General features: G+C 70.4%; 29 protein-coding genes (1 of these 29 cut by a window edge). 7 read left to right on the top strand and 22 right to left on the bottom strand.

The window, feature by feature from the left end:
- Nucleotides 1-405 precede the first annotated feature (405 nt).
- The 5 genes from ABD705_RS14235 to rpsL all read right to left on the bottom strand — a co-directional run bounded on the left by ABD705_RS14235 (nt 406) and on the right by rpsL (nt 5,144).
- Complete coding sequence (locus ABD705_RS14235) at nt 406-621, bottom strand: hypothetical protein (RefSeq protein ID WP_344784725.1); 216 nt, start codon at nt 619-621, stop codon at nt 406-408.
- A gap of 141 nt (nt 622-762) precedes the next feature.
- Nucleotides 763-1,956: an elongation factor Tu gene (gene tuf, locus ABD705_RS14230; protein WP_344784723.1), complete on the bottom strand. Its 1,194-nt coding sequence runs from the start codon at nt 1,954-1,956 to the stop codon at nt 763-765.
- Between the two features lie 156 nt (nt 1,957-2,112).
- Nucleotides 2,113-4,227, bottom strand: coding sequence for an elongation factor G (gene fusA / locus ABD705_RS14225; protein WP_344784721.1), 2,115 nt, complete (start codon nt 4,225-4,227; stop codon nt 2,113-2,115).
- Between the two features lie 72 nt (nt 4,228-4,299).
- Nucleotides 4,300-4,770: a 30S ribosomal protein S7 gene (rpsG, locus tag ABD705_RS14220; protein ID WP_344784719.1), complete on the bottom strand. Its 471-nt coding sequence runs from the start codon at nt 4,768-4,770 to the stop codon at nt 4,300-4,302.
- Nucleotides 4,771-4,775: 5 nt separating this feature from the next.
- The gene (rpsL, locus tag ABD705_RS14215; protein WP_018187369.1) at nt 4,776-5,144 is read right to left on the bottom strand and encodes a 30S ribosomal protein S12; all 369 of its coding nucleotides are present in this window, start codon (nt 5,142-5,144) and stop codon (nt 4,776-4,778) included.
- A gap of 124 nt (nt 5,145-5,268) precedes the next feature.
- Here rpsL and ABD705_RS16130 point away from each other — a divergent pair, with 124 nt between their 5' ends.
- The 3 genes from ABD705_RS16130 to ABD705_RS14205 all read left to right on the top strand — a co-directional run bounded on the left by ABD705_RS16130 (nt 5,269) and on the right by ABD705_RS14205 (nt 8,304).
- Nucleotides 5,269-6,021, top strand: a complete 753-nt coding sequence (locus ABD705_RS16130; RefSeq protein WP_425562089.1) for a 4-fold beta flower protein — start codon at nt 5,269-5,271, stop codon at nt 6,019-6,021.
- Nucleotides 6,018-7,226, top strand: a complete 1,209-nt coding sequence (locus tag ABD705_RS14210) for a hypothetical protein (protein WP_344784717.1) — start codon at nt 6,018-6,020, stop codon at nt 7,224-7,226. Before ABD705_RS16130 ends, ABD705_RS14210 begins: the two co-directional genes overlap by 4 nt.
- Before the next feature lie 433 nt (nt 7,227-7,659).
- Nucleotides 7,660-8,304, top strand: coding sequence for a rolling circle replication-associated protein (locus tag ABD705_RS14205; protein ID WP_344784715.1), 645 nt, complete (start codon nt 7,660-7,662; stop codon nt 8,302-8,304).
- 176 nt (nt 8,305-8,480) lie between these two features.
- Here the strand turns inward: ABD705_RS14205 and ABD705_RS14200 are convergent, their stop codons facing one another.
- The 16 genes from ABD705_RS14200 to pxpA all read right to left on the bottom strand — a co-directional run bounded on the left by ABD705_RS14200 (nt 8,481) and on the right by pxpA (nt 37,571).
- Nucleotides 8,481-9,869 (bottom strand): recombinase family protein, encoded by a 1,389-nt coding sequence (locus ABD705_RS14200; protein WP_344784732.1) that lies wholly within the window; start codon nt 9,867-9,869, stop codon nt 8,481-8,483.
- A 201-nt stretch (nt 9,870-10,070) separates the two neighbouring features.
- Nucleotides 10,071-10,766 (bottom strand): hypothetical protein, encoded by a 696-nt coding sequence (locus tag ABD705_RS14195; protein ID WP_344784713.1) that lies wholly within the window; start codon nt 10,764-10,766, stop codon nt 10,071-10,073.
- The gene (locus ABD705_RS14190; RefSeq protein ID WP_344784711.1) at nt 10,766-12,265 is read right to left on the bottom strand and encodes a DUF5684 domain-containing protein; all 1,500 of its coding nucleotides are present in this window, start codon (nt 12,263-12,265) and stop codon (nt 10,766-10,768) included. Before ABD705_RS14190 ends, ABD705_RS14195 begins: the two co-directional genes overlap by 1 nt.
- Nucleotides 12,262-14,739, bottom strand: a complete 2,478-nt coding sequence (locus tag ABD705_RS14185; protein ID WP_344784709.1) for a transglutaminase domain-containing protein — start codon at nt 14,737-14,739, stop codon at nt 12,262-12,264. The genes ABD705_RS14190 and ABD705_RS14185 overlap by 4 nt, the downstream gene beginning before the upstream one ends.
- Entirely contained in the window at nt 14,736-16,100 is a 1,365-nt protein-coding gene (locus tag ABD705_RS14180) for a DUF58 domain-containing protein (RefSeq protein ID WP_344784707.1), read from the bottom strand. The genes ABD705_RS14185 and ABD705_RS14180 overlap by 4 nt, the downstream gene beginning before the upstream one ends.
- Nucleotides 16,097-17,062 carry an AAA family ATPase gene (locus ABD705_RS14175; RefSeq protein WP_344784705.1) on the bottom strand — a complete coding sequence of 322 codons (966 nt, stop codon included), beginning with the start codon at nt 17,060-17,062 and terminating at the stop codon, nt 16,097-16,099. Before ABD705_RS14175 ends, ABD705_RS14180 begins: the two co-directional genes overlap by 4 nt.
- A 22-nt stretch (nt 17,063-17,084) precedes the next feature.
- On the bottom strand, nt 17,085-23,075 hold the full coding sequence (locus ABD705_RS14170) for an Ig-like domain-containing protein (RefSeq protein ID WP_344784703.1): 5,991 nt from the start codon (nt 23,073-23,075) through the stop codon (nt 17,085-17,087).
- Between the two features lies 1 nt (nt 23,076).
- On the bottom strand, nt 23,077-24,207 hold the full coding sequence (locus ABD705_RS14165; RefSeq protein ID WP_344784701.1) for a serine/threonine-protein kinase: 1,131 nt from the start codon (nt 24,205-24,207) through the stop codon (nt 23,077-23,079).
- A gap of 106 nt (nt 24,208-24,313) precedes the next feature.
- Entirely contained in the window at nt 24,314-24,958 is a 645-nt protein-coding gene (locus ABD705_RS14160) for a spermidine/putrescine ABC transporter substrate-binding protein (protein WP_344784699.1), read from the bottom strand.
- Between the two features lie 74 nt (nt 24,959-25,032).
- The gene (locus ABD705_RS14155) at nt 25,033-25,542 is read right to left on the bottom strand and encodes a hypothetical protein (RefSeq protein ID WP_344784697.1); all 510 of its coding nucleotides are present in this window, start codon (nt 25,540-25,542) and stop codon (nt 25,033-25,035) included.
- A gap of 3 nt (nt 25,543-25,545) precedes the next feature.
- Nucleotides 25,546-26,535 carry an ABC transporter gene (locus ABD705_RS14150; protein ID WP_344784695.1) on the bottom strand — a complete coding sequence of 330 codons (990 nt, stop codon included), beginning with the start codon at nt 26,533-26,535 and terminating at the stop codon, nt 25,546-25,548.
- 89 nt (nt 26,536-26,624) lie between these two features.
- Nucleotides 26,625-27,236, bottom strand: a complete 612-nt coding sequence (locus ABD705_RS14145; RefSeq protein ID WP_344784693.1) for a hypothetical protein — start codon at nt 27,234-27,236, stop codon at nt 26,625-26,627.
- Nucleotides 27,237-27,477: 241 nt separating this feature from the next.
- A complete protein-coding gene (gene rpoC / locus ABD705_RS14140; protein WP_344784691.1) occupies nt 27,478-31,353 on the bottom strand; it encodes a DNA-directed RNA polymerase subunit beta' in 3,876 nt (1,291 codons plus the stop codon).
- A gap of 37 nt (nt 31,354-31,390) precedes the next feature.
- Nucleotides 31,391-34,900, bottom strand: a complete 3,510-nt coding sequence (gene rpoB, locus ABD705_RS14135) for a DNA-directed RNA polymerase subunit beta (RefSeq protein ID WP_425562088.1) — start codon at nt 34,898-34,900, stop codon at nt 31,391-31,393.
- A 250-nt stretch (nt 34,901-35,150) separates the two neighbouring features.
- Complete coding sequence (locus ABD705_RS14130; RefSeq protein ID WP_344784687.1) at nt 35,151-36,782, bottom strand: 5-oxoprolinase subunit B/C family protein; 1,632 nt, start codon at nt 36,780-36,782, stop codon at nt 35,151-35,153.
- 33 nt (nt 36,783-36,815) lie between these two features.
- The gene (pxpA, locus tag ABD705_RS14125; RefSeq protein WP_344784685.1) at nt 36,816-37,571 is read right to left on the bottom strand and encodes a 5-oxoprolinase subunit PxpA; all 756 of its coding nucleotides are present in this window, start codon (nt 37,569-37,571) and stop codon (nt 36,816-36,818) included.
- 83 nt (nt 37,572-37,654) lie between these two features.
- Between pxpA and ABD705_RS14120 the strand changes: the two genes are divergently transcribed.
- From ABD705_RS14120 to ABD705_RS14110, 3 genes are all read left to right on the top strand, one after another.
- Nucleotides 37,655-38,521 (top strand): spermidine synthase, encoded by an 867-nt coding sequence (locus ABD705_RS14120; RefSeq protein WP_344784683.1) that lies wholly within the window; start codon nt 37,655-37,657, stop codon nt 38,519-38,521.
- A gap of 107 nt (nt 38,522-38,628) precedes the next feature.
- The gene (locus ABD705_RS14115; RefSeq protein WP_344784681.1) at nt 38,629-39,156 is read left to right on the top strand and encodes a tetratricopeptide repeat protein; all 528 of its coding nucleotides are present in this window, start codon (nt 38,629-38,631) and stop codon (nt 39,154-39,156) included.
- Nucleotides 39,157-39,190: 34 nt separating this feature from the next.
- The gene (locus ABD705_RS14110; RefSeq protein WP_344784679.1) at nt 39,191-39,679 is read left to right on the top strand and encodes a SprT-like domain-containing protein; all 489 of its coding nucleotides are present in this window, start codon (nt 39,191-39,193) and stop codon (nt 39,677-39,679) included.
- A gap of 4 nt (nt 39,680-39,683) precedes the next feature.
- On the opposite strand, the gene ABD705_RS14105 is transcribed toward ABD705_RS14110, so the two are convergent.
- A complete protein-coding gene (locus tag ABD705_RS14105; RefSeq protein WP_344784677.1) occupies nt 39,684-40,304 on the bottom strand; it encodes a 2-phosphosulfolactate phosphatase in 621 nt (206 codons plus the stop codon).
- Between the two features lie 30 nt (nt 40,305-40,334).
- Here ABD705_RS14105 and ABD705_RS14100 point away from each other — a divergent pair, with 30 nt between their 5' ends.
- Nucleotides 40,335-40,498 carry the beginning of a hypothetical protein gene (locus ABD705_RS14100; protein WP_344784675.1) on the top strand. It continues 358 nt past the right edge of the window, so only the first 164 of its 522 coding nucleotides appear in the window; the start codon lies at nt 40,335-40,337; its stop codon lies beyond the right edge, outside the window.

The raw sequence follows: 40,498 nt of genomic DNA, 5'->3' as shown, positions 1-40,498 counted from the left end.
TGCACGCTGTTGAGTTCTCAAGGACCAGACGCACCCACAACTAAGACCACAACAACCGGCCATCATCACAGGGCAACCTCACAACCATACCCCACCTGTTCAGGAAGTCAATTCCGCGGATCCGGAACCCGAAGGCTCAGGCATTCCGCTCGGTGACTGTCTCGGACAGACGGGAACCTCACACATTCTCTTCTGTACGAAGCGGATGTGGAAGGTGGCTCGCTACTTGAGGGGGGCGGGGCCTTTCGACCGCTGCGCACTGCCCTTTGGGGCGAACGTGTTAAAGCCTACGCCGAATGCGGTGCAGATCCAAATCGTGCCACCGGCACGCCGCGTCCGTCGCGGCAGGGGCGAAGCGAGGGGCGGACGCCGCAGCATCCGCCCCTCGTTCTGTCCTACTGCGCGCTACTCGTTGCCGACAGCACCGTCGGCCTGGCCGCGCAGCTCGTCGATCTTGGCATCGACCGAGTCGGGAGCGACCTTCTTGGCGAAGTCCGCGGCACCGTCGAGGATCTTGTCGCTGATCCCCTCAGCCTGCTCGCTGTGCACGGCGTCATCGATCTGGTCCTTGTTCTGCTCGAACAGTTCCTTGCCCTTGTTCACGAGATCATCGAATCCCATTGATTACTCCCCCTTCAGATCGGCGTCCCGAAGGGCGCACAAAGACACTGTACGTGAGCGATGGTCGTTGCGCACCCTCGTATCCGCGGATGAGAAAGGGGGCCGGATCCATGCGGATCCGGCCCCCGAGCTCGCGAAGGACTACTTGAGGATCTTCGTGACCGTGCCGGCGCCGACGGTGCGGCCACCCTCACGGATTGCGAAGCCCAGGCCATCCTCCATGGCGATCGGCTGGATCAGCTCGACGGCCATGTCGGTGGTGTCGCCGGGCATGACCATCTCGGTGCCCTCGGGCAGCGTGATGACGCCGGTGACGTCCGTGGTGCGGAAGTAGAACTGCGGACGGTAGTTCGTGTAGAACGGGTTGTGCCGGCCACCCTCGTCCTTGGACAGGATGTAGGCGGTGCCCTCGAACTGGGTGTGCGGCGTGACCGAACCCGGCTTGACGACGACCTGGCCGCGCTCGACATCGTCGCGCTTGGTGCCGCGCAGCAGCAGACCACAGTTCTCGCCGGCCCAGGCCTCGTCGAGCTGCTTGTGGAACATCTCGATGCCGGTGACGATCGTCTTCTGCGTCGGGCGCAGACCCACGATCTCGACCTCGGAGTTGATCGGCAGCGTGCCACGCTCGGCGCGGCCGGTGACCACGGTGCCACGACCGGTGATCGTGAAGACGTCCTCGATCGGCATCAGGAAGGGCTTGTCGCGGTCACGCACCGGGTCGGGCACGTTGTCGTCGACGGCCTGCATCAGGTCGAGGATGGACTGCGTCCACTTCTCGTCGCCCTCGAGCGCCTTCAGCGCCGAGACGCGGATGACCGGGGCGTCGTCGCCGGGGAAGCCCTGGCTGGACAGCAGCTCGCGGACCTCGAGCTCGACGAGCTCCAGGATCTCCTCGTCATCGACCATGTCGGACTTGTTCAGCGCGACCAGCAGGTACGGCACGCCGACCTGCTTGGCCAGCAGCACGTGCTCACGCGTCTGCGCCATCGGACCGTCGGTGGCGGCGACCACGAGGATCGCACCGTCCATCTGCGCGGCACCGGTGATCATGTTCTTGACATAGTCAGCGTGACCAGGGGCATCCACGTGCGCGTAGTGGCGCTTGGGGGTCTCGTACTCGATGTGCGAGATGTTGATGGTGATGCCACGCTGACGCTCTTCGGGAGCGGAGTCGATCGACGAGAAGTCACGGACGACATTCACGCTTGACGGGTACTTGTCGGCAAGCACCTTGGAGATCGCGGCAGAGAGCGTCGTCTTGCCGTGGTCAACGTGACCGATCGTTCCGATGTTCACGTGCGGCTTGGTCCGCTCGAACTTGGCCTTCGCCACTGGGTCCTCCTCAGGACGGTCTGGTAACGATTCCGGGCACTGGATTGCGACCGGTTCGCTACGGGGATGTCTCTCAGTGTAGTAGAGACGGATTGGATGGATTATGTGAAGTTGTCTTGCTGGATGCCGCGCCACAGGGCGCGGCATCCCGGGCGATCACTCGCCCTTGTTCTTCTGGACGATCTCCTCGGCCACGGCCTTGGGGACCTCGGCGTAGCTGTCGAACTCCATCGAGTAGACGGCACGGCCCGACGTCTTCGACCGCAGGTCGCCGATGTAGCCGAACATCTCGGACAGCGGCACCAGGGCGCGGATGACCTTGACGCCCTGGGCGTCCTCCATGGCCTGGATCTGACCGCGGCGGCTGTTCAGGTCGCCGATGACATCGCCCATGTACTCCTCGGGCGTGCGCACCTCGACCGCCATCAGCGGCTCGAGGATGACCGGGTTCGCCTTGCGCGCCGCCTCCTTGAAGCCCATCGAGCCGGCGATCTTGAACGCCATCTCGGACGAGTCGACATCGTGTGCGGCACCGTCGAGCAGAATGGCCTTCACGCCCACCAGCGGGTAGCCGGCGAGCACGCCGACCTGCATGGCGTCCTGGAAGCCCGCGTTGACCGAGGGGATGTACTCGCGCGGGATGCGGCCACCGGTGACCTTGTTCTCGAACTCGTAGATGTGGTCGGCGGTGACTTCCATCGGCTCGAGCGCGAACTGGATCTTCGCGAACTGGCCCGAACCACCGGTCTGCTTCTTGTGCGTGTAGTCGTGACGCTCGACGGCCCGACGGATCGTCTCGCGGTAGGCCACCTGCGGCTTGCCGACATTCGCCTCGACGTGGAACTCGCGCTTCATGCGGTCCACCAGGATGTCCAGGTGCAGCTCGCCCATGCCCTTGATGACGGTCTGGCCGGTCTCGGCGTTCTGCTCCACGCGGAACGTCGGGTCCTCTTCGGCCAGCTTCTGGATGGCGACACCCAGCTTCTCCTGGTCGGCCTTGGTCTTGGGCTCGATGGCCACCTCGATGACCGGCTCGGGGAACGTCATCGGCTCCAGCACCACCGGCTGCGCCAGGTCGGCCAGGGTGTCACCGGTGGTGGTGTCCTTCAGGCCGATGACGGCGTAGATGTGACCGGCGGTGACGGCGTCGACCGGGTTCTCCTTGTTGGCGTACATCTGGAAGATCTTGCCGATGCGCTCCTTCTTGCTCTTGGTCGCGTTCAGCACCTGCCCGCCCGAGTCGAGGTGACCCGAGTAGACGCGGATGTAGGTCAGGCGACCGAAGAACGGGTGCACGGCGATCTTGAACGCGAGCGCCGCGAACGGCTCGTCGCGGCTCGGGTGGCGCTCGATGACGCGCTCTTCGTCCTTCGGGTCGTGCGCCTCGATGGCCGGCACGTCCACGGGGGAAGGCAGGTAGTCCACGACCGCGTCGAGCATCGGCTGCACGCCGCGGTTCTTGAACGCCGAACCGCACAGCACGGGATAGAGCTCGCCGGACACGGTCAGCTTGCGGATCGCGCCCTTGATCTCGGCAACGGTCAGCTCCTCGCCGCCGAAGTACTTCTCCAGCAGGTGCTCGTCGCTCTCGGCGACCGTCTCGAGCAGCTTCTCGCGGTACTCCTTGGCCTTGTCGACCAGGTCGGCCGGGATCTCCTCGATCTCATAGTGCGCACCCATCGTGACGTCACCCTTGGAGTCGCCGGGCCACACCAGTGCGCGCATCTCGACGAGGTCGACGATCCCGACGAAGCTGCTCTCGGCGCCGATCGGCAGCTGCAGCACGAGCGGCTTGGCCTTGAGGCGGTTCACGATGGTCGACACCGTGAAGTAGAAGTCCGCGCCGAGCTTGTCCATCTTGTTGACGAAGCAGATGCGGGGCACGTCGTACTTGTCGGCCTGACGCCACACCGTCTCGGACTGGGGCTCCACGCCCTCCTTGCCGTCGAAGACGGCGACGGCACCATCGAGCACGCGCAGCGAGCGCTCCACTTCGACGGTGAAGTCGACGTGGCCGGGAGTGTCGATGATGTTGATCTGCGAGCCGTTCCAGAAACAGGTCACCGCGGCGGAGGTGATGGTGATGCCGCGCTCCTGCTCCTGCTCCATCCAGTCGGTCGTCGCCGCACCATCGTGCGTCTCGCCGATCTTGTGGTTGACGCCCGTGTAGAACAGGATGCGCTCGGTCGTCGTCGTCTTGCCGGCATCGATGTGCGCCATGATGCCGATGTTGCGGACCTTCGTGAGGTCGGTGAGCACGTCTTGTGCCACGGGGTGTCTTCCTTACGTCGTTAAGTGAAAGCGGGTCTGCCGGCCTCCCGGCCGGCAGACCAGGGGCGCTGGTTACCAGCGGTAGTGCGCGAAGGCGCGGTTGGACTCGGCCATCTTGTGGGTGTCTTCACGGCGCTTGACCGCGGCTCCCAGGCCGTTCGAGGCATCCAGAATCTCGTTCTGCAGGCGCTCGGTCATGGTCTTCTCGCGACGACCCTTGGCGTAGCTGACCAGCCAGCGCAGCGCGAGCGTGTTGGCGCGGTGAGGCTTGACCTCGACCGGCACCTGGTAGGTCGAACCGCCGACGCGGCGGCTCTTGACCTCGAGCGTGGGGCGCACGTTGTCCAGCGCCTTCTTCAGCGTGGCGACGGCGTCGGAGCCGGTCTTGGTCTCAACTCCGCCCAGGGCGCCGTAGACGATCGACTCGGCGAGGGACTTCTTGCCGTCCACGAGGATCTTGTTGACCAGCTGCGACACGATGGGCGCGCCGTAGACCGGGTCGTTGACAACGGGGCGCTTGGGGGCGGGACCCTTACGAGGCATCTAACTCAACCCTTCTTCGCACCGTAGCGGCTGCGAGCCTGCTTACGGTTCTTGACGGCCTGGGTGTCCAGGGCACCGCGGACGATCTTGTAGCGCACACCGGGCAGGTCCTTGACACGACCGCCGCGCACCAGCACGAGGGAGTGCTCCTGCAGGTTGTGGCCCTCGCCCGGGATGTAGGCGGTGACCTCGGTGCCGTTGCGGAGCTTGACACGAGCGACCTTGCGCATCGCCGAGTTCGGCTTCTTGGGCGTGGTCGTGTACACGCGGGTGCAGACACCCGCCTGCTGCGGGTTCGCCTTCAGTGCGGGCGCCTTGGTCTTGGTGACCTTCGGCGAACGCCCCTTGCGAACCAACTGCTGAATGGTTGGCACGTTCTTCCTTATCTGTTGTGCTGCACGGTGACAGCGTCGTGTCTCCCCCGCAGCGTGACGCATCTGTCGATCCGTCGGCCGCGGGCTCACCTGTACCCACCGACTCGGCATCGCCGGGCGTTTCGTGTGGTGGATATGCCGTGGGGGTGGCCTGTTCGCAGGCCGGTCCCTGAGCTGTGTGCCGGCGGCCTCGGCGCATCGCCCCCCTGCGAAGGCACAGCACAAAGAGCGCGCGAGCGCACACCCGATCAATGATACGCGTGCCAGGCGGTGCCGGTCAAACGCTCCACGCTGCCGAGGCGGGCGTGTGTCTGGTGCGTCGTCGAACAGGTGCCCTGCGGCGCCCCGGTTGAGCGAGGGCGGCCGTTCCCCGGCTGCCGCCGTCCCGCCCAGAAAAGCGACATCGACCACACCCGCGGCCACGCCGAGGGCGGACCGACCTGCCTGTGCAACCTGGCAAGTTCCGAATACGACCACTGCGAGTCGATCCGCACACTCTTCGGCGGCAAGTAATAAATTCTGTACCGTGGAGCCCGTTTTTGACCGTGCCGGTAGGCACATTGCTTGGCTTCGCGGCGATGTAATCTATGACGCCCAAGGCAGAGTACTGGGGTGGGTCCGCGGCGATCGGCTATTAAGCCGCCGCGGCAGGATCGTCGGTTTTCTTCGGGACGGCTACTTTCGCGACAGTAGAGGCGACGCGGTGGCCTTCTTTGGTGACCCTCGGTTCGGACCTCTCCTACCGATCCGAGGCATTCCCCCCATTCCTCCGATACCTCAGATTCCACCGGTTCCGCCGATTCCGGGGGTGGCGCCTATTTGGCCGATTCCAACCTTGATGTGGTCTCGGTACAACCTATTGGAGTTGTTCACGTGATCGAGAGCAAAAATAGTTCGCCGGAACCGATTCCGACCGCTTCGGACCTTCCCAAAGCGAGACCCCTGGGATTCGGATGTCTCCCGCTAGTGGTTCCCGGATCCCGCTCTCCTAAGGAGTGGCTTTCCGATGTGCGGCGTGGTCTTGAGCAGATGGCGACGGTAAGTAACATCGCTATTCAGGTAAGGCCCGAGCACCTTCCCGAAAGGGCAGAGCATCCGGGAGCTGCAGAGCCATCTGCTGACGCGGACTCAGAGGATGACAACATCAGCGAGGGGTTCTGGGTCGAACCCGAGTACGGCTCGATCTCGTTCGAGGTGCATATTCCGGAGCGCCTGCAGAAAGACATTCTTAGCGACGGCTCGATCTCACGACGTAAGGTCGGCGCTGAACACTTCCGGGTTCGGACCGAGTACGCGTTCCATGGCCCCGCCACATTTGTGTGGGTGCTCGACGATGTCGACCCGAGTGAGGTCAACGGCTCGGACGCTGTCTTGCTGGTATATCGGTTCACGAACCAGGAGTTACAGCGAGGCGGCACAGGAGTTCGGATGGCTCGGGTGGGGCCATCTCCCTTCCACATGGATGCGCTCCTCCGGGCTTCAACGAGCCCGCAGGAGGCGGCACTGAGCGTTGCTCGAATCGCAATGTACGGCTACGAGTCGGTCGAGTTCTTGTACGACCGAGAGAGGTCCGAGGGGCTCGATGAGGCTGGAGCATCGCTAGAAGACTCGCTCAGGGACCAACTCAGCCTGTATTACTGGCTGCAGCGACAGGTTAACCGAGATTCTCGGGAAGTTGGCGCTCTCGCGGACTCGACGGATCAACTTGTGAGGGATCACTCCGGCACAGGGCTCAGCGGTTGGTGGACTCGTGTACTTCGCTCCTCTGCCAGTGCCCGCCGCCTCGGCCTACAAGCGCTCAATCTGCAGACCCGCGAGACTGAGCGAGCAGGGTTCTCCGTGGCGATGACCAAACGGATCCTGGCGCAATCAGACACGCTACCGGCGTTTGAACCGTACTTGCGTCAGTTATCGGATGAGAACAACCAAGCCCTAATCTCCAACGCCCGCGATGTTGTTCAATTCGTGGAGACTGGCCGTCGGTCGGACTTCGAGGTGTTGATGATCTCAGCAGCGACCGTGCTCGGCGGTGTGGCGGGCGGTGTGGTCGGATTCATCGCAGCCGCGGCAGGCGCCTCTTGACTTGAATCTGCAACATAACTCGGGACCTGGTGTGACCTGGCGAGGGCAAGGGATCGCGTAGCGATTCCGCGGCAGACGCGCCGCCCGGCGGCGCCTACCGGGCCTCGTTCGGCGCCTGTGCTTTAATCGGTTCAAGCTCGTATTGGGGGCGGTCCCAGGTCCCAGCGAGTGTCTTGATCGATTGAGGGGCCCTTGCCTGGGTGGGCTGCGCGGCACTATCGGCCAGTGTCTGGACTAAATCGCGCGAAATGACTGAATTTGCGTGGCCGCGTCCTGTTGGTGCGCGCAAAAGGTTCAGTCCATGGCCCCTCGGCCTTCCCCGTCCTTCTCCGGTCTCGCTCGTCCTGACGCGGAGTGGTCGTTTACTCTTGTCCTCGCTGCTGGTGAAGGCGGGGGCTCGTTCCGTGCCGCGTTGCGGCGTAGACCCAAATACGTGGCGCGCGGTCAGGCCGCCGACCCCGACCGTGCTGCCGCGGAGGCTGCGCGTCGCGCGCGAACGCGCCTGCGCCGCTACTGCGCAGGGAACGTGCTCAACCGGCTTGGCACGCTCACCTACCGCGGGGAGGGGAACCACGACCCGGGCCTGGTTCGGGAGCACCTGGCCGGGTTCTTCCGTGACCTGCGGGGGAGGTTGGGCGGCGAAGCGTTCCCGTATGCGTGGGTGCCGGAGTGGCACAAGACCGGCCACGGGCTGCACGCGCACTTCGCAGTGGGGAAGTACATCAAGCGGTCGATGATCGAGGCGGCGTGGCCGTACGGGTTCATCTCGATCAAGCTGCTCGGCAACCTGCCGGTGGGGTCGACATCGCTGTCAGAGGCGCGGATCGCGGGCGGATATCTGGCGAAGTACGTGGCGAAGTCATTCGCGGATCCGGTCGCCCGGGATCTCGGCTCGCACCGGTACGACGTGGCGGAAGGGTTCCAGCCGGAGCGGGTCGGGTTCCACGGCGCCAGTCGCGGTGATGTGCTCGCGCAGGCGTCGGCGTTCATGGCGGGGACGCCTGGGGTGGTGTGGGACTCGTCGGAGTCGGAGGACTGGCCGGGTCCGCCGACGGTGTGGGCGCAGTGGGGGCGCTGATGCCTATCGACAGGGAACTGCTCGCCGCGTGGGTTGCGGCGTCGTGCGCCGCGCAGGGGGTGCCGGTGTTCGTGGCGGATCCGGGTGTGCTCACCCGGGTGCGGACGCTGCTAGGGGCAGGCGGGGCGGAGCGCGGCGGGTCCGCTGTGGCGGAGCCGCGCACCGCCCGCCTGCCCCTACAGCACCCACACCGGCTGAATCCGCCCGGGGTCGAACTGGTGCACGGTGGCCGGGAGGATCGTGGCGTAGTCGAGCACGGCCCGCACGATCGCGGCCTGCCGTTCTAGAGTCATCTGCTCCCACCCGGCCCGTAGCGCTTCCCCGTGCCCGACGATCCGGTCAAGGTTCGATGCCGTGCTCAGCCGGGACAGTTGCTGGTCGACCCCGGTCAGTTGCGCCTCGAGCGGGTCACGGGCGGCTTTCCACTCCATCCGGGAGATCTCGCCCTCGCTAAACATCGCCGCCAATTCCCGCATCCGCGTCTCGAGCTTCTCGCGCTGCGCGGCAAGGTCGGCGTAGCGGTCGTCCTGCGCGCGCTGCCCGGTCAGCACCGCCTCCATCTCCGGGGTGTCCAGCCGATACAGCACGGCGGCGGTGAGCCATTCCTCGACCCGGGGCGCGTTGACCATGATCCCGCCGCACCCGCCATGGTCCGGCCCGGACGCGCACACGTACCGGCGCTCGTTCACCCGGGCGGCGGAGAACAGCTTTCCTCCGCACTTCCCGCACCGCAGCATCCCGGACAGCAGATACCGACGGGGGGCACGCCTCCCGGTGGCCTTGTTCTGCTGCATCGTGTTCAGCACCTGCTGCCGCTGCTCGGTGGTGATGATCGGCTCCCACACCGCCTTACCGACGATCTCCCCGTGGTACGCGCGCAGCCCCGCGATTCGGGGCGACAGCAGGATGCCGCGGATCGTGGTCGACCGCCACTGCCCCCCGGTCGAGGTCGGCACGCCCCGCTCCTGCAAGTCCTCCGCGACCGCCCGCGCCGATTCCCCGGCGATGTACCGGGCAACGATCTCCCGCACGATCCCAGCCTCGGCAGGGTTGACCGTGACCTTGTCCGCCTCGTACCCATACGGGCGACTCGACCCGCCACCGGGCAGGCCGCGCTCCGCGTTCTGCTGCATCTTCCGCCGCACCCGCGCCGACTTGCGCGCCGACTCCTTCGCCGCCACCGCCGCCGTGATCCGCGCCATGAACAACCCGTCATCACTGCCCAGATCCACATCCGCAGTCGCCGTGGCGACATGCCGCAGCCCCGCCGACTCACACACCGCCGTGAACTGCTCCAACTCGATCGGGCGACGGGTCAGCCGGTCCATGTTGTACACGATCACCGCATCCCGCAACCCGTCCCGCACGTCCGCAAGCATCCGTTCATACTCCGGACGCCGCTTCCCCGAATACGCAGACACGTCGTTATCCACATACTCCGCGCCCACCGTCCATCCCCGGTCCGCGGCAAGCCTGTGACAATCCTCCAGCTGACGCTGCACCCCCAGCGCCTGCCCGGACGGGTCCGAAGAAATACGCGCATAGATCGCAGCAGAACGAGGCATCTCCATACGGTCAGCTTACGAACGTGCCCGCAACCTCGCACACCTGTGCACCCGACACCCTCCCCACGCCTACTCCACGCATCGCTGCGCGCTGCGCGGAGCCTCTCGGCGCGCGGGCCCACCCTCAAACACGACACCGACTGGACCGTGCAGCAGCTGCCCGGCGGCATCCTGATCTGGACCGCGCCCACCCGACGCCGGCTACAGCCCCGTCAGCAGCAGGATTCCGACGACGGCCACGGCCGCGATGACCACGATGACACCGGTCAGGGCCGCCAGGGTCAGCAGCCTCGAGCGAGTCGGCGACGACGGGATGCCGGTGGCGGGCGGCACCGGCGGCACCGGTGCGGCGACATGCTGCGCGTCGGGTGCACGCCGGGCGCGGGCGGGCGCGGGCGGGCGCGGCCGGTAGACGGCGTGCTCGGCCGCACCGGCGGTGGCGGTGCGGCCGGGGCGCTCAGGGTCTGCGGGCCGCAGGGGCTGGCGGGCGGGGGTGCTCTGCCGGCGTGCACCGACCCGGGTCCGGTCAATGTCCGCGCCGGGGTCGGCGGCGAGGTCGGCGCCGGGGCCGGCGGCGAGGCTGGCGGCGGGGGCCGCGCCGGGGCCGGCACTGCGGCGCCGGAGACCGATCCGGGTATGGCCGAGATCCGCGCCGAGGCCGGTGGCGGCATCCCGCGACTCGGCACGGGTCTGGTCGCTCATTTCATTCCGGCCCGGCAGAACCATGGTGTCGTCGGCCGGCTGGGCGTCCGGCCGCCGACGCGGTGCGACCTGCGTCTGGTCGAGATCCTCGCCCGGGGCAGGGTCGGCCGCCGTGCGCCGGCGCGAGACCAGGACGGTGTCGTCGTCCGGGTCCTCGGATGCGGGATGCCCGCCGGGCTGCGCCGACCCGGCCATCACGCGCCGTCGCGGCTCAGGCGCAGCTCGGCATCCCCGAGCAGGAAGCGCTCGATCACCGGCAGCGGGCGCCCCGCGACGGCCTCGATCTCGCTGCCGTCGACGTCGATGAGCACGACGCCGTTCGTCGAGTCGAGATCCGTGATGACCCAGGTGCCGTCGTGCAGCTCGAGCCGGGCGTGCGTCTTGGACATCGTGCGCGTCTCGTCGGCGATCGAGATGAGCTGCGCGTCCGGGTAGGTCGGGTCGCTGCTGGGCCTGCGCCCGAGGATCAGCACATCCTGCGTGATCGGCACCGACGCGCCCAGCGGCGGCACCAGCACCCACGGCGTGCGCTTGCGCACGGCGATGATGGTCTCGTCGAACGCCGACTCGGCGTCGGGCAGCTCGGGCGCTTCGCGGCGTGCCGACACCGACGAACGGGCCGACATCGGCGCGCCCAGCGACGGCGCTCCGGCGACGGCGGACACCTCCCCGGACGTGTCGGAGAAGCCGTAGGGCTCGTCGGCGCGCAGCGGCGGGCGGGTCGCGGCCGGCGGCGCCCACGGGTTGGCCTGCGCCGCCGGGGCAACGGGCGCGGCGGGCGGTTCGACGTCGTGGTCGAAGCCGTCCTCGTCGAGATATCCCTGGTCGGCGTCGGACACTGCGTGGCGGGGCGCGGCCGGTGCCGCGTCACCCAATACAGTGCGCCGCGATGCCGCGGGAGCCGCGCGCGGAGTGGATGCCGCAGAGGCAGCCGGCGCGGCGCTGTCGGCCCACTCGGCGCCCGGCTCGGTGAACGACGCGCGGTGCCGCGGCATCGACGCAGAATCGTCGTCGAGGCCCGTGTCGGCAGGCACGATCACGACCGGCTCACGTCCGGGCACGGACGTGACCGGTCCGGGCGCGGCCGCACCGGGCAGCGGCGGACGCGGCGGCAGCAGCCCCTGCGGCGCGGGGCCCGGCGCCGGCGCGAAGCCGGACGGCGCGAACCCGGGCGCCGGCGGGATGGGCGTCGGAGCGGCGCCGGGAGAGCTCTGGTACCAGCCGAGTGCCTGCGCCTGGGCCTGCGCCGACGCGGCATGCGCCGGTGGTCGGGGCGCACCGGTGCGCATGGGCCCGACTGCGCGGGCGCCGCCGGGCACCGGGCCGACCCAGCGACTGCTGCCCCATCCGACGACGCTGGCCCACACCGGGAACAGGAGTGCCGCCAGCACCGTCATGCCTGCGCCGAAGCCGAAGCCGCGGTTGATGCGGTGGCACGCGATCACCTCGAGGACGAACAGGGCGGCGGCACCGACGCCGGGCACCAGGATGAGCAGCACCAGCCATTCGCTGAACCCACCCAGGCGCAGCAGCGTGGCGATGTTGTAGAACGGCACCCAGGCCTTCCAGCCCTGCTCGCCGGATTTGCGGAACACCGCCTGCAGGGCCAGCGCCGTCCAGACATAGAGCGCGAGGGCGAAGACCAGGGAGATCAGAATCGATGAAACGGCTGCTGCGGCGGCGCTGTCACTCATGGCTGCGCGGGCACGGCGCGACTGCGCGCGGACCCTCTCCTCTCGGTACCGGGCTTGGTCCGGGCACGATCGGCGTGCCCAGGCCGGGACTCGAGGCCCCGGACGAATGATCTCAACGATACGGCCGCCAGCATCCGACGCCATACCGATGTCGACTCGGACAGTCGCCGCCGCTCGGCGTCGACGATCCGCCAGAACCGCTCGGACTGCGCGGCGTCAGGGACGGAGTCCGAGAACACCGCGCGGTCGGCGCCGGCGGCAAGGGTCGCCGCGGCCGGCGAATCATGCGCCGCGGCCAGCTCGCTGCGGGTCTGGATGCCGGGGCCGGCCAGACCGTGGTCCACTGCTGTGTCGACGTACTCATCCCACCCGCCGATCATCCGGGCGGCGGGGGTGGCGTCCCTGCGCCGACGGCGGCGGCGCACCGCTTTGGCGGCGACGATCGCCGCGAACGGCCCGACCAGGATGAGCAGCCCCGCCGCACCGATGCCGACCGCGCGCAGCGCAGCCCACAGCACCGGCAGGCCACCCGCGTCGTCGGGATGGGCGGCGGCGTCGGCGGCCTCCTGCCGCGTCGGATCGGGCGGATCGACCTCCCGCGCGTGCTGCGGACGGACGTCGGTGGCGTTCTCGGGGTCGCGCCGGTGGGCCACCGCGATGTCGGCCCCTTCGGCATGCTGAGGCGTGACATCCACCGGCACCCACCGGCCGTCCGCCGAGCGCACCTCGGTCCACGCGGTGATGTTCCCACCGGTGCACACCCCCGCCGCGCACGCCGGCACGTCGCGCACATCCGCTCCGGCGACCAGCCGCGCACCCACGACCACGCGCGCCGGGAAGCCCAGCTCCTGCGCCATGAGCGCCACCGCGACCGAGAACTGCTCGTCGTCGCCGACCGCGGCCACCAGCGACCGGGAGGGGTCGCCGGCGCTGGTCAGCAGCTTGCGGAACATCGTGTCGATGCGCGCCAGCGAGTGGCCGGAGGCGATCGGCTGGAACACGTAGCCCGGCCCCAGCGCCTGCACCCAGGCGGCGCCGTCGGCGGGCACCGACAGCGCGTGGCTGAGGTAGCCGCGCGCGCGCAGCCGCTCGACGAGCGTCGCCAGGGCCGCGCCGCCGGTGCCGGCATCCTGCTGCTGCATCCAGGTCTTGACGCTCTCGGGGATCGCGACCTGCGGGTCGGTCCCCGGCGCGCGCAGCGACTGCAGGTCGGGAAGCGAGGCCGTCGTCGCGGTCAGGTCGTACTGCTCGCCTGCGCGCAGGCCGTCGGTCTGCACGCCGGCCTGCGCGGCGGCGTCGTAATAGAACGAATCGGCGCGCGCCGACGCCGAACCGGAATAGGTCAGCTGCTGCAGCGAGCCGACCGTGGGCAGCCAGATGCCGCGCAGGCCGGCGATGCGCACGCGCACGGTCGATGCCGCCCCCGGAGCGGCGCGCAGCCGGGACGGCACCCGCACGAACGAGCTGTCGCCGGATGCCGCGACCCGGTAGTGCGCGCCGTCATAGGAGGTGAGGGTGGCCAGACGCACCCGCTCGGGCAGCGGGCCCGCCACGGCGGTCACGGTGAACAGCGGCGTGCGGAAGGCATCCGATTCGAAATTGGCGCGGTATGCCGTGAGCGGGCTGACCGCCCGGCTGATGGCCTGCGCAGGGCCGGCGGCGCTGCGCAGCACGTCGCGGGTGCGGCCCTCGGCGACCGAGGGCACGATGAGGGCTCCGACCGCGACGGAGATGACCACCATGCCCGCCGCCAGGCCGGCCCGGCGCAGGTCGGCGCCGCTGCGATGCCCGAGCCGCACCCCGCTGGTGCCGGCGGCACGGCGCAGCGCCGCCCGGCGGGCCGAGGCCGCACGCCATGACAGCCAGAAGACCGACAGCACCAGGGCCAGCACACCGCATGCCAGCTCGCGCGGCGCCGGGACGGTGACGGGGCCGATCGCGACGGGCGCGCTCGTGACGGTGCGGCCGAACAGCAGTCCGAACGTCGGCATCAGCAGTGCCGCGGCAGCGGCGAGCGCGCCCCACCGCTCAGGTCGCCAGCCCACGCGCAGGGTGACCAGCGTGCCGATCAGGAACACCGCCAGCGCCGGCACGAGCAGATTGCGGTAGCCGCCGACCGGCAGCTCGACGGTCACCAGGTCCTTGAAACCCGTGATCACCCCGGTCAGCGCTCCCACCACCGAACCGACGACCCCTCGCTCGCCCGACGGCGGCACGGCAACGCCCACGCCGAGCACCAGGAACACGCCGACCGCGGCGAGTGCCGTCAGCCATCCGGCCCACTTCAGCAGTGTCGCCGCGACCGAGACGACCAGCGCGCCGGCGACGGCCAGGCTCGCCAGCAGCAGCATCCGGGCATCCGCATAGATCGGCCAGGCCGCGAGCGCAGCCACGGCCGCCATGGCCACCGCGTAGGCGCTGCCGACCACGACATGCGGTGAGCGCACGGCCGCGGCATCCAGACGTGTGGTCATGCCGTCGCCCCCGTCACGGCGGCGGACTGCGCGCCGCGCAGCATCAGGCCGGGCAGATCGGGCAGCACGCCCACCGTCATCACGGTCAGAGCGCCGAGCGGCCGGGTGCGCGGCGGCGCCTGCTGGTCGCAGACGACAGCGACCACCGCGGTGCCGGCGGAGAACCCCAGCGCGGCCTGCCGCAGCTGCAGCGGCGTGGTCTTCGAGCCGCACACCACGAACGCCAGCGACAGCGCCTCGGATGCCTCCACGGCCAGGCGGCAGACCTCCGACAGCGCCATCGTGTGCTCGAGCTCGGTCAGCCGCGAGAACCCGTCCAGCAGTCCGCGCGGCGTGCCGGCCTGCAGCACCTCGATCGAGCGCATCCGCCCCCGCACCGCGCGCGGGATCGCCGCTCCGGTGACGACGTCCAGGTCGCGTCCGTCGCGCAGCGCCTGCACGGCGAGCGATGCGGCCACGCTCACGCCCAGCTCGAACTCGTCGTCCGACGCGTACTCGGCGCGCTTCAGGCTCAGCACGACCGCCAGGCGGGAGCGCCGCGTCTCTTCGAACTGGCGCACCATCAGCTGGCCGGTCTTGGCGGTGGACTTCCAGTGGATCTGCCGGCGGGCATCCCCCGGCACGTACGGGCGGATGTCGTGGAACGACATGTCGGCGTCGACGAGGCGACGGCTCGGGTTGCCCTCCAGGTCGCGGATCATCCCGGCGCTCGTGGACGGCACCGCCACGGTGCGCGGGTGCACATAGATCTCGTGGCGCTCGTCCCACTCGTGCTCGCGGCGCAGCAGGCCGACCGGGTCGGTACGCACCGCCGTCGGCGGACCGACGGTGACCACGCCACGCCGCAGCGCGGGGATCGACACCGGCCGCGCCACGTCCCGCCCGGGCCGCAGCAGCGGCATGCCGAGTTCGACCAGTCCGTCGCCGACCGGCAGGTCGAGCCGCCCAGGCAGGGTCGTGTGCCGGCCGACGTTGCGGATCTGGATGTCGGCCTGCAGCGGGTCGCCGGCGACCATGCGCTCGTGCGCGAGCCGCACCCGCACGTCGTAGCCGCGCGCGCCGAACAGGAAGGGCACGCTCATCAGCAGCAACGCCAGCGACGCCAACCCGGCCACCAGCGCCTCGACCCAGCCGAACACCCACCCCAGGGCGAGCCCGGCAGTGGCCAGCGTCACGACGAGCCAGCCGGCCGGGCTGACCGTCTGAGCCACCGCGCGCCGGGCCGATGTCGTGGCCGTGTGCACCCGCCGGCCGGCCGATACGGCCGACAGCACCGCCGGCACGAGCCAGCCGCGCCGGGCGCTGCGCACGGTCGTGGAACCGTCCACGCCCGTCGGCTGGGTGCGGGTGTGCTCGCTCATGCGCCCTCGCGCTGGCTGGGTGGCGGCACGTCCAGCAGCACCTGGCCGACGACGGCCTCGGCGCTCACGCCGTCGAACTCGGCTTCGGGGTGCAGGATCAGCCGGTGCGAGAGCACCGCGACGGCGAGCGCCTTCACGTCGTCGGGCGTCACGTAGGTGCGGCCCTGCGAGATCGCGCGGGTGCGGCTGGCGCGGGTCAGGGCCAGGGCGCCGCGGATGCTGACGCCCAGCCGCACCTGCTCGGCCGACCGGGTGGCGTCGACCATCCGGGCGATGTAGTCCAGCACCAGGGCGTTGGCGTACACGTCGCGGGCCAGGTCGGCCATGCCCACCAGCGTGTCGGGCGTGACGATGGCCTCGAGCGCGTCGGTGGCCACGGCCGCACCGTCCAGGATCCGCACGGTGGCGGCGTGGTCGGGGTAGCCCAGCGAGGTCTTCATCAGAAAGCGATCCAGCTGCGCCTCGGGCAGCCGGTAGGTGCCGGCCTGCTCGACCGGGTTCTGCGTCGCGATCACCAGGAACGGCACGCCCACCGGGCGGGTGATGCCGTCGATGGTGACCTTGCCCTCGGCCATCACCTCCAGCAGCGCGGACTGCGTCTTGGGACTGGCCCGGTTGATCTCGTCGGCCAGCACGATGTTGGCGAACACCGGGCCGGAGTGGAACTCGAACACGCCGGTCTTCTGGTCGTACACGGTGATGCCCGTGATGTCGCCGGGCAGCAGGTCGGGGGTGAACTGGATGCGCGTGTTGGTGCCGTGCACGGACTGGGCCAGCGCCCGCGCCAGCGAGGTCTTGCCGGTGCCGGGCACGTCCTCCAGCAGCACGTGGCCGTCGCTGAGCATCGCCGTCAGCACCAGGTCGATGACGTGGCGCTTGCCGAGCACGGCATGCTCCACGTTGTCGGCCAGCTTGCCGAAGGTGTCGGCGAACCAGGTGGCCTGTTCCTGAGGGATCGTCATGCGGGTCTTCCTGTCGCGGATGTCAGTTTCCCGGCGCGGCCGGGGTGGATGTCGGGGTCGGGGTCGGGGTGGATTCGGGTGGCAGATTGGGGTCGCACTGGTCGAAGTCGAACGACTGCGTGCCCGCGTCCAGGCCCCACTTGCCCCACGCCAGCTGCGCCGTGCCGGTCACCCGCACGGTGCCGACGGGCACGTTGGCGTCGGGGGCGGGCAGCTCCTTGCCGCTCGCGTCGTAGTAGGTCACGTGCGAGGTGGGTGGCCGCGTCGCCCCGTTGCCGCTGAATTGGGCGACGACACCGAGCGGGCTGCCGCCGGTGCACACGTTCACGACGGCACGCGCCCACACCTGGTACGGCGCACTGTCGGACGCCGCCGTGACCGGCGCATGCGTGCCCTGGAACGGGCCCCACTGGTACCAGACCTCCAGCGGGGTCTGCGAGTCGGTGCCCGGGTCGCGATCGAACACGGGTGAGGGGTAGCCCGACATCTGCACCGTCGCACCGGCCGGCGGGTCGTCGGTCGTGCTGGTCGGCTGCTGCTGGATGCGCCACTCCAGTCGGTCGCCGGCGACCAGCGGGCTCGCCCCGACGCGGAAGGTGTAGCCGGTCGGGGCCAGGCGCGACGAGCCCAGTTGCACGAGCACGGTCTGCGTCGCCGACGCCGAGCCGAACACCTCGCCGTCCAGCCAGGACTGCGCGCACAGCTGATACTGCACGGTCTGCCCGGCCGTCTCGGTGAAGGTCTGCGTGATCGAGGTCGCCGTGCCGACGTCCGATGGCCGGCACCGGTCGCCGTCACGGGCGAGCCCCAGGCGCAGCAGCGACCCGTAGCCGCCGAGGTCGGCACGGCCGGTCACCGTGACGGTCGCGGTGCCGTCGCCGTTGGAGGCCTGAGTCACCGACAGTGCCGGGTTCAGCGGCGCGCCGATGCCGTTGGCCGAGATCGTGCGCGCCTGCCCGCTGGTCGACCCGTCGAACCCCGGGGGCAGGGCGAACCGCGAGTACGGCGTGACCGTCAGCGACGACGGAGAGTTCGTCCCGATGCGGTAGGAGTCGACGGTGACGGATGTCGCACCCCGGCGCACCGGGACATCCACGGTGTCGCCGACCTCGCTGGTCACGCGCACACCCGCCGTCTGCTCGGGGTCGATGCCGTCGACCCGCACCGACACGATGCCGCCTTCGCCGGAGGTGACCTGCGGTGCGGCGGTGACCTGGCCCGGCTGCGGCGGGGCGTCGTACGCCCACGCGAGGGTCGCGGCGGCGGTGTGCGACTCGCCGACGGCGTTGACCGCGACGGCCTCGTAGCGGCGCTGCTGCCCGTTGGGCGCGGCGATGGCGGGGCAGGTGCCGTCGGGGGCGCACCGCGCGACGACGGCGCCCTGGTAGCGGACGATGAATCCGGACAGCGCCGGGTAGGCCCCCCGGGCGTCGCCCGGGTCGACGCGCAGCGTGATCTGCCCGTCGCCGTAGCCGGACTGCACGAGTGCGGCCGGGGCGTGCGGATAGCCCTGCAGATCGAGCAGCACCTGGCCGTCGCGTGCGCCGGCGGTCTGCCGGCCCTGCGCGTCCTGCACCGAGTAGACGGCCGTGCAGGTCTGGCCGGGGGCGTCGGCAGCCCAGGCCGCCCGCACCTGCGCGGCATCGGCGACCGTGAAGGTGACGCCCGTGCAGGCTCCGGCCGGCTGCACCGAGACGAGGCGCAGCGGTGTGCCCGGCAGCGGGTTGATCTCGCCGGACGCGCCGATCACACCGATCGTGCAGGACGATCCGGATGCCTGTGAGCACGACTGCGCGACGGTGCCGGCGCGCGGCAGCGCGCTGGGCGCGGGACCCACCCGCAGGATCAGTCGGGCCGGTGCCACGCCGGGGTGGCTGCTGACCCCGATCACGGCGACGTCGTCGGCACCGACGGTCGCGGCATCCGTCCCCGTCACGGTGAGCAGGTCGCCCTTCTTCGTCACGGTGAAATCGCGGCCCTGATAGGTCATCGTGTAGACGAGGTGATCCCAATCGGCGCGCCCCTGCCACGTGGTCATCGTCTTCAGGTCGTAGTCGACCGAGGCACCCGGGCCGACCGTGATCGACGCGGACTGCAGCACCGGCACCGGGTCGAGCGCCGTGATCGTGATCGGCACCGACAGGTAGGTCCACTCCGCCTGCCCCGCCAGGCGCACCGGCACGACGCACGCGTCGGTCCAGGGCGCCCCCTCGCCCGCCGCATAGCGCACCCGGGTGCCCTCGGCCCGGGCGCAGTCGGCATGGGCCCTGGCCCCGGATGCGCTGATCGGGGCGCCCACCTCGAGGGTCGCGGCGCTGGGCATGCTGACGATGTCGGCCATGTCCCACGTCACCGACTGCTTCTCGGTGACCTGCTGGGGCGTGACCGGGGCGCGCAGCGCCAGGGTGATGTCGTGCTCGCCCGGAATGCGCAGGAAGCCGTAGGAGGTGACGGACTGGCCCGAGGCGCCCGTGCCGGTCAGCGCGAACGGGATGATGCGGGTGCGTTCGGGCAGCGGGCCCGACAGTCGGGTGCCGCTGACGCTCACCCCGGCCGGTGCGCCCCACAGCGTCAGCGTCAGGTCGGCGACGTCGCCGCCGGTCCACGCGACCTTGCCCGCGACCACGTCGACCCCGTCCGGAAAGCGCTCCCGGGTCTGCGCAGTCAGCACGGTGTCGGCGATCACCGGATAATCCGGCACCGCTTCGCGCACGACCTTGACCACGATGAGTCCCCGCGCGGTGTTGCCGGTGCTGCTGGTCACGTCGTACAGGAACGACATCGTGCCCGGCGCGGTGCCCGCCCTGATCTCGACCTGGCCGCCGCCCACCGCCCCGACCAGGCCGCTGAGCCTGGTGTACTCGGGATTGGCGGTGCCGTCGGGCAGCGTGGCGACCGTGTCGGGCTGCACTGCGGTCAGGGTCAGCCGGCCGCCGGTGGGATCGACGTCGTTGGCCAGCGGGCTCACCCGCACCGAGTTGCCGACGCCGACGCGCAGCTGCACATAGTCGGTGAAGGTCACGGGACTCGGGTTGGCCTGCTCATCGAGCACCCCCACCCGGACCGTACCGGTGCCGGTGGCGCCGAACGCGTCGGCGACCCGATAGCTGAACGAGACCTGGCCGTGGAAGCCGGGCACGCTGGTGTAGACGATCGACTCGCCGTCCGCCGAGATCGTCGCCGAGCCGCTGGCCGGCTGGGTGAGGATGCGATCGAGCGCAACGTCGTCGCCGTCCGGGTCGACGCCGAAGGAGCGGAACGGGATGTCGGTGGTCTGCCCGGTCAGCACGCGCCCGGTCAGGTTCCGCGGGCGCGGCGGACGGTTGGACTCGTCGGAGATGACGGTGATGCGCACCACCGCGGTGTCGGCCAGCGAAGGCGCGCCCGCCGCATACACCGAGTACTCCACGCGGTAGTCACCGGGCTGGGTCGGGGCGAGGTAGCGCAGCACCCGCCCGGATCCGAATGCCAGCGCAGCCCGCGACGACGAGCGCACCGAGGCCGGGTTCAGGGTGATCGCCCCACCCGAGGTGGACACGTCGTTGTCGAGCACCGGGATGTCGACCTGCGCGCCGGCACGCACCACGACGGTGTCATCCACCGCGATCGGCGCGAGGTCTTCGGCCGGGGGCAGCAGATACACGGTGGCCTGGCCGCGCACCCGCGCCCCGGCGTCGTCGGTGCCGTCCGAGACGGTGTAGTCGATGGTCCCCAGCCGGCCGGCCGCACCGCTTGCCGTGCTGCCCGAGATGCGCAGATAGTTCTGGCCGACGACATCCACCGACATCGACGCGCCGGCGGTGGGATGCGGCGCGACGTCGCTGAGCAGCAGCACCCGGCGGGTGGGATTGTCCACCGCCGCGAACACGTCGAGGGTGACATCCTGCTGCGGGTGCACGAAGGCGACCACCCCCGCGGTGGCCAGCTGTGCGGGGGCGTCCTTCGGCAGCACCGTGATGCGCGCGGTGGCCGAGGCGTCGCTGGAGCCGTCGGTGACGGTGAAGGCGACCCGGTAGACGCCCGGCGTGGACGTGCTGAAGTCGAAGGTGGTGCCGCCGGAGCCGGCCACCGCCTCGGCCCCGGCCTCATCGAGCACTCGCACCGACGACAGCGCGAGCCGCCCCTGGGTGCCGGTGACGTGCGGGCCGACATCGACGGTCAGACCGCCTCCCACCGTCTCGACGACGGTGAACGAGGTCGCCGTCAGCTTGGGGGCGGGCGTGATGCGCACCGACAACGACCGGGTCGTGACGGCGCCGGCGGTGTCGCCGACCGTCACCTGCAGCTGCGCGATCTGCGGCTGGGTGATCGATGCATCCGGATGCTGGTAGACGACCGCGCCGGACGGGGTGGATGCCACCGCCCCGATGCCGCTGGTGTCCACCGCCGACAACAGCATCAGCGGATCGCCGTCGGGGTCGACCCAGCCGTCGAGCACCGGGATGGTCACCGTGCCGCCGGGTGCCACCTGCGGCGCGGGCCAGGTGGCCAGGCACCTGTCGACGCCGCACCACACCGGCGGATGGTTGACTCCGGGCGGCGTGACGGTCAGCGTGACGGTGGTCGGTATGGAGTACAGCCCGTCGGCGGCCGTGCCGTCGGTGACCCGATAGTGCAGCGTGGCCGAGCCCTGCGCATCGGCGGCGACGTGCACGGCCAGGCGCTGGCCGCTGTCGGTCACCGACACCGTGCCGAACGCCGGGTCCAGTCCGCCGACGCTGCCGGGGTCGATGCTGAGCACGTCGGCGTTGGGGTCGTGGTCGTTCAGCAGCACCGGCAGGCCGGCAAGGCCGCCGGCGCGCACGCCGAACGCGTCGGGTTCGGCGACCGGCGGCTTCGGGTCGATGACCACCGGCGCGACCTCGTCGCTGGCGGCGGTCTGCGGGGCCGTGCGGTCCTCGAGCGTCCAGTCCTGGCTGGAGGGCAGCAGCGCGGCGGTGTGCGCGTTCCACACCCAGCCGCTGCGGGTCTCGTTCAGGATGAGGCCGGCGCCGGTGCCGGCGAACACCGGGCGCCGGTCGTCGCCGAGGCCGGCCGTGCCGAACGGCAGGTCGTGGCTGCCGGTGTCCGAGCGCCAGAGGGTGCCGGCATCCCGGCCCAGCCACGCCGCGTAGACCACGCCGCCGTCCACGACCGGGCGGGCGGGCGTGCCCAGGTCGGCGTCCGTGCCGCCGGTGACGCGCCCCGGCGCCGAGCCGTCCGCCGGCAGCTTGATCAGGCCGGTGTCGTCGGCGATCCAGGCGGCGTCGCCGCCCGAGAGCGCGGCACCGTAGGCGAGCGTGCCGACCAGCGGCAGGGCGCGCGTGGCGTCGTGGGCCGAGCTCCACAGCCTGCCGGTGTCCTCGTCGACCAGGAACCAGACGTCGCGCACTGCGGTCAGCCCCACGCGAGGGCTGGTGGGGCCGCCTTGGACGCGGTCGCGGCCGAGCACCCGCCCGTCGGTGATCCGGTAGCGCACCACCGCTCCCGCCGCCGCGGAGTAGGCGAAGACCGTGCCCGCATCGTCGAGGGCGATCGCCTGGGCGCTGAACTGCGGCGCATCGGGCTGGGCGTCGTCGGGGTTCAGCTGCACCGGCGCACCGCCGTCCAGAGTGCCGGCGAACACGGCACCCGAGTCGGTGCGGTAGGCGACGAAGTCGCCCGCCACCACGGCACTGACGGTGCCCGCCGGTGTGGACGGGGACTCCCGCAGCGTCTGGTCGTCGAGGTCGGCGGGCATCGCCTCGTCGATTCGGGTGAGCTTGCCGTAGCTCTGCGAGAACAGGTACGCGCCGCCGGCCGTCTGCGCGACCGCCGAGGGGTTGGCGACGCTGCGCACGGTGTCCAGCTCGCCGATGGCGGTGTTCACGCGCGCATAGTGCCGCCCCGCACCGGTCTGCAGCGCCCACACCGAGCTGCTCTCGGGCGGCGTCGTGCGCGAGTCCAGGCCGGGCCATGCCACGCTGACGGCGATGAGGGATGCCGCAGCCGCCAGCCCCGCGACCAGCACGACGATGCGCGACCGACGCCGCATGTCAGAACGCGCTCCCCGAGAGCACGGCCCACGCGACCAGCGCCGCGGCCGACGCCGCCACGGCGGCGGCGATCATCCACGGCCAGAGCCGACGGGCCGGTGCCAGCGTGGGCGCGGAGATGTCGGTGTCTTCGTCGCGGGCCACCAGTGCGGCGTGCACCGGGATGTGCCGGGATGAGGAGTACGGCACCGAACTGATCTGCGGGCCGCGGACGGCGACGTCGGCGAAGTCCACCGCCTGGTCGCCGGGCGCCCACTCCGCCGCGGTGACCTCCAGCGGGGTGGGCGGGAAGCCGATCTCGCGCTGCGCGTCACGCAGTCCCTGCGCGAACGCGAGCGCGTTGGGGTGGCGCGACTGCGGGTCCCGCGCCATCGCGATGGCCAGCACGCGCTGCACCGGCACCGGCACTTCGGCGCGATCCATCGCCGGGAAGGCCGCACGCAGGATGCGCCGCCGTAGCCGCTCGCGGGAGTTCTCCCCCGGCTCGGTGCGCTCGAACGGGCTGTGCCCGGCCAGCAGCGAGTACACCGTCGCCCCCAGGCTCCACACCTCGCTGGCGACGGTTCCGGCGGTCTGCTCGGCGACGACCTCGGGGGCGCTCCAGGGCACGCTCATCGCGAGCACCTCGTCGCCGCCGCGCGATGCCAGCGACGAAGCGATGCCGAAGTCGGCCAGGACCGGCGACCCGAACGCCGTGACGAGGATGTTGCTGGGCTTGATGTCGCGGTGCACCAGCCCCGCCCGATGCGCGGTCTCCAGCGCGCTGGCCATCTTGACGCCGATGGTGAGCACCTCGTCCAGCGGCATCCGCTCGTGCCGGTAGCGCTGCGCGAGCGAATCCGGGCAGTACTCCATCACGATGTAGGGGCGGCCGTCGGCGGAGATGCCCGCCTGGTAGACGGTGACGATCGACGGGTGCGCCGACAGGTGCGCGAGCACGTCGGCCTCGGAATTGAACATGCGCAGCAGTTCGGGCTCGTGCACGCCGGCCGGCAGCACCTTCACCGCCACCTGCCGGCGCGGCAGGTCCTGCGCATAGAGGAACACGTCGGCGAAGCCGCCGGATCCGAGCGGGCGGATGAAGGACAGTCCCGGCAGGATCGGGGGCGGCGAAGGAAGGCGCTTGCCCATCGCCACCCCCCGGCAGTCTGCGCGCCCGACATCGTGCCATACCGCGGTGCGCGCAGACGGCGGCCAGGCCCGGCAATCGTAGCAAATCGGGCTGGTGGCGCCGTCCTCACTCGGTGGCGTCGAAGGGCGAGTCCAGCGAGCGGGTGAGCTCGTCCAGCAATGCGGTCACCTGTGGTTCGACGAACTCGCTGACACCGGCCTGGATGCGCAGCCGGTGGCCGAGCAGGATCGTGCAGACCTCCCGGCCGATCATGTTGGCGTATTCATCGGCCAGTCCGACCTCCTGGCGCAACGCGGCTTTGGCCTCGTCGGACAGCGGCGGCAGCGGCGGCACGACGGCTGCGGCCTCGTCGGCCATCCCGCCCAGCGTGAACAGGAAGGGCGCTCCCGGCTGCGGTTCGGGGTCCAGCGGCATCCCCTCGAATTCCGGGTCCAGACCCTCGGTGGGCCGATAGCTGCGCGCGCGATTGCGCTCGGTCTGCTGGTCGAGCTCGCCCTGCAGCATCGGCAGGTTGCGCGACGTGTATTCGGCGACGGCGTGATCGACGATCGTCTTGATGCGGGTGGACAGCCCGTGCGCGACGCCGTGCGGCACATCGGTGCCGAGCCCCGCCGCCGACAGCACCGGCGAACCCAGGCACCGGCGGCACACCGCGACGCGGCCGCGATGGGTGGCCGGCTCCCACCGCGGCAGCCAGCGCAGCCAGGCGTCGACCGCCTGGGCGACCTGGCCCTCCAGCGAACGCTCCACGTGGTCCACCGTAACGCGCGAGAACCGCGTGATGGCGTGTCATGGCCGGTTCAGCGGCGCAATGCTGCACGCATTCACGGGGAATCGTCGCGCTCCCACGGCCACCGCGGCCGCCCGGCCCGAGTGCGCACCAGCGCGATGCCGCCCCAGGCCGACACCAGTGCGGCGCCGGCGACCAGCGGCGCGAAGCCCGCGGTGATCAGGCGCCCGGCGACCGCGATGGCCACGATGAAGTCACCGGTGGGCACCAGCCCGCCGATGCCGACCACGACCACGTAGACCAGAAAGCACACCGCAGCAGTGCGCAGGGCGCCCCAATACGACGGGCTCGGCCGGCGCACCGACGACCACAGTGAGACGGCGAACGCGACTCCGGCCAGGAACACGCCGGCCGCCGCCGCCAGCGAACCGTAGTCCGGGACCGCGATGATGTCCTCGTTCGTGATGAGGGTGATCACCCCGAGCCCCCCGATGACCAGCGCGCCGAACAGGATCGTGGCGAACACCAGCGCGATGCCGGGCCGGACCGAGCCCCCCGATGCATTCGGCGTGGGTGCGCCCGGTCCGCCCGGTGCCGGTGCCATGGCTCAGCGGGCCAGCTGCGGCCCGGCTTCGAGAGTGCGCTCGTACTCGCGGCGGGCCGCCACGTTCAGCTCAGACATGCGCCGGCCGCGGGCGGCAGCCCACGCACCGAACCAGATGGTCAGCTCGCGGCCGATCACGAACGCGGCGATGGCCAGCGGTGCGAACAGCTGGCCATCGACGATGTGCCTGCCCTCTTCGGCGCTGACCAGCCAGAACGGGGCCTCGAACAGCTGCCCGAGCAGGTGCCCGCCGTAGGCGGCCAGCCCCACCAGCAGTCCGAAGATCACCCAGCCGGCCCAGCGGCCGCGGTTGACGATGGCGCCCAGCAGCCAGAACGCGATGAAGAAGACGACGGTGGGCACCCACAGCCCCCAGGTGCCCAGCGCACCGACCAGCCAGCCGCCGATGCCGGCCGAGGTGATGTCACCGTTCACGAGGCCGATCACCACCCCCGCGGCGAGATACAGGATGCCGAAGCAGATCGCGGCGATGACGCCGATCCCGGCCGCTGCGGCTCGGTTGCCTCGCGGGCGCGGCTCTTCGGGGGCTTGCACGAAGATCGGCTGCTGCGCGGCCGACGCATAGCCCGTCTCAGCAGTCGCCGCCGCGGCGGCTGGCCCTCCGGCTGTGGGAGCGTAGTCGGTCTCGGCCGCGGGCGGCGTGTACGCCTCCGTCGCGGGCGCGGCATAGGTCTCCGTCGCGGGCGCGGCATAGGTCTCGGCCACGGGCGCCGCGTACGTCGGGCCCGCCGGCTCTGCCGCCGGTGCCGCGTCCGCGGCGGCGGGCTCCGCCGGCGCGTCATCGGAGTGCTCAGCGCTCTGCTGCTCGGCCGACGCGTCGGCATCGGATGAATTCTGGGCGGGATCGTCGACGGCGCCCCGCCCGGCGGCCTCGGCCTCGGCGAGCCCCTCGTGGGCCTGGCCGACGACATCGTCGACCGACCGCTGCTCGTCGTCTGTCGGCTCGCCCATGGGTGCCTGGGGATCACTCATCACAGGACTCCTCACACGGGGACGGTCCCCACCGTTGAAGGCTACTGCCCGGTGCGGGTGGGATCACGCAGGCGTGCCGACGTGTGTCGTCATGACCACAGTCGGCCGATCAGCGCGTCGGTGTAATGCTCGGGATGCCAGCCCGTCTCGGTGGTCGACAGCCAGACCCTGCCGCGGATGACATCCTCCTCGCGGGTGCCGGCAGTCGTCTTCGCGCACCGGATGCCGTCACCCGACGCCGTGCAGTCGAAACCCTGACTGGCAAGGCCCGCCCGTGCGATCGGGGCGGTGGCGGCATCCACTTTCGCCAGCGTCGTGCGGATCATGCTGCCGTCGCGCTGGCGCCAGGTGCACGTCATCTGCACATCGGGGCGCAGTGCATCGCGCACCGAGACCGCCGTCGTGACCGGCCCGTCCTGCGACTGGTCGAGCACGACGTGCGGCTGCCAGCTCAGCTGCACCCACAGACCGTCCGGGTACAGCGAGCGGCAGTCGTCGGTCAGCGCCGTGCCGATGGTCTCGGCAGAGCCCGAGTCGGCTGCATCGGAGGGGCTCTGCGCGCTCCCCGAGCGCAGCAGGTCGCCGACGAACTGCGTCGCCGCGGGCACTCCGGGCGCGGCCAGCCACACCAGGCCGCCGACCACGCCCAGGCAGATCAGGCCGACCGGCCACGCGATCCATCCCCTGCGTCCCGCCAGCATCCGTCACACCTCCCGCCGCGGGCCCGCACATCCGGGCCACGGCATCCACGCTAGGCGCCTCGCCCGGCATCCGCCGATCGACTCGCCCGGGCCGCTGCCCGGCGGTCGGCGGCCGTTACCGGAACGTCACCGATCAGCGCTGCGCGCGCCGCATCGCCGGCGTCCTGCCGCAGGTCCCTCAGACAGCACGATGGCCTCCGGCATGCGCCGAAGGCCATCGTGTGCTGTCAGATCAGGGCACTCAGTTGTAAGTGCCGGGGGTGTAGTCGTCCGTCGAGAAGCTGTCGAAGTCGACGTAGCTCAGGTCGGTGTCGCTGTAGGTGCCGTCCGAAGCGAAGATGCGGTTGGGGTACCGCTCGCTCTTGGCCTCTTCGGTCGCCTCGACCGTGACGTTGCGGTACTTCGCAAGTCCCGTACCGGCCGGGATCAGCTTTCCGATGATCACGTTCTCCTTCAGGCCCACCAGCGGGTCGCTCTTGCCCTCCATCGCCGCCTGGGTCAGCACCCGGGTCGTCTCCTGGAACGACGCGGCCGACAGCCACGACTCGGTCGCCAGGGACGCCTTGGTGATACCCATCAGCTCCGGCCGGCCCGAGGCGGGGCGCTTGCCCTCGCCCACGGCGGCGCGGTTCATGTCGATGAAGCGACGCGAGTCCACCAGCTCACCGGGAAGCAGCGCGGTGTCGCCGTGGTCGACCACGGTGACCTTGCGCAGCATCTGGCGCACGATGACCTCGATGTGCTTGTCGTGGATCGGCACACCCTGGGAGCGGTATACGCCCTGCACGCCGCCGACGAGGTACTTCTGCACCTCGCGGGCGCCCTGCACGCGCATGATCTCCTTCGGGTCGAGCGTGCCCACCTGCACCGGCTGGCCGACGCTCACGTGCTGGCCGTCCTCGACCAGCAGCGTGGCGCGCTTGAGCACCGGGTAGATGTGCGGCTCGTCGCCGTTGTCGGGGGTCAGGATGACCTTGCGGCTCTTCTCGGTCTCGTCGATCGTGATGCGTCCATCGGACTCGGCGATCGGCGAGGCGCCCTTCGGGGTGCGGGCCTCGAACAGCTCCTGCACGCGGGGCAGACCCTGCGTGATGTCATCCGCCGACGCGGACCCACCGGTGTGGAAGGTGCGCATGGTCAGCTGGGTGCCGGGCTCGCCGATCGACTGGGCGGCGATGATGCCGACCGCCTCGCCGATGTCGACGATCTTGCCGGTGGCCAGCGAGCGCCCGTAGCAGTGCGCGCAGACCCCGACCGCCGACTCGCAGGTGAGCACGGAGCGCACCTTGATCGTGGACACGCCTGCTTCCACGAGCCGGTTGATCAGGATGTCACCGACATCCTGACCGGCGCTCGCGAGCACCTCGCCCTTGGCGTCTGTGACGTCCGCGGCCAGCGTCCGGGCGAACACCGAGTTCTCGACGTTCGCGTCGCGCACCAGCTCGCCGGTGGCGCCGGGTGCGGCGATCGTGAACTCCAGGCCCTTGGCCGTGCCGCAGTCGTCCTCGCGGATGATGACGTCCTGCGAGACATCCACGAGGCGACGGGTCAGGTAGCCCGAGTCCGCCGTGCGCAGCGCGGTGTCGGCCAGACCCTTGCGGGCACCGTGGGTGGCGATGAAGTACTCGGCCACGCTCAGTCCCTCGCGGTACGAGGAGATGATCGGGCGCGGGATGATCTCGCCCTTCGGGTTGTTCACGAGGCCGCGCATACCGGCGATGTTGCGGATCTGCAGCCAGTTGCCTCGGGCGCCCGAGCTGACCATCCGGTTGATGGTGTTGTCGGCCGGGAAGTTGTCCCGCATCGCCTTCTGCACCTCGTCGGTGGCCTCGGTCCAGATCTTGATGAGCTCCTGCCGACGCTCGGCGTCGGTGGTCAGACCCTTCTCGTACTGGGCGGTGACCTTGGCGGCCTGCTGCTCGTACTTCGACACGATCTCGGCCTTGTTCGGCGGCGTCAAGACGTCGCTCAGTGCCACCGTGACGCCCGAACGGGTCGCCCAGTAGAAGCCGGCGTCCTTGATCGCGTCCAGCGCGATCGCGACGGTGACCTTCGGGTATTCCTCGGCCAGCTTGTTCACGATCTGGCTGAGCTTGCCCTTGTCGGCCTGCTCGCGCACGAACGGGTAGCCCTTGGGCAGCGTGTCGTTGAAGATCGCCTGACCCAGGGACGCGTCCACCAGGCCGTGCCTCTCGTAGCCCTCGGGAGCCTCGCCCTCGAGGAAGGTCAGCCCCGGGATGCGGATGCGCACCTTCGCCTGCAGATCGAGGGTCCCCTCGTCGCGGGCCAGGATGGCCTCGCCGACCGAGCCGAACACGCGACCCTCGCCGGCTGCACCCTCCTTGAGCGTGGTCAGGTGGTGCAGACCGATGATCATGTCCTGGCTGGGCAGGGTCACCGGACGGCCGTCCGACGGCTTCAGGATGTTGTTGGAGGCGAGCATCAGGATGCGGGCCTCGGCCTGCGCCTCGACCGACAGCGGCAGGTGCACGGCCATCTGGTCGCCGTCGAAGTCCGCGTTGAAGGCCGCGCACACCAGCGGGTGCAGCTGGATGGCCTTGCCCTCGACCAGCAGCGGCTCGAAGGCCTGGATGCCCAGGCGGTGCAGCGTGGGTGCGCGGTTGAGCAGCACCGGACGCTCGCGGATGATCTCCTCCAGCACGTCCCACACCTCGGGACGGGTGCGCTCGACGGCGCGCTTGGCCGCCTTGATGTTCTGCGAGTGACCGAGGTCGATCAGACGCTTGATCACGAACGGCTTGAACAGCTCCAGCGCCATCTGCTTGGGCAGACCGCACTGGTGCAGGCGCAGCGTCGGGCCGACGATGATCACCGAACGACCGGAGTAGTCCACGCGCTTGCCGAGCAGGTTCTGGCGGAACCGACCCTGCTTGCCTTTGAGCATGTCGGACAGGCTCTTCAGCGCGCGGTTGCCGGTGCCGGTGACCGGACGCCCGCGGCGGCCGTTGTCGAACAGTGCGTCGACGGCCTCCTGCAGCATCCGCTTCTCGTTGTTCACGATGATCTCGGGGGCGCCGAGGTCGATCAGGCGACGCAGCCGGTTGTTGCGGTTGATGACGCGACGGTACAGGTCGTTCAGGTCGCTGGTGGCGAACCGGCCGCCGTCCAGCTGCACCATCGGGCGCAGCTCCGGCGGGATGACCGGCACGACGTCCAGGACCATGGCCGCCGGGCTCATGCCGGTGGACAGGAACGAGTTGACGACCTTCAGGCGCTTGATCGCGCGGATCTTGCGCTGGCCCTTGCCCTCGGCGATCTGCAGGTGCAGGTTCTCGGACTCGGTGGCCAGGTCGAACGCCTGCAGGCGGCGCTGGATCGACTCCGCGCCCATGTAGGCCTCGAAGTACTGGCCGAAGCGGTCCTGCAGCTCGTGGAAGACGTCGTCCTCGGGCTTGAGGGCGCCCACGGCCAGAGTGCGGAAGTCCTCCCAGACGCGCTCGAGCTTGGCGATCTGCTCGTCCGCGTGCTTGCGGATCGAGGACATCTCCTTCTCGGCGGCGTCCTTGGTCTTCTTCTTCTGGTCGGCCTTGGCACCCTCCGCCTCCAGTGCGGCGAGGTCCTCCTCCAGCTGTGCGAGCCGGGCGGCCACGCGTGCGTCGCGGCGGTCGCCGATGGTCTTCATCTCGAGCTTGAGGTTGTTCTCGTGCGTCGGGAGGTCACGGTGACGTGCCTCCTCGTCGACCGAGATGACCATGTACGCGGCGAAGTAGATGACCTTCTCGAGGTCCTTCGGCGCCATGTCCAGCAGGTAGCCCAGGCGCGAGGGAACACCCTTGAAGTACCAGATGTGGGTGACCGGGGCGGCCAGCTCGATGTGGCCCATCCGCTCGCGGCGGACGGAGCTCTTGGTGACCTCCACGCCGCAGCGCTCGCAGACGATGCCCTTGAAGCGGACGCGCTTGTACTTGCCGCACGCGCACTCCCAGTCGCGGGAGGGTCCGAAGATCTGCTCGCCGAACAGACCGTCCTTCTCGGGCTTGAGGGTGCGGTAGTTGATGGTCTCGGGCTTCTTGACCTCACCGTAGGACCAACGACGGATGTCGTCGGCGGTGGCCAGGCCAATACGAAGCTGATCGAAAGTGGTTGATTCGAGCACTGATTCTCCTGTGTCGGAATTCTGTATCGGGCCGGGCTTAGATCTCGTCGATGGACGAGGACTCGAAGCGGCTGGAGATGTTGATGCCGAGCTCCTCCGCGGCGCGGAAGGCCTCGTCATCGGTGTCGCGAAGGTTGACCGCGGTGCCGTCGGCAGAGAGCACCTCGACGTTCAGGCACAGCGACTGCATCTCTTTCATCAGCACCTTGAACGACTCGGGGGTGCCGGGCTCCTGGATGTTCTCGCCCTTGACGATGGCCTCGTACACCTTCACGCGGCCGAGGATGTCGTCGGACTTGATCGTCAGCAGCTCCTGCAGTGCGTAGGCGGCGCCGTAGGCCTCGAGGGCCCACACCTCCATCTCACCGAAGCGCTGACCGCCGAACTGCGCCTTGCCGCCCAGCGGCTGCTGCGTGATCATCGAGTACGGCCCCGTCGAGCGGGCGTGGATCTTGTCGTCGACCAGGTGGTGCAGCTTCAGGATGTACATGTAGCCGACCGAGACCGGAGCCGGGAACGGCTCGCCGCTGCGGCCGTCGTACAGCGTGGTCTTGCCGGTGTGGTCGATCAGCCGCACGCCGTCGCGCGTGGGCAGCGTCGAGTCCAGCAGCCCCGCGATCTCCTGCTCGTGCGCACCGTCGAACACCGGGGTGGCGACCTTGGTGTTCGGGCTTGCCTGGCGGGCGACTTCGGGCAGTTCGGCGGCCCACTCGGGGTCGCCCTCGACCTTCCAGCCGGTCTTGGCGATCCACCCGAGGTGGGTCTCCAGCACCTGGCCGAAGTTCATCCGGCCGGGGATGCCCAGCGGGTTGAGGATGACATCCACCGGCGTCCCGTCGGCGAGGAACGGCATGTCCTCGACGGGCAGGATGCGGCTGATGACGCCCTTGTTGCCGTGGCGGCCGGCCAGCTTGTCGCCGGCGGTGATCTTGCGCTTCTGGGCGATGTAGACCACGACGCGACGGTTCACGCCACTGCCGAGCTCGTCGTCGCCCTCTTCCGCATTGAACTCCTTGACCGCGATGATCGTGCCCTGCTCGCCGTGCGGCACCTTCAGCGAGGTGTCGCGCACCTCGCGGCTCTTCTCGTTGAAGATCGCGCGCAGCAGGCGCTCCTCGGCGGACAGCTCGGTCTCGCCCTTCGGGGTGACCTTGCCGACCAGGATGTCACCGGGACGCACCTCGGCGCCGATGCGCACGATGCCGCGCTCGTCCAGGTCCTTCAGCAGGTCCGGGCTCACGTTGGGCAGGTCGCGGGTGATCTCCTCCTTGCCGAGCTTGGTGTCGCGGGCGTCGACCTCGTACTCCTCGATGTGGATCGAGGAGAGGGTGTCGTCCTTGACCAGGTTCTGGCTGAGGATGATCGCGTCCTCGTAGTTGTAGCCCTCCCACGTCATGAACGCCACGAGCAGGTTCTTGCCCAGGGCCAGCTCGCCGTTCTCGGTCGCGGGACCGTCGGCGATGACCTCGCCGGTCTCGACGCGCTCACCCGCGGTGACCACGACGCGCTGGTTGTAGCAGGTGCCCTGGTTGGAGCGGTCGAACTTGCGCAGGTAGTACTCCTGGGTGCCCCCGGCATCCAGCTGCACCGTCACCTTGTCGGCCGAGACCTCGGTGACCACGCCCGCGTTGGCGGCGGTGATCACGTCGCCGGCGTCGATGGCGGTGTAGCCCTCCATGCCGGTGCCGACCACGGGCGACTCGCTGCGCAGCAGCGGCACGGCCTGACGCTGCATGTTCGCACCCATCAGGGCGCGGTTCGCATCGTCATGCTCGAGGAACGGGATGAGGGATGTCGCGACCGAGACCATCTGGCGGGGCGAGACGTCCATGTAGCCGATGTCGTCCTGGTGGAACAGGTCGACCTCGCCGCCCTGGCCGCGGCGGGCCAGGATGCGGTCCTCGGCGAACGTGCCGTCGGCCTTCAGCGGGGCACCGGCCTGAGCGACGATGAAGTCGTTCTCCTCGCTGGCGGTGAGGTAGTCGATCTGGTCGGTGACCTTGCCGTTCACGACCCGGCGGTACGGCGTCTCGATGAAGCCGAACGCGTTGATGCGCGCGAACGAGGCCAGCGAGCCGATCAGGCCGATGTTCGGGCCTTCCGGCGTCTCGATCGGGCACATCCGGCCATAGTGGCTGGGGTGCACGTCGCGCACCTCGACGCCGGCGCGCTCACGCGACAGACCGCCGGGGCCCAGCGCCGACAGCCGGCGCTTGTGCGTCAGGCCCGCGAGCGGGTTGTTCTGGTCCATGAACTGCGACAGCTGGCTGGTGCCGAAGAACTCCTTGATCGCGGCGACCACAGGGCGCACGTTGATCAGGGTCTGCGGCGTGATCGCCTCGATGTCCTGGGTGGTCATGCGCTCGCGCACGACACGCTCCATGCGCGACAGACCGGTGCGCACCTGGTTCTGGATGAGCTCGCCGACGGCGCGGATGCGACGGTTGCCGAAGTTGTCGATGTCGTCGATGTCCATCCGGATCTCGACATCCTTGCCGCCGCGGCGGCCCTCGAACGTGGTGTCGCCGCGGTGCAGGCGCACCATGTACTTGATCGTCTGGACGATGTCGGCGACGGTCAGCACCGAGTCCGACAGCGGCGCCTCGATACCCAGCTTCTGGTTGATCTTGAAGCGGCCGACCTTGGCCAGGTCGTAGCGCTTCGGGTTGAAGTAGAAGTTGTCCAGCAGCGCGCGGGCGGCCTCGGCGGCCACCTGCTCACCCGGACGCAACTTGCGGTAGATGTCGCGCAGGGCGTCTTCCTTGGTCAGGATGGCGTCCTTGCTCAGGGTGTCCTCGATGGAGTCGAACCCGGCGAACTCGTTCAGGATGTCTTCACTGGACAGGCCCAGGGCCTTCAGGAACACCGTGACCGACTGCTTGCGCTTGCGGTCGATGCGCACGCCGACCTGGTCGCGCTTGTCGACCTCGAACTCGAGCCAGGCGCCACGGCTGGGGATGATCCGGGCCGAGACGATGTCCTTGTCACTGGTCTTGTCGGCGACCCGGTCGAAGTACACACCCGGCGAGCGCACCAGCTGCGAGACGACGACGCGCTCGGTGCCGTTGATGATGAACGTGCCCTTGCCGGTCTGCAGCGGGAAGTCGCCCATGAAGACGGTCTGCGTCTTGATCTCACCGGTCTGGTGGTTCATGAACTCGGCCTCGACGTACAGCGGGGCGGAGTAGGTCTTGCCGCGTTCCTTGCACTCCTCGATGGAGTACTTCTCCGGCTCGAGGTAGGGGTTCGTGAAGCTCAGCTGCATCGTCTCGCTGAGGTCTTCGATCGGCGAGATCTCTTCGAAGATCTCCTCCAGACCGCTGTTCTCGGGCACATCGTGCCGACCGGCGGCCTTGGCCTCGTCGACGCGCGCCTTCCACGCGTCGTTTCCGATGAGCCAGTCGAACGACTCGGTCTGCAGCGCGAGCAGATCCGGGACGGTCAGCGTGTCGGTGATCTTGGCGAACGAGAGGCGGGATGCTCCGCGGCCGTTCTTCGGGGTGGTGGTGGATGCGTGGGGCGCAACAGCCAAGGGGATAACCTCCATGAGCCCTGCGGGCTTCGGTTCCTTGTCGACAGGTGGCGTGCTTCAGTCCCCGAACCCTGCGCGCCTCACGTCGCCGGCCATTGCACAACCCTTGCGGGATGGGCTTTGGACAGGCGGGGGCACGCAGGCACAGCCGACCACCATATGAGGGCAGGGAGGACCAGAGCGCAACTACCTACTATATGTCTTCAGACACACCATGTCCAGCCGGAATCTTGACGAGGCCGCATTACTGCGGTATAACACCCGATCAGTCCGCGGGCGGCGCATGCCGGAACCGGATGCGGGTGCCGGGCCGCGCCTGCGCCAGCACGTCGAGCGAGTCGTCGGTGACGGCGGCGATGACCGGATATCCCCCGGTCACCGGCCCGTCCGCCATCAGGATCACGGGGCGCCCGTCCGGCGGCACCTGCAGCGCGCCCGGGGTCATCCCCTCGCTGGGCAGCTCGTCCGTGCGCGCCCGCTCCAGCGCGGGCCCGTCGAGCCGGATGCCGACCCGATCGGCCTGTGCGCTGACGGTCCAGACGGTGTCGAACAGCGCGGCGCGGGCGGATGCCGGGAACCAGTCGGCTCGCGGACCCGGAGCCAGCACGAGGTCCAGATCGCCGGTGGCGGGCGCTCCCCAGGTGTCCTGCTCGGCGGTGGGGATCGGAACGGCCGGATGCAGGCCGACGGCGATCGACTCGCCCGCGGCCAGCGGCGCGCGGCCGAGCCCCGCCATCATGTCGGTCGACTGCGACCCGGCGACGACGTCGGCGTGGATGCCCCCGCGCACGGCGAGGTAGGCGCGCGCGCCGCGCGCGAACCAGTCCAGCTCGAGCTCGGTCCCGGCGGGCCACTCGTAGGCCTGGTAGGGGTCGAGCTCCCGGCCGTCCAGCCGGATCGGGCCCCACGCGCCGGCGACGGCGAACCACAGCGGGCGGTGCGCCCTGGCGCGGAAGCCGCCCATCGTGATCTCCAGCGCGGCGGCATCCTCGGCGTTGCCGACCAGCCGGTTCGCGGTGCGCAGCGAGCGCCGATCGAGGGCGCCCGACACGGCGATCCCGGCGCCGGCGCGACCCGGTCGGCCGAGGTCCTGCACCGTGGTCAGCAGGCCCGGCTCGGCGACCTCGATCGCGCCGTCTTCGGGCGCGGCCGGCCGGGACTCCGACTGTGCGGCGCCCGCCGGGCGGAACTCCTCTTCTTCGGCGCCGGACCGACCCGAATCCACCCGATCCGCCCCGGCGAGGCTCGGATCGAAGGAGTTCCGCCCGCGACCGGCCGGCGCCTCGCGGAAGCGCACCCGCATTCCGGGCACGAGCAGCGCCGGGTCGGCGGCGTCCACGTCGAACAGCACCGCATCGGTGGTGCCGACCAGCCGCCAGCCGCCGGGCGTCGGGCGCGGATACGCGCCGCAGTACGCCCCGGCCAGACCCACCGCGCCGGCCGGCACGCGGGTGCGCGGCGACGCCAGCCGCGGCACGTCCAGCGACCAGCCGTCACCGATCAGGTAGCCGAATCCGGGCGCGAAGCCGGTGAACGCGACCGTCCACGCGGTCTCCTGGTGGCGGCGCACCAGCGCCTCGACGCTCATACCGACGAGCGCCGCGGTCTCGGCGAGGTCGGGACCGTCGTAGGCGATCGACAGCACGACCTGCGCCGCGGCGGCGGCCGCGGCATCCGGCACCGGCTCGGCAGCGGCGGCCTGCTCGATCCAGGCGCGCGCGGCCGACAGCGGCAGCGCGTGCGGATCGACGCGCACCAGCACCGTGCGCGCGGCCGGCACGAGGTCCTTCACCCCATCGGCGCGTCGGCGCACCAGGCGCGTGTACAGCGACAGCACGTCCCCCTGCGGGTCGACCTCGACGAGCAGGGCGCTCAGGCCCAGCGGCAGGATCCGCACAGCGACATTCCTTTCAGTCAGCAGGGTATTCGGTCACCAGGGGGCACAGACGGCGATCTCGGCGGCATCCAGCGCCGCCCGCACCGCCCGCGCCATCGCGACGGACTCGGGGGTGTCGCCGTGGACGCAGCAGGATGCCGCGGCGACCGTGATGACGGTCCCGTCGACGGCCTCGACCTCGCCGGTCTGCGCGAGCCGCACGGCACGGGCGGCCACCAGCGCCGGGTCGTGCACCAGGTCGCCGGGCTGCCCGCGGGGCACGAGGGTGCCGTCGGGCAGGTAGCCGCGATCGAGGAACGCCTCCTGCACAAACGGCAGCGCGGCCGCCTGGGCGGCGTCGGCGAGGGCAGCACCCTGCGCGAGGATCGGGATGGCGCGACCGAGGCGGTCGCTGAGCTCGGCGACCGCTTGGGCCACGGCAGCGGCCTGCTCGGGGTCGGCGCCGGCGGCGTGATAGAGCGCGCCGTGCGGTTTGACGTAGCGGATGTCGGCGCCGGCGGCGGCGAGCGCGGCGAGCTGATCGGCGATGACGGCGTGCAGCCGGGCGGGCTCGAGGTGCATCGCGACGCGGCCGAAATGCGCGCGATCGGGATAGGACGGGTGCGCGCCGATCGCCACGCCCGTACGCGCGGCGCGCAGGGCCGCGTCGTGCATGGAGGCGGCATCCCCCGCGTGCCCGCCGCAGGCGATGCTCGCGCTGGAGACCACCGCGAACAGGGCTTCGTCATCGGCCGTCGCGACCCCGTCGACGGTCTCGCCGAGATCCGCATTGACGTCGATCGTGCCCATGCTTCCACGGTAACGCGCCGGGCCGCCGCGGTCGCGGTCGACGTTCGGCAGGTGGCGTGTCTGCGGCGGGTAGCGTGGTGCGGGTGGGCAGGGCGCGCGGCGGGGTCGAGGATGCGCCGCAGGCGCGCCTGAGCGACGGCACGATCGCGCGCATCATCCCGAGCCCGGTCACCGGCGGCCATGAGCTGGTCGTGGGCGAGACCCCGCAGTCGCACGTCGACTTGGACGACCCCACCCACCTCCACTTCGAATACGTCGCCCGGATGGGCGCGGTCATCGACCAGCTGCGCAGGCCCGGGCAGCCCCTGACCGCGGTGCACCTGGGCGCCGGCGCGCTGACGATCCCGCGCTACATCGCGCAGACCCGCCCCGGCTCCCGCCAGCAGGTCATCGAGATCGAGCCGGCGCTGGTCGACCTCGTGCGCGCGAACCTGCCGCTGCCGCGTGGAGCGGCCATCCGAGTGCGCATCGGCGACGCCCGCGCGGGGCTCGGCCGGCTGCCCGCCGCTCTGACCGGCAATGTCGACCTGCTCGTCTCGGACGTGTTCGCCGGGGCGCAGACCCCCGCACACCTGACGACGGTGGAGTTCTACACCGCGGCATCCGCCCTGCTCGCACCCGAGGGCGTGCTGCTGGTCAATGTCGCCGACGGTGCCGGGCTGGCCTTCGCCCGCCGCCAGGTGGCCACCGTGCGCGCCGTGCTCCCCCACGTGATCGTGCTCGCCGAAGTGCAGACCCTGAAGGGCCGCCGGTTCGGCAACCTGGTGGTCGCGGCCTCGGCGGCCGAGCTGCCGACGCAGTGGCTGCCGCGGCTGATGGCAGCGGGCCCGCACCCCGCCAAGGTCGCGCAGGGCCGCGAGCTGGACGATTTCGCCGGCTCGCTGACGCCGGTGATGGATGCCGCGGCCATCCCCTCGCCGATGCCGGCGCCGTCGCTGTTCGGGCACTGAGGGCCGCGGCGCCCGCGCGGGCGCCGCGGCACGCTCCCGGCGTGCCCCCGGCCGCCCCGCGAGCGGGTCGTGCACACTGGAAGGACCGGACGCGAAGGGAGTTCACGGTGAGCTATATCCAGGGATACGATCCTGACACCCTCCGCGAGATCGTCGACCTGCACCAGTGCCGCCAGCGCCTCGAGGAGATCGGCGCGCAGCGCAGCCTGCCCGCGCTGCTCGAGCGGGTCTGGCTGCTGAAGGTGCTCGGCGAGCTGGACGAGGCGCTGACGGTCGCCGACGACGCCGTGCGCCAGGCGCGGATGGCCGGCACCCGCCGGGATCTGCTGCGGGCACGGATCCTGCATGCGACGATCCTGCAGCACCGCGGGTCGTTCGCGGCGGCGGTCGCCGAGATCACCACGTGCGCCGAAGAGGCCGACGGCCAGGGCTGGACGAGCATCGCCGCGTTCGCCTGCCAGCACCGCGGCAAGGTGCACTTCGACGCCGAGGACTTCGACGCCGCGCGCGCGGACTTCAAGCGGGCGCTGTTCCTGCGGCAGGAATCGGATGCCACGGATGGGCAGCTGCAGTCCCTGCTGGCGGCCATCGACACGACCGAGCGGCGGCGGGCAGAGGCATCCATCGCCGTCTGACCGCAACGTCGTAGGTATCTTCTAGTGTCCTCACATGTCTGAATTGCAGCGAGTGCGCGCCTGGGCGGACGCGCTGATCGCGCTTCATCTGGATCCGTCCTGGACGTTCGGCTTCGACAACGCGAAGCGCCGCGCCGGGCTGTGCGACTACACGCACAAGCGCATCAGCGTGTCGCGCTATCTCGCGGCGCGCTATGACGACGACACCAATCACCAGACCCTGCTGCACGAGGTCGCACATGCGCTGGCCGGCTCCGGCGCCGGCCACGGCCCGGCCTGGAAGCGGGCCGCGCGCGGCCTGGGCTATGTCGGCGGTCGCACGCACGACGGCGAAGCGGCCACCGAGCTGGCGCCGTGGGTGGGGGTGTGTCCGGCCGGGCACACCGCCTATCGGCATCGGCGGCCGACCCGCTCCACGTCATGTGTGAAGTGCGCGCCGCGGTACGACGCCCGCTACCTGTTCACCTGGACCCGCCGCGAGATCTCACCGGCGACCCGGCTGGCGGCGATGACGCCGCGCTGAGCGCCTACGAGCGCGGGATGAACACGCCGTCCTGCAGGACCGCGACGGCATCGGCCGCCTCGAGAGCGGCCGCGCTGCGGACATAGTCGGCGAGGCCGCGCGCGACCAGCTCCTGACCGGAACTGCTCGCCAGCAGCAGGTGTCGCAGGGCGCCGCGCAGGCCGCCGAACGCGATGCCGGCGACGGCCGCCTCCGGCGACGAGTGGTCCAGGCCGACCGCCGCCAGCGCGTCGACGACGGCGCCGGCACCCAGCTGGTCCTCGACGGCGACGCGCAGTGCACCGGAATCCGACACTTCTCCCGCCGCGAGCACCGACACGCTCACGCGCACGCCGCGGCGATGCTGCTCGGCCAGCACGGCCCGTGCGACGGCGGTGGGATTGCGCAGGCAGCCGGCGAGCACGAGAGCACCGGATGCCGCGGCCGCCCTCGCGAGCGCGGCGACCGGTTCCGACACGGCGGAATCCAGCGCGAACGGACGGCCGTCGGCGACGGCTCCGGTCGCGTCGGTGCCCAGGCCCAGCACGTCGACGATCACGACGATGTCGGCGGGGGCGAGCCGGGCCAGGCCCTCCAGGCCCCAGTCGAAGCGCACCTGGAAGAAGGATTGAGAGGTGGCGGCCACGGCTGAAATCCTACGGTGCGAGACTGAGGCATGCGCATCCTGCTCAAGCTCGTGGTCGACTGCGACATGGATGCCGCGTGGCGGGCGCTGCACTCCCCCCGCGCCCTGGCCGAACTCGACGGTCCGTTCGTGACACTCGGCGCCCTGGACCGGCTGCCCACCTCGTGGACGCCGGGCGACGACGCGATCGTCGA

It is taken from the genome of Microbacterium kribbense (assembly GCF_039537285.1).
Taxonomy (GTDB): domain Bacteria; phylum Actinomycetota; class Actinomycetes; order Actinomycetales; family Microbacteriaceae; genus Microbacterium; species Microbacterium kribbense.
Note: the sequence above shows the minus strand (reverse complement) of the source record. Positions and strands in the feature narration are given on the sequence as shown.

What these genes read in the sequence shown, in the direction of transcription:
- ABD705_RS14195 (WP_344784713.1), bottom strand. Translation starts at nt 10,766, where the DNA reads ATGGCCGGGTCGGCGCAGCCCGGCGGGCATCCCGCATCCGAGGACCCG.
- rpoB (WP_425562088.1), bottom strand. Translation starts at nt 34,900, where the DNA reads ATGGAGGTTATCCCCTTGGCTGTTGCGCCCCACGCATCCACCACCACC.
- ABD705_RS14165 (WP_344784701.1), bottom strand. Translation starts at nt 24,207, where the DNA reads ATGGGCAAGCGCCTTCCTTCGCCGCCCCCGATCCTGCCGGGACTGTCC.
- ABD705_RS14155 (WP_344784697.1), bottom strand. Translation starts at nt 25,542, where the DNA reads ATGGCACCGGCACCGGGCGGACCGGGCGCACCCACGCCGAATGCATCG.
- ABD705_RS14110 (WP_344784679.1), top strand. Translation starts at nt 39,191, where the DNA reads ATGTCTGAATTGCAGCGAGTGCGCGCCTGGGCGGACGCGCTGATCGCG.
- ABD705_RS14150 (WP_344784695.1), bottom strand. Translation starts at nt 26,535, where the DNA reads ATGAGTGATCCCCAGGCACCCATGGGCGAGCCGACAGACGACGAGCAG.
- rpsG (WP_344784719.1), bottom strand. Translation starts at nt 4,770, where the DNA reads ATGCCTCGTAAGGGTCCCGCCCCCAAGCGCCCCGTTGTCAACGACCCG.
- ABD705_RS14175 (WP_344784705.1), bottom strand. Translation starts at nt 17,062, where the DNA reads ATGACGATCCCTCAGGAACAGGCCACCTGGTTCGCCGACACCTTCGGC.
- ABD705_RS14190 (WP_344784711.1), bottom strand. Translation starts at nt 12,265, where the DNA reads ATGAGTGACAGCGCCGCCGCAGCAGCCGTTTCATCGATTCTGATCTCC.
- pxpA (WP_344784685.1), bottom strand. Translation starts at nt 37,571, where the DNA reads ATGGGCACGATCGACGTCAATGCGGATCTCGGCGAGACCGTCGACGGG.
- ABD705_RS14200 (WP_344784732.1), bottom strand. Translation starts at nt 9,869, where the DNA reads ATGCCTCGTTCTGCTGCGATCTATGCGCGTATTTCTTCGGACCCGTCC.
- ABD705_RS14185 (WP_344784709.1), bottom strand. Translation starts at nt 14,739, where the DNA reads ATGACCACACGTCTGGATGCCGCGGCCGTGCGCTCACCGCATGTCGTG.
- ABD705_RS14235 (WP_344784725.1), bottom strand. Translation starts at nt 621, where the DNA reads ATGGGATTCGATGATCTCGTGAACAAGGGCAAGGAACTGTTCGAGCAG.
- ABD705_RS14170 (WP_344784703.1), bottom strand. Translation starts at nt 23,075, where the DNA reads ATGCGGCGTCGGTCGCGCATCGTCGTGCTGGTCGCGGGGCTGGCGGCT.
- ABD705_RS14180 (WP_344784707.1), bottom strand. Translation starts at nt 16,100, where the DNA reads ATGAGCGAGCACACCCGCACCCAGCCGACGGGCGTGGACGGTTCCACG.
- ABD705_RS14145 (WP_344784693.1), bottom strand. Translation starts at nt 27,236, where the DNA reads ATGCTGGCGGGACGCAGGGGATGGATCGCGTGGCCGGTCGGCCTGATC.